Source organism: Clavibacter sp. VKM Ac-2872, assembly GCF_015351105.1.
In the GTDB taxonomy this organism is placed as follows: domain Bacteria; phylum Actinomycetota; class Actinomycetes; order Actinomycetales; family Microbacteriaceae; genus Clavibacter.
Genome location: NZ_JADKRR010000001.1, coordinates 1,818,651 through 1,874,268, shown reverse-complemented (window position 1 = coordinate 1,874,268; position 55,618 = coordinate 1,818,651). Strand labels below are relative to the sequence as shown.

The 55,618-nt window shown below is 73.1% G+C and carries 57 protein-coding genes and 1 tRNA gene (2 of these 58 only partly in view); 34 read left to right on the top strand and 24 right to left on the bottom strand.

Going from position 1 to position 55,618, the window contains the following annotated elements; genetic code table 11:
- The 5 genes from sufD to ITJ40_RS08835 all read left to right on the top strand — a co-directional run.
- Positions 1–596, top strand: partial view of a Fe-S cluster assembly protein SufD gene (sufD, locus tag ITJ40_RS08855; protein ID WP_194666672.1) — the 3' end only. Its footprint begins 616 nt before the window's first position; only the last 596 of its 1,212 coding nucleotides appear in the window; its start codon lies beyond the left edge, outside the window; its stop codon occupies positions 594–596.
- Positions 593–913 carry a non-heme iron oxygenase ferredoxin subunit gene (locus ITJ40_RS08850; protein ID WP_015490400.1) on the top strand — a complete coding sequence of 107 codons (321 nt, stop codon included), beginning with the start codon at positions 593–595 and terminating at the stop codon, positions 911–913. The genes sufD and ITJ40_RS08850 overlap by 4 nt, the downstream gene beginning before the upstream one ends.
- Before the next feature lie 13 nt (positions 914–926).
- A complete protein-coding gene (gene sufC, locus ITJ40_RS08845) occupies positions 927–1,697 on the top strand; it encodes a Fe-S cluster assembly ATPase SufC (RefSeq protein WP_116055542.1) in 771 nt (256 codons plus the stop codon).
- Positions 1,694–2,029 (top strand): metal-sulfur cluster assembly factor, encoded by a 336-nt coding sequence (locus tag ITJ40_RS08840; RefSeq protein ID WP_012299299.1) that lies wholly within the window; start codon positions 1,694–1,696, stop codon positions 2,027–2,029. Before sufC ends, ITJ40_RS08840 begins: the two co-directional genes overlap by 4 nt.
- Before the next feature lie 222 nt (positions 2,030–2,251).
- Positions 2,252–3,850, top strand: a complete 1,599-nt coding sequence (locus tag ITJ40_RS08835) for an ABC-F family ATP-binding cassette domain-containing protein (protein WP_194666671.1) — start codon at positions 2,252–2,254, stop codon at positions 3,848–3,850.
- A 6-nt stretch (positions 3,851–3,856) separates the two neighbouring features.
- Here the strand turns inward: ITJ40_RS08835 and ITJ40_RS08830 are convergent, their stop codons facing one another.
- The 3 genes from ITJ40_RS08830 to ITJ40_RS08820 are packed head-to-tail and all read right to left on the bottom strand — an operon-like array spanning position 3,857 to position 5,408.
- On the bottom strand, positions 3,857–4,702 hold the full coding sequence (locus ITJ40_RS08830; RefSeq protein WP_194666670.1) for an SURF1 family protein: 846 nt from the start codon (positions 4,700–4,702) through the stop codon (positions 3,857–3,859).
- Complete coding sequence (locus ITJ40_RS08825) at positions 4,699–4,956, bottom strand: hypothetical protein (protein ID WP_194666669.1); 258 nt, start codon at positions 4,954–4,956, stop codon at positions 4,699–4,701. The genes ITJ40_RS08830 and ITJ40_RS08825 overlap by 4 nt, the downstream gene beginning before the upstream one ends.
- Positions 4,953–5,408 (bottom strand): DUF3099 domain-containing protein, encoded by a 456-nt coding sequence (locus tag ITJ40_RS08820; RefSeq protein WP_194666668.1) that lies wholly within the window; start codon positions 5,406–5,408, stop codon positions 4,953–4,955. Before ITJ40_RS08820 ends, ITJ40_RS08825 begins: the two co-directional genes overlap by 4 nt.
- Before the next feature lie 120 nt (positions 5,409–5,528).
- Between ITJ40_RS08820 and fabG the strand changes: the two genes are divergently transcribed.
- A complete protein-coding gene (gene fabG, locus ITJ40_RS08815) occupies positions 5,529–6,239 on the top strand; it encodes a 3-oxoacyl-ACP reductase FabG (RefSeq protein WP_194666667.1) in 711 nt (236 codons plus the stop codon).
- Positions 6,240–6,262: 23 nt separating this feature from the next.
- Positions 6,263–7,219: an aminoglycoside phosphotransferase family protein gene (locus ITJ40_RS08810; RefSeq protein ID WP_194666666.1), complete on the top strand. Its 957-nt coding sequence runs from the start codon at positions 6,263–6,265 to the stop codon at positions 7,217–7,219.
- A gap of 26 nt (positions 7,220–7,245) precedes the next feature.
- Here the strand turns inward: ITJ40_RS08810 and serB are convergent, their stop codons facing one another.
- A complete protein-coding gene (gene serB / locus ITJ40_RS08805) occupies positions 7,246–7,944 on the bottom strand; it encodes a phosphoserine phosphatase SerB (RefSeq protein WP_194666665.1) in 699 nt (232 codons plus the stop codon).
- On the bottom strand, positions 7,941–9,182 hold the full coding sequence (locus ITJ40_RS08800) for a glucose-1-phosphate adenylyltransferase (RefSeq protein WP_194666664.1): 1,242 nt from the start codon (positions 9,180–9,182) through the stop codon (positions 7,941–7,943). Before ITJ40_RS08800 ends, serB begins: the two co-directional genes overlap by 4 nt.
- Before the next feature lie 46 nt (positions 9,183–9,228).
- Here ITJ40_RS08800 and glgA point away from each other — a divergent pair, with 46 nt between their 5' ends.
- From glgA to ITJ40_RS08785, 3 genes are all read left to right on the top strand, one after another.
- Positions 9,229–10,413: a glycogen synthase gene (gene glgA / locus ITJ40_RS08795; RefSeq protein ID WP_194666663.1), complete on the top strand. Its 1,185-nt coding sequence runs from the start codon at positions 9,229–9,231 to the stop codon at positions 10,411–10,413.
- A gap of 87 nt (positions 10,414–10,500) precedes the next feature.
- A complete protein-coding gene (locus tag ITJ40_RS08790; RefSeq protein ID WP_194666662.1) occupies positions 10,501–11,289 on the top strand; it encodes an ABC transporter ATP-binding protein in 789 nt (262 codons plus the stop codon).
- A gap of 134 nt (positions 11,290–11,423) precedes the next feature.
- Positions 11,424–11,681 carry a type B 50S ribosomal protein L31 gene (locus ITJ40_RS08785; RefSeq protein WP_194666661.1) on the top strand — a complete coding sequence of 86 codons (258 nt, stop codon included), beginning with the start codon at positions 11,424–11,426 and terminating at the stop codon, positions 11,679–11,681.
- 100 nt (positions 11,682–11,781) lie between these two features.
- Here ITJ40_RS08785 and ITJ40_RS08780 read toward each other — a convergent pair whose 3' ends face one another.
- Positions 11,782–12,483, bottom strand: a complete 702-nt coding sequence (locus ITJ40_RS08780) for a 3'-5' exonuclease (RefSeq protein ID WP_194666660.1) — start codon at positions 12,481–12,483, stop codon at positions 11,782–11,784.
- A 10-nt stretch (positions 12,484–12,493) separates the two neighbouring features.
- A complete protein-coding gene (treS, locus tag ITJ40_RS08775) occupies positions 12,494–14,227 on the bottom strand; it encodes a maltose alpha-D-glucosyltransferase (RefSeq protein ID WP_174239530.1) in 1,734 nt (577 codons plus the stop codon).
- 125 nt (positions 14,228–14,352) lie between these two features.
- Between treS and ITJ40_RS08770 the strand changes: the two genes are divergently transcribed.
- Together ITJ40_RS08770 and ITJ40_RS08765 are read left to right on the top strand one after the other, a co-directional pair.
- A complete protein-coding gene (locus ITJ40_RS08770) occupies positions 14,353–15,249 on the top strand; it encodes an alpha/beta fold hydrolase (protein ID WP_194666659.1) in 897 nt (298 codons plus the stop codon).
- Positions 15,246–16,340: a glycosyltransferase family 1 protein gene (locus tag ITJ40_RS08765; protein WP_194666658.1), complete on the top strand. Its 1,095-nt coding sequence runs from the start codon at positions 15,246–15,248 to the stop codon at positions 16,338–16,340. The genes ITJ40_RS08770 and ITJ40_RS08765 overlap by 4 nt, the downstream gene beginning before the upstream one ends.
- Before the next feature lie 39 nt (positions 16,341–16,379).
- Here ITJ40_RS08765 and ITJ40_RS08760 read toward each other — a convergent pair whose 3' ends face one another.
- A complete protein-coding gene (locus tag ITJ40_RS08760; protein WP_194666657.1) occupies positions 16,380–17,015 on the bottom strand; it encodes a histidine phosphatase family protein in 636 nt (211 codons plus the stop codon).
- Complete coding sequence (locus ITJ40_RS08755) at positions 17,012–17,866, bottom strand: Sir2 family NAD-dependent protein deacetylase (RefSeq protein ID WP_194666656.1); 855 nt, start codon at positions 17,864–17,866, stop codon at positions 17,012–17,014. Before ITJ40_RS08755 ends, ITJ40_RS08760 begins: the two co-directional genes overlap by 4 nt.
- Positions 17,867–18,021: 155 nt before the next feature.
- On the opposite strand from ITJ40_RS08755, the gene ITJ40_RS08750 reads away from it, so the two are divergent.
- The gene (locus tag ITJ40_RS08750; protein ID WP_194666655.1) at positions 18,022–18,831 is read left to right on the top strand and encodes an RNA methyltransferase; all 810 of its coding nucleotides are present in this window, start codon (positions 18,022–18,024) and stop codon (positions 18,829–18,831) included.
- Positions 18,828–20,042: a D-alanyl-D-alanine carboxypeptidase gene (locus ITJ40_RS08745; RefSeq protein ID WP_194666654.1), complete on the top strand. Its 1,215-nt coding sequence runs from the start codon at positions 18,828–18,830 to the stop codon at positions 20,040–20,042. Before ITJ40_RS08750 ends, ITJ40_RS08745 begins: the two co-directional genes overlap by 4 nt.
- Positions 20,043–20,054: 12 nt before the next feature.
- On the opposite strand, the gene ITJ40_RS08740 is transcribed toward ITJ40_RS08745, so the two are convergent.
- Entirely contained in the window at positions 20,055–20,846 is a 792-nt protein-coding gene (locus ITJ40_RS08740) for an SGNH/GDSL hydrolase family protein (protein ID WP_194666653.1), read from the bottom strand.
- 126 nt (positions 20,847–20,972) lie between these two features.
- Here ITJ40_RS08740 and ITJ40_RS08735 point away from each other — a divergent pair, with 126 nt between their 5' ends.
- The 4 genes from ITJ40_RS08735 to ITJ40_RS08720 all read left to right on the top strand — a co-directional run bounded on the left by ITJ40_RS08735 (position 20,973) and on the right by ITJ40_RS08720 (position 25,728).
- Positions 20,973–21,824: a VOC family protein gene (locus tag ITJ40_RS08735; protein WP_194666652.1), complete on the top strand. Its 852-nt coding sequence runs from the start codon at positions 20,973–20,975 to the stop codon at positions 21,822–21,824.
- Positions 21,825–21,883: 59 nt separating this feature from the next.
- Complete coding sequence (locus tag ITJ40_RS08730) at positions 21,884–23,065, top strand: acyl-CoA dehydrogenase family protein (RefSeq protein WP_194666651.1); 1,182 nt, start codon at positions 21,884–21,886, stop codon at positions 23,063–23,065.
- Positions 23,066–23,273: 208 nt separating this feature from the next.
- The gene (locus ITJ40_RS08725) at positions 23,274–25,073 is read left to right on the top strand and encodes a DEAD/DEAH box helicase (protein ID WP_194666650.1); all 1,800 of its coding nucleotides are present in this window, start codon (positions 23,274–23,276) and stop codon (positions 25,071–25,073) included.
- Positions 25,074–25,233: 160 nt separating this feature from the next.
- On the top strand, positions 25,234–25,728 hold the full coding sequence (locus ITJ40_RS08720) for a diadenosine tetraphosphate hydrolase (RefSeq protein WP_228511885.1): 495 nt from the start codon (positions 25,234–25,236) through the stop codon (positions 25,726–25,728).
- On the opposite strand, the gene ITJ40_RS08715 is transcribed toward ITJ40_RS08720, so the two are convergent.
- From ITJ40_RS08715 to ITJ40_RS08700, 4 genes are read right to left on the bottom strand one after another with little or no spacing between them, the layout of a single operon-like run.
- Positions 25,715–26,722: a glycine betaine ABC transporter substrate-binding protein gene (locus ITJ40_RS08715; RefSeq protein ID WP_194666648.1), complete on the bottom strand. Its 1,008-nt coding sequence runs from the start codon at positions 26,720–26,722 to the stop codon at positions 25,715–25,717. The genes ITJ40_RS08720 and ITJ40_RS08715 overlap by 14 nt on opposite strands.
- A 2-nt stretch (positions 26,723–26,724) precedes the next feature.
- Positions 26,725–27,492: an ABC transporter permease gene (locus ITJ40_RS08710; protein ID WP_194666647.1), complete on the bottom strand. Its 768-nt coding sequence runs from the start codon at positions 27,490–27,492 to the stop codon at positions 26,725–26,727.
- The gene (locus tag ITJ40_RS08705; RefSeq protein WP_194666646.1) at positions 27,489–28,781 is read right to left on the bottom strand and encodes an ABC transporter ATP-binding protein; all 1,293 of its coding nucleotides are present in this window, start codon (positions 28,779–28,781) and stop codon (positions 27,489–27,491) included. The genes ITJ40_RS08710 and ITJ40_RS08705 overlap by 4 nt, the downstream gene beginning before the upstream one ends.
- Positions 28,774–29,415 (bottom strand): ABC transporter permease, encoded by a 642-nt coding sequence (locus ITJ40_RS08700; RefSeq protein ID WP_194632899.1) that lies wholly within the window; start codon positions 29,413–29,415, stop codon positions 28,774–28,776. Before ITJ40_RS08700 ends, ITJ40_RS08705 begins: the two co-directional genes overlap by 8 nt.
- A gap of 250 nt (positions 29,416–29,665) precedes the next feature.
- On the opposite strand from ITJ40_RS08700, the gene ITJ40_RS08695 reads away from it, so the two are divergent.
- Positions 29,666–31,012, top strand: coding sequence for a J domain-containing protein (locus ITJ40_RS08695; RefSeq protein WP_194666645.1), 1,347 nt, complete (start codon positions 29,666–29,668; stop codon positions 31,010–31,012).
- A gap of 25 nt (positions 31,013–31,037) precedes the next feature.
- On the opposite strand, the gene ITJ40_RS08690 is transcribed toward ITJ40_RS08695, so the two are convergent.
- The 3 genes from ITJ40_RS08690 to ITJ40_RS08680 form a co-directional block, all read right to left on the bottom strand.
- A complete protein-coding gene (locus tag ITJ40_RS08690) occupies positions 31,038–32,003 on the bottom strand; it encodes an NAD(P)-dependent oxidoreductase (RefSeq protein WP_194666644.1) in 966 nt (321 codons plus the stop codon).
- A gap of 44 nt (positions 32,004–32,047) precedes the next feature.
- Positions 32,048–33,064, bottom strand: coding sequence for a magnesium and cobalt transport protein CorA (locus tag ITJ40_RS08685; protein ID WP_194666643.1), 1,017 nt, complete (start codon positions 33,062–33,064; stop codon positions 32,048–32,050).
- Positions 33,065–33,202: 138 nt separating this feature from the next.
- Positions 33,203–33,288: transfer RNA gene (locus tag ITJ40_RS08680), tRNA-Leu, on the bottom strand.
- Between the two features lie 114 nt (positions 33,289–33,402).
- Between ITJ40_RS08680 and ITJ40_RS08675 the strand changes: the two genes are divergently transcribed.
- From ITJ40_RS08675 to mshC, 3 genes are read left to right on the top strand one after another with little or no spacing between them, the layout of a single operon-like run.
- Positions 33,403–34,713: a M20/M25/M40 family metallo-hydrolase gene (locus ITJ40_RS08675; protein ID WP_194666642.1), complete on the top strand. Its 1,311-nt coding sequence runs from the start codon at positions 33,403–33,405 to the stop codon at positions 34,711–34,713.
- A 42-nt stretch (positions 34,714–34,755) separates the two neighbouring features.
- Positions 34,756–35,574: an undecaprenyl-diphosphate phosphatase gene (locus ITJ40_RS08670; RefSeq protein ID WP_194666641.1), complete on the top strand. Its 819-nt coding sequence runs from the start codon at positions 34,756–34,758 to the stop codon at positions 35,572–35,574.
- 4 nt (positions 35,575–35,578) lie between these two features.
- On the top strand, positions 35,579–36,862 hold the full coding sequence (gene mshC, locus ITJ40_RS08665; RefSeq protein ID WP_194666640.1) for a cysteine--1-D-myo-inosityl 2-amino-2-deoxy-alpha-D-glucopyranoside ligase: 1,284 nt from the start codon (positions 35,579–35,581) through the stop codon (positions 36,860–36,862).
- Between the two features lie 40 nt (positions 36,863–36,902).
- Here the strand turns inward: mshC and ITJ40_RS08660 are convergent, their stop codons facing one another.
- Positions 36,903–37,871: a PAC2 family protein gene (locus tag ITJ40_RS08660; protein WP_194666639.1), complete on the bottom strand. Its 969-nt coding sequence runs from the start codon at positions 37,869–37,871 to the stop codon at positions 36,903–36,905.
- A 92-nt stretch (positions 37,872–37,963) separates the two neighbouring features.
- On the opposite strand from ITJ40_RS08660, the gene ITJ40_RS08655 reads away from it, so the two are divergent.
- From ITJ40_RS08655 to lnt, 9 genes are all read left to right on the top strand, one after another.
- A complete protein-coding gene (locus ITJ40_RS08655; protein WP_194666638.1) occupies positions 37,964–38,659 on the top strand; it encodes an HAD family phosphatase in 696 nt (231 codons plus the stop codon).
- Positions 38,656–39,720: a tRNA (adenine-N1)-methyltransferase gene (locus tag ITJ40_RS08650; RefSeq protein ID WP_194666637.1), complete on the top strand. Its 1,065-nt coding sequence runs from the start codon at positions 38,656–38,658 to the stop codon at positions 39,718–39,720. Before ITJ40_RS08655 ends, ITJ40_RS08650 begins: the two co-directional genes overlap by 4 nt.
- 61 nt (positions 39,721–39,781) lie before the next feature.
- A complete protein-coding gene (locus ITJ40_RS08645; RefSeq protein WP_194666636.1) occupies positions 39,782–40,825 on the top strand; it encodes an FKBP-type peptidyl-prolyl cis-trans isomerase in 1,044 nt (347 codons plus the stop codon).
- Between the two features lie 48 nt (positions 40,826–40,873).
- Entirely contained in the window at positions 40,874–41,881 is a 1,008-nt protein-coding gene (locus ITJ40_RS08640) for a WYL domain-containing protein (RefSeq protein ID WP_194666635.1), read from the top strand.
- Positions 41,878–42,867, top strand: coding sequence for a YafY family protein (locus ITJ40_RS08635; protein WP_194666634.1), 990 nt, complete (start codon positions 41,878–41,880; stop codon positions 42,865–42,867). Before ITJ40_RS08640 ends, ITJ40_RS08635 begins: the two co-directional genes overlap by 4 nt.
- Positions 42,868–43,065: 198 nt before the next feature.
- Positions 43,066–43,422, top strand: coding sequence for a Sec-independent protein translocase subunit TatA (tatA, locus tag ITJ40_RS08630; RefSeq protein ID WP_194666633.1), 357 nt, complete (start codon positions 43,066–43,068; stop codon positions 43,420–43,422).
- Between the two features lie 54 nt (positions 43,423–43,476).
- Entirely contained in the window at positions 43,477–44,229 is a 753-nt protein-coding gene (gene tatC, locus ITJ40_RS08625) for a twin-arginine translocase subunit TatC (protein ID WP_194666985.1), read from the top strand.
- A gap of 95 nt (positions 44,230–44,324) precedes the next feature.
- The gene (locus ITJ40_RS08620; protein WP_194666632.1) at positions 44,325–46,796 is read left to right on the top strand and encodes a DEAD/DEAH box helicase; all 2,472 of its coding nucleotides are present in this window, start codon (positions 44,325–44,327) and stop codon (positions 46,794–46,796) included.
- Positions 46,793–48,391 (top strand): apolipoprotein N-acyltransferase, encoded by a 1,599-nt coding sequence (gene lnt, locus ITJ40_RS08615; RefSeq protein ID WP_370532019.1) that lies wholly within the window; start codon positions 46,793–46,795, stop codon positions 48,389–48,391. The genes ITJ40_RS08620 and lnt overlap by 4 nt, the downstream gene beginning before the upstream one ends.
- Before the next feature lie 87 nt (positions 48,392–48,478).
- Here lnt and ITJ40_RS08610 read toward each other — a convergent pair whose 3' ends face one another.
- From ITJ40_RS08610 to ITJ40_RS17435, 3 genes are read right to left on the bottom strand one after another with little or no spacing between them, the layout of a single operon-like run.
- Complete coding sequence (locus tag ITJ40_RS08610; RefSeq protein WP_012038371.1) at positions 48,479–48,844, bottom strand: RNA polymerase-binding protein RbpA; 366 nt, start codon at positions 48,842–48,844, stop codon at positions 48,479–48,481.
- Positions 48,845–48,904: 60 nt separating this feature from the next.
- The gene (locus tag ITJ40_RS08605) at positions 48,905–49,693 is read right to left on the bottom strand and encodes a glycerophosphodiester phosphodiesterase family protein (RefSeq protein WP_194666631.1); all 789 of its coding nucleotides are present in this window, start codon (positions 49,691–49,693) and stop codon (positions 48,905–48,907) included.
- Positions 49,690–50,007: a hypothetical protein gene (locus tag ITJ40_RS17435; RefSeq protein ID WP_194666630.1), complete on the bottom strand. Its 318-nt coding sequence runs from the start codon at positions 50,005–50,007 to the stop codon at positions 49,690–49,692. The genes ITJ40_RS08605 and ITJ40_RS17435 overlap by 4 nt, the downstream gene beginning before the upstream one ends.
- Before the next feature lie 174 nt (positions 50,008–50,181).
- Here ITJ40_RS17435 and ITJ40_RS08595 point away from each other — a divergent pair, with 174 nt between their 5' ends.
- The 3 genes from ITJ40_RS08595 to ITJ40_RS08585 are packed head-to-tail and all read left to right on the top strand — an operon-like array spanning position 50,182 to position 53,555.
- Positions 50,182–50,961 carry an SDR family oxidoreductase gene (locus tag ITJ40_RS08595; protein WP_194666629.1) on the top strand — a complete coding sequence of 260 codons (780 nt, stop codon included), beginning with the start codon at positions 50,182–50,184 and terminating at the stop codon, positions 50,959–50,961.
- Between the two features lie 39 nt (positions 50,962–51,000).
- On the top strand, positions 51,001–53,085 hold the full coding sequence (locus tag ITJ40_RS08590) for a S9 family peptidase (protein ID WP_194666628.1): 2,085 nt from the start codon (positions 51,001–51,003) through the stop codon (positions 53,083–53,085).
- Positions 53,082–53,555: an NUDIX hydrolase gene (locus ITJ40_RS08585; RefSeq protein ID WP_194666627.1), complete on the top strand. Its 474-nt coding sequence runs from the start codon at positions 53,082–53,084 to the stop codon at positions 53,553–53,555. The genes ITJ40_RS08590 and ITJ40_RS08585 overlap by 4 nt, the downstream gene beginning before the upstream one ends.
- A gap of 61 nt (positions 53,556–53,616) precedes the next feature.
- On the opposite strand, the gene ITJ40_RS08580 is transcribed toward ITJ40_RS08585, so the two are convergent.
- The 3 genes in view from ITJ40_RS08580 to ITJ40_RS08570 are tightly spaced (at most 35 nt apart) and all read right to left on the bottom strand, a layout consistent with a single transcriptional unit that may run on beyond the window.
- Positions 53,617–54,633: a LacI family DNA-binding transcriptional regulator gene (locus ITJ40_RS08580; RefSeq protein ID WP_194666626.1), complete on the bottom strand. Its 1,017-nt coding sequence runs from the start codon at positions 54,631–54,633 to the stop codon at positions 53,617–53,619.
- A 35-nt stretch (positions 54,634–54,668) separates the two neighbouring features.
- On the bottom strand, positions 54,669–55,598 hold the full coding sequence (locus ITJ40_RS08575; RefSeq protein ID WP_370532018.1) for a carbohydrate ABC transporter permease: 930 nt from the start codon (positions 55,596–55,598) through the stop codon (positions 54,669–54,671).
- Positions 55,595–55,618, bottom strand: the end of a protein-coding gene (locus ITJ40_RS08570; protein ID WP_194666625.1) for a carbohydrate ABC transporter permease. The gene runs 939 nt beyond the window's last position; 24 of the gene's 963 nt are visible here — the last part of the coding sequence; its start codon lies off the right edge, out of view — the gene reads right to left on this strand; it ends in the stop codon at positions 55,595–55,597. Before ITJ40_RS08570 ends, ITJ40_RS08575 begins: the two co-directional genes overlap by 4 nt.

The following is a 55,618-nucleotide window of genomic DNA, read 5'->3' as shown; positions in this document are numbered from 1 at the left end:
CCGTCGTCGGCCGCGACGCCAAGCTCAAGCACGTGGTGGTGACGCTCGGCGGATCCATCGTCCGGGTCAACCCCTCGGCGCACCTCTCGAACGAGGGCGCCGACGGCGAGCTGCTCGGCGTGTACTTCGCCGACGCGGGCCAGCACCTCGAGCAGCAGGTGTACGTCGACCACGACGCCCCGAACACCCGCAGCCGCGTGACCTACAAGGGCGCCCTGCAGGGGAAGGGCGCGCGCACCGTGTGGATCGGCGACGTGCTCATCCGCCGCTCGGCGCCGGGCACCGACAGCTACGAGCAGAACCGCAACCTCGTCCTCACGGACGGCACACGCGCCGACTCGGTCCCGAACCTCGAGATCGAGACCGGCGACATCGCCGGCGCCGGTCACGCGAGCGCCACGGGTCGCTTCGACGACGAGCAGCTGTTCTACCTGCAGGCCCGCGGGATCACGGAGGAGGAGGCGCGCCGCCTCGTCGTCCGCGGATTCCTCAGCGAGATCGTGCAGCAGATCGGCGTCCCCGACCTCGAGGAGCGGCTCCAAGCCGCCATCGAGGCCGAGCTCGCCGCCAGCCCGTCCGCGGGGGTCGCGCGATGACCGCCGTCCGCATCTGCGCCGTCGACGAGCTGGGCGAGAACGAGGCGCTCCGCATCGAGATCGAGGGCCTCGCCATCGCGCTCGTGAAGGACTCCTCGGGCACGGTGCACGCCATCGGCGACACCTGCACGCACGGCGACATCTCGCTGGCCGAGGGGTTCGTCGAGGGCGACACCCTGGAGTGCTGGGCCCACGGGTCCAAGTTCTCCCTCGAGACGGGCAAGCCGCGCACGCTGCCGGCCTACGAGCCCGTCCCCGTCTACCCCGTGACGATCGTGGACGGCGACATCCACATCGACACCACCCCGAAGAGCTAGAGGAACCGCACGCATGTCAACTCTCACCATCACCGACCTGCACGTCAGCGTCGACACCGAGCAGGGTCGCAAGCAGATCCTCAAGGGCGTCGACCTCACGATCAACGAGGGCGAGATCCACGCGATCATGGGGCCGAACGGCTCGGGGAAGTCCACCCTCGCGTACACGATCTCCGGTCACCCGAAGTACCACGTCGACTCCGGCTCGATCACGCTCGACGGCGTCGAGGTCCTCGACATGACGGTGGACGAGCGCGCCCGCGCGGGCCTGTTCCTCGCCATGCAGTACCCGGTCGAGATCCCGGGCGTCACCACGACCAACTTCCTCCGCACCGCCAAGACCGCGATCGACGGGGAGGCCCCGGCGATCCGCGGCTGGATCAAGGACGTCCGCAGCTCCATGGCGGCGCTCAAGATGGATCCCGCGTTCGCCGAGCGCAACGTCAACGAGGGCTTCTCCGGCGGCGAGAAGAAGCGCAACGAGGTCCTCCAGCTGGAGCTCCTGAAGCCGAAGTTCGCGGTCCTCGACGAGACCGACTCCGGCCTCGACGTGGACGCGCTCAAGATCGTCTCCGAGGGCGTCAACCGCGCGAAGGCGAACACCGGCCTCGGGCTCCTGCTCATCACGCACTACACGCGCATCCTCCGCTACATCCAGCCCGACTTCGTGCACGTGTTCGTCGCGGGCCGCGTGGCCGAGCAGGGCGGCCGCGAGCTGGCCGACCGCCTCGAGGAGGAGGGCTACGACCGCTTCCTGGCGCCCTCCACGACGGTGACGGCGTGAGCACGCAGAGCACGCTGACCCCGCAGAAGTTCGACGAGGTCGAGGAGGCGCTCAAGGACGTGATGGATCCCGAGCTCGGGATCAACGTGGTCGACCTCGGCCTCATCTACGACCTCGCGTGGGACGACGAGAACGACGCCCTCATCATCCACATGACGCTGACGTCCGCGGGCTGCCCGCTCACGGACGTGCTCGAGGAGCAGACGGCGGAGGCGCTCGACGGCGTCGTGGCCGCGTTCCGCATCAACTGGGTGTGGATGCCGCCGTGGGGTCCCGACCGGATCACGGACGACGGCCGCGACATGATGCGGGCCCTCGGCTTCTCCATGTGATCCTCGCTCCACCGCTCGTCGACGACGGCCCCACCCGCTCCCGGGTGGGGCCGTCGTCGCGTCGCCTGACGGCCCGGGGAGGCCCGCGTCGCCGTCGTCTCGTACACTGGACGGGTCGGGTCCGATGGACGCCCTCGACCGACCGGGCTCGACCCCCTCTGCTGCGGGTCGCCCCTCTCCCACGGACCGTGGGACATCCGCTCAACAGAAGGACCCCTCACCGTGCTCGCTGTACACGACCTGGAGCTGCGCGTCGGCGCCCGCGTCCTCATGGAGGACGTCTCGTTCCGGGTGAGCCCGGGGGACAAGATCGGCCTCGTCGGTCGCAACGGCGCCGGCAAGACCACGCTCACCAAGATCCTCGCGGGGGAGGGCCAGCCCACGGGCGGCCGCATCGACCGCTCCGGCGAGATCGGCTACCTCCCGCAGGATCCGCGTTCCGGCAACCCGGAGGACCTGGCCCGCACGCGCATCCTCGACGCCCGCGGCCTCGGCACCCTGTCGCTCGACATGCAGCGGGCGATGATCGACATGGCCTCCACCGACGACAAGGTCTCGGCGAAGGCGATGAAGGACTACGGCCGGCTCGAGGAGCGCTTCGTCGCGCTCGGCGGGTACGCGGCGGAGGCCGAGGCCGCGTCGATCGCCAGCAACCTGAGCCTCCCGGATCGCATCCTCGACCAGCCGCTCAGCACCCTCTCCGGCGGTCAGCGCCGCCGCATCGAGCTCGCGCGCATCCTGTTCTCCGGCGCCGACACGATGCTCCTCGACGAGCCCACCAACCACCTCGACGCCGACTCCGTCACGTGGCTCCGCGAGTTCCTCAAGGGCTACCAGGGTGGCCTGATCGTGATCAGCCACGATGTCGAGCTCGTCGGCGACACCGTCAACCGCGTCTTCTACCTCGACGCGAACCGCATGGTCATCGACATCTACAACATGGGCTGGAAGCACTACCAGCGCCAGCGCTCCGCCGACGAGGAGCGCCGCAAGAAGGAGCGCGCCAACGTCGAGAAGAAGGCGGGCGTCCTCCAACTGCAGGCCGCGAAGTTCGGCGCGAAGGCGTCCAAGGCCGCCGCCGCCCACCAGATGGTGCGACGCGCGGAGAAGATGCTCTCCGGCCTCGAGGAGGTGCGCGCCGTCGATCGCGTCGCCAAGCTGCGCTTCCCCGAGCCCGTGGCCTGCGGCCGCACGCCGCTCATGGCGAGCGACCTCAGCAAGAACTACGGCTCGCTCGAGATCTTCACGGCGGTCGACCTCGCGATCGACCGCGGCAGCAAGGTCGTGATCCTCGGCCTCAACGGCGCGGGCAAGACGACGCTGCTGCGGATCCTCGCGGGCGTCGACCAGCCCGATACCGGCCGGCTCGAGCCCGGCCACGGGCTGCGCGTCGGCTACTACGCGCAGGAGCACGAGACCATCGACGTGAAGCGCAGCGTGCTGGAGAACATGGTCTCCTCATCGCCCGACATCTCCGAGATGGAGGCGCGGCGCGTGCTCGGCTCGTTCCTGTTCACGGGCGACGACTCGGCGAAGCCCGCCGGCGTCCTGTCCGGCGGCGAGAAGACGCGCCTCGCGCTGGCGATGATCGTCGTGTCCGGCGCCAACGTGCTGCTGCTCGACGAGCCCACCAACAACCTCGACCCCGCGAGCCGCGAGGAGATCCTCGGCGCGCTCAACACGTACTCCGGCGCCGTGGTGCTCGTGAGCCACGACTCGGGAGCGGTCGAGGCGCTGAACCCGGAGCGCGTCCTCATCATGCCCGAGGGCACCGAGGACCACTGGAGCCCCGACTACATGGACCTCATCGAGCTGGCCTGATCGGGCTCAGCGCGCCTCGTCGAGGATCCGGTCCTCGACGTCCGCGTCCGACGGCTGCTTCCGCGCGCGCTTGGCCTGTCGGGCGCGCTCGCGGTCCTGCTCCTCGGGGTCGTCCTGGTTGATGATGCGGTACTCGTTGCGGATCGCCACTCCCAGCCCGACGAAGGCGATGATCGCGAACACCAGCCACTGGAACGCGTAGGAGAGATGCGGGCCCTCGTCCTCCTCGGGACGCGGCGTCGCGAACGGCGCGGGGTCCGAGGGGGCGGGGTCCTCGGAGATCAGCAGGCCGTAGGCGCCCGTGAACGTGGGGGACCCGACGCGCTCGGCGATGTCGGGAAGGTTGACGGTCGCGATCTGCCCCTCGGGCGCCGAGCGACCCGGCAGCTCCGGCTCTCCCGCCTTGAGCCGCGCCGTCACGGTGACCTCGCCGGCAGGCGGCGCCGGGACGGAGTCGGGGGAGTCCTGCGAGTTGCCGATGGGCACCCAGCCGCGGTCGACGACGAACACCCGCCCGTCGTCGAGGCGCAGGGGCGTGAGGACCTCGAAGCCCGGCTGCCCGTTGAACGGCCGGTTGCGCGCGAGCAGCTGCTGGTCCACCAGGTACGTGCCGGTCATCCGGACCGGGGTCCACTTCTGGGTGTCGACGTACGCCGAGGTGCCGGCGAGCACCTGGTCGACGGGCTGCGGGGCGCGGTCCCAGTTGACCTCGACCTTGGCGATCTCGGCGAGGGCCTCGTCGCGGCGCGCGAACTGCCAGTGGCTGAGCAGGACGCACGCGATGGCGAAGACCACGGCCACGAGCAGATAGCCCGCCCACCTGCGGTTGAGCACGAAGCGCCAGCGGTTCACGCGATCGCCCCCGCGACGGGCGCGTCGATCGCGGCGACACGCACGGGGAAGTCGCGCCCGGCGAGGAAGTCCCGCAGGAAGCCCACGTGCTCGTCGCACGCGGTCCAGGTCTTGACCCGGTCGGCCGTGTGGATGCGCGGGTTCCGCCACTCCACGCGCCAGGCGGCATCGAGGCGGCACGCGGCGCGCGAGCACTCGGCGACGTCGGAGGACGGCCCGTCGGATCCGAGCCCCCAGGAGGCGAGCCCGCTCACGCGTCGGCCGGCGCGTCGGGTGCGGTGGGTCCGCCCACGGTCGTCGGACGGACGTCGGAGGCGCGGGTCGGCTCGGGCGCCCGACCCGTCTCGTAGGTCGTGAAGGGCTCGGGCGTGGTGAACGGCTCCGACGCCCGGAACGGCTCCGACGGCACGTACGGCTCGGCCGGGGGCGGGAAGCCGGAGTGGCGCGCGGACACGACGACGACGCCGCCGGGACGCTCGACCGCTGTGCCCTGGTTGCCGCCGACGTTCGCGAGGATGACGGCGAAGTACGGGAGCACGATGGCGCCGATGGCGGCGACGGCCAGCCACCACCCCTGGAGGAAGAGGCAGGACAGGATGCAGACCATGCGGATGCTCATCGCGATGGTGTACTTCACCATGCGGGCATGGCGGTCCTCCTGGGGTGACCGGGGGAGGCTGGTGACCGACTGCTGCGGAGCTGGCATGCGTGGATGGCGTCCTTCGCAGGGAGCGACGCGCTCCCCATCGAGACCAGGGTACGCCCGGCCACCGATAGGCTCGTCCGCGTCCGCAAGCCCCCTCCAACCCGTAATGGAAGGTCCCCCATGAGCACCGCCCGCACCGTCGTCGTCACCGGAGGCAACAGGGGGATCGGCTACGCGATCGCCGAGGAGATGCTGCGCCGCGGCCACCGCGTCGCCGTCACCGCGCGCTCCGGCCAGGGGCCCGATGGCAGCCTCACGGTGCGGGCCGACGTGACCGACGCCGCGTCCGTCGACGCCGCGTTCACCGAGGTCGAGGCCGCGTACGGCCCCGTCGAGGTCGTGGTCGCCAATGCGGGCATCACGCGCGACACCCTCATGATGCGGATGAGCGACGACGACTTCACCGAGGTCGTCGACACGAACCTGGGCGGCGCGTTCCGCGTCGTCAAGCGCGCGTCCAAGGGCATGCTCAAGGCGCGCTTCGGCCGCATCGTCCTCATCTCCAGCGTCGTCGGGCTGTACGGCTCGGGTGGGCAGGTCAACTACGCGGCGTCCAAGAGCGGGCTCGTCGGCCTCGCCCGCTCCGTCACGCGCGAGCTCGGGGCCCGCGGCATCACCGCGAACGTCGTCGCGCCCGGCTTCATCGAGACCGACATGACTGCGGAGCTTCCCGAGGCGACCGCGGCCGAGTACAAGAAGTCCATCCCGGCCGGACGCTACGGCACCGCGGCCGAGGTCGCGGGCGTCGTGGCGTGGGTGTCCTCCGACGAGGCCGCGTACATCTCGGGCGCCGTGATCCCGGTCGACGGCGGCCTCGGCATGGGCCACTGACCCCGCCCGTCGGGGAGCGCGCCGTGTCCGACCTCCTGGCCGCCTGGGACCTCGGTCCGGTGGAGCTCACCGAGCTGGGGGCCACCCACAACCACGCCTACCGGGTCGACGTCCAGGGTGGGTGCCGGTACCTGCTGCGGCTGCACGTCGCGCGCCGGAAGCAGCGCGAGATCGACCTGGAGCTCGACTGGCTCGACCTGCTCGCGGGGCGCGGCGGGCCGTCCGTGCCCGAGCCGCAGCGGACCCGCACCGGATCCTGGACGACGACCGTCGAGGTCGCCGTCCCCGACGACGACGAGATCGGCCTCCGCCGCGCGGTGGTCGGCGCCTCGGGCGCGCGCGTCGAGCGGCGCCTCGCGAGCCTGCTCACGTGGCACGAGGGCGAGATGCTGAGCAGCCTCCCGGCCTCGTCGGACGCCGGGCCGTTCGCGGAGACGCTGGCGGCCCTGCACGCGGCCGGCGCGGATCCGGCGGCCGTCGCGCTCGCGGGCGAGCGACGCCGCTACGACGCCGACTACGCGACCGTGCGCCTGGAGCGGCTCGTCGAGGGCTACCCGGGGATCATGGCCGACGGCTCCACCGCGGAGGCGCTGGCCGGCGCGATCGCGGAGCTCCGATCGACGCTGGCGGAGGCCGGGCCGCCGATCATGGTGCACGGCGACTACCACCCGGGGAACCTGATCCAGGGCCCCGCCGGCGTCTCCGTCATCGACTTCGACCGGTGCGGGCTGGGTCCGGCCGGCCTCGACGTCGCCGCCGCGATCATGTACCTGGCGCCCCGCCAGCGCGCGCAGTTCCACCGGGCCTACACGGCGGCGGGCGGCAGCACGGGCGTCCCGGACGAGCGATTCGGCGCGTTCATCTTCCTGGCGTACCTCGACAACGTGACGCACCTGGCGAGCCTGCCGTCGGAGCGGGAGCGGATGCCCGCGAACATCGCCCAGCTCGCGGCGATCGCCCGGGCCGTCGTCACGGGCTGACCCGCACGCACGCCTGGGCGACCGGATCAGCGGGGGAGGCCGAGGAGCGCGAGCACCTGCGCGAGGTCGCGGCGGTCGACGCACACGTCGGCGCGTCGGCGGACCGCGGGCTTCGCGTCGAAGGCCACGGACAGCCCGGCCACGGCCATCATCTCGAGGTCGTTGGCGCCGTCGCCCACCGCCACGACGCGGGCGAGCGGGATCCCGAGCGCGGCGCTCCACTCCTCGACGGCCGCGCGCTTGGCGGCCGCGTCGACGACCGGGCCCGCGACGCGTCCCGTGAGCCGCCCGTCGGCCGTCTCCAGCCGGTTGGCGCGCCAGAGGTCGAGCCCGAGGCGCTCGGCCAGCGGATCCAGCAGCTCGTGGAAGCCCCCCGACACGACCGCGACGACGTGGCCGGCCTCGTGCAGCCCGGCGATCATGCGCTCGGCGCCGGGCGTGACGCGGATCCGCGACCCGACAGCGGCGTGGACCGTCGTCGGCAGCCCGGCCAGCGTGGCGACCCGCGAGCGCAGGCTCTCCGCGAAGTCGAGCTCGCCGCGCATCGCCCGGTCGGTGACGGCCGCGACCTCGTCGACCGCGCCCGCCTCGGCGGCGAGCAGCTCGATCGCCTCGTCCTCGATGAGGGTCGAGTCGACGTCGAGCACCACGAGCATGCGCGGGAGGACGCGGGGGACGGGCGCCGACGACGGGGCGGGCGGCGTCAGCGGATGGACGACGCTCACGGGGTGACGCGCACGCCCTTGCCCACGACGGTGATGCCGCCGTCGGTCACGGTGAAGCCGCGCGCCAGGTCGCGGTCGTGGTCGACGCCGACCGTGGCGCCCGGCTCGACCTCGACGTCCTTGTCGAGGATCGCGCGGGTGATGACCGCGCCCGCCCCGATGTGCACCTTGTCGAACACGATGCTGTCGACGATGCGCGCACCCGACTCCGCGATGACCCACGGGCCCAGCACGCTGCGCTCGACGTGGGCACCGCTGATCACGCCGCCGAGCGAGGTGATCGAGTCGATCATGGTGCCCGTGTTGCCCTGCGCGTCGCGGACGAACTTGGCCGGCGGGCTGTTGAGCTGCTGGCTGAAGATCGGCCAGTCCTTGTTGTAGAGGTTGAACACGGGCAGCGCCGAGATGAGGTCCTGGTGCGCGTCGAAGAACGACTCGATCGTGCCGACGTCGCGCCAGTAGTACCGGTCGCGGTCGTTGGCGCCGGGCACCTCGTTGCGGTTGAGGTCGTAGACGCCGGCGTTCCCCTGCTCGACGAACCACGGCACGATGTCGCCGCCCATGTCGTGCGCGGACTCCGCGTTCTCGCCGTCGCGGCGCACCGCGTCGATGAGCTGGTCGGTGTCGAAGACGTAGTTGCCCATCGACGCGAGCACCTCGCCGGGGGAGTCGTCGAGCCCCTGCGGGTCCTTCGGCTTCTCGAGGAAGGCGCGGATCTGGTACGGGTTCGCGGGGTCCACGTCGATGACGCCGAACTGGTCGGCGAGCTCGATGGGTTGGCGGATCGCGGCGACCGTGGCGCCGTGGCCCGACGCGATGTGCGCCTCGATCATCTGGCTGAAGTCCATGCGGTACACGTGGTCGGCGCCGACCACGACGACGATGTCGGGCTTCTCGTCGTTGATGAGGTTGAGGCTCTGCAGGATCGCGTCGGCCGACCCGCTGAACCACCGCTTTCCGAGGCGCTGCTGCGCGGGCACCGACGCGATGTAGGAGTTCAGCATCTGGTTGAGGCGCCAGGTCTGCGACACGTGGCGGTCGAGCGAGTGCGACTTGTACTGGGTCAGCACCACGATCTGCGTGAGCCCCGAGTTGATGAGGTTGGAGAGCGCGAAGTCGATCAGCCGGTACTGCCCGCCGAAGGGGACGGCGGGCTTCGCCCGGTCCGCGGTGAGGGGCATGAGGCGCTTGCCCTCGCCGCCGGCGAGCACGATTCCAAAGATCTTCTTCGATGCCATTGGTCCAGCGTAGATGCACGTCGGGGCATGTACTAGCGTTCGACCAATGCGAGCAGACGTGATCACCAAGGAGTATCCGCCCGAGGTATACGGGGGTGCCGGCGTGCACGTCACCGAGCTCGTGAAGGCCATGCGGCAGAGGACCGAGGTCGTCGTCCGGGCCTTCGGCGCGCCGCGCGACGAGCCCGGCGTCTTCTCCTACCCCGTCCCGGCGGAGCTGCGCGAGGCGAACGCGACCCTGCAGACGATGGCCGTCGACCTCGCGATCGCGAGCGACGTGGCGGGCGCCGACGTCGTCCACTCGCACACCTGGTACGCGAACCACGCGGGCCACGTGGCGTCGATGCTGCACGGGATCCCGCACGTGGTCACCGCGCACAGCCTCGAGCCGCTGCGCCCGTGGAAGGCCGAGCAGCTGGGCGGCGGCTACCGCGTCTCCAGCTGGATCGAGCGCACCGCGTACGAGGCGGCGGACGCCGTGATCGCCGTCAGCGACGGCATGAAGCGCGACATCCTCCGCTCGTACCCGGCGCTGGACGAGGCCCGGGTCCACACGGTCTACAACGGCATCGACCTCGAGGCGTGGTCGCCCGTGCACGACGACGAGCTCGTGCGCTCCCTCGGCATCGACCCGTCGCGGCCGTCGGTCGTCTTCGTCGGCCGGATCACTCGCCAGAAGGGCCTGCCCTACCTCCTCCGCGCCGCCGCGCTGCTGCCCGCCGACGTGCAGATGGTGCTGTGCGCGGGCGCGCCCGACACCCCGCAGATCATGGAGGAGGTGACGGCCCTCGTCCGCGGGCTGCAGGAGGAGCGCTCGGGCGTCGTGTGGATCGACCGCCTGCTGCCGCGCCGTGAGCTCTCCGCCGTCCTCACCGCCGGCACCGTCTTCGTCTGCCCTTCCGTCTACGAGCCGCTCGGCATCGTGAACCTCGAGGCCATGGCGTGCGGCGCGCCCGTCGTCGGCACGGCCACGGGCGGGATCCCCGAGGTCGTCGACGACGGCGTCACCGGCCGCCTCGTCCCCATCGACCAGGCCACGGACGGCACGGGCACGCCCACGGATCCCGCGCGCTTCGTCCGCGACCTCGCCGACGCCTTGACCGAGGTCGTCGCGGATCCCGACGCCGCGCGCCGCATGGGCGAGGCCGGCCGCGTGCGCGCCGAGCGCGAGTTCGGCTGGGACCGCATCGCCCGCCAGACCGAGGCGATCTACGCGTCGATCCTGCGCTGAGCGCACGGTGGCGCACCGCCGTCCGCGCCTCCCGGCTCGCACCGCGACCGGGAGGTGCGCGGGGTCCGGGCCGGTAGACTCCTCCGCATGAGCCACGTCCTCTCCCTGTCCGGAGTGTCCTTCGTCCGGAACGGGACGACCATCCTCGACCAGGTGGAGTGGACGGTGGACGGCGACGAGCGATGGGTCGTCCTCGGGCCGAACGGCGCGGGGAAGACGAGCCTCCTGCAGATCGCCTCCGCCATGGCGCACCCGTCCTCGGGCACGGCGACCGTCCTCGACCACGAGCTCGGCCGCGTCGACGTCTTCGAGCTCCGCTCGCGCATCGGCTTCGCGTCCACCGCGATGGCCAGGCGCATCCCCGCCGACGAGACCGTGCTGGACGTCGTGCTCACCGCCGCGTACTCGGTCACCGGCCGCTGGAACGAGGACTACGAGGACATCGACGTGCGCCGCGCCCAGCGCGTGCTCGCCGAGTGGCGCCTCGGCCACCTCGAGCAGCGGAGGTTCGGCACGCTGAGCGACGGCGAGCAGAAGCGCGTGCAGATCGCCCGCTCGATCATGACCGATCCCGAGCTGCTCCTCCTCGACGAGCCGGCCGCGAGCCTCGACCTCGGCGCGCGCGAGGAGCTGCTGCAGCTCCTCGGCGGCTACGCCTCGGCGCCCGAGGCACCCGGCATCGTCATGGTCACGCACCACGTCGAGGAGATCCCGCGCGGCTTCACGCACGGGCTGCTCCTGCGCGAGGGCGCCGTCGTCGCGGCCGGGCCGCTCGGCGACGTCATCACGGCCGACAACCTCGGACGCGCGTTCGGTCTCGAGCTCGAGGTCACGCATGACGACGGCCGCTTCACGGCCCGCGCCGTCCGCCGCTGATCCCGTCGCGCCTCTCGCCGGCGCGCCGACCCGTTCCCGGCACCCGTCTGGTAGGCTCGTCCACTGGTCCGGTGATCATCCCGGGCACCCACGCTTCCCGCGCACGATATCGAACCGACGAAGGACACTCCCCGATGAAGACCGACATCCACCCCCAGTACGCCCCCGTCGTCTTCCGCGACCTCGCCTCCGGTGCGACGTTCCTCACCCGCTCGACCGTCGGCAGCTCGAAGACCATCGAGTGGGAGGACGGCAAGACGTACCCCGTCATCGACGTCGAGATCTCGAGCGAGTCGCACCCGTTCTACACGGGCAAGCAGCGCATCATGGACTCCGCCGGTCGCGTCGAGAAGTTCAACTCGCGCTACGCGGGCTTCGGCACCAAGAAGTAGCAGCCTCCCGCTGCACCACGAAGGGCGCCCGGCCTCGGCCGGGCGCCCTTCGTCGTCCCCGGCGTCGCCCACCTCGCGCGGATGGGCGACGCGGACCGGCTCAGCTGTCGGCGTGGCGCTCGGGCCAGGCGCCCGAGGTGGTGAACGCGGGATCGCGCGTGCGCCGCATGTAGTCCTGGAAGCTCTCCGCCTGGACGCGCGACCAGTCGACCTGGCGGTCGTGCAGGTCGAGGACGGGGATGTCGAGCTGGTCGGCGTAGCGCCCGGCGATGGCCTGGGCCACGCGGCCGGCGGCGATGGCGTCCGCGCCGGCGTCGTGCGCGTCGTCGAGGCGCACGCCGTAGTGCTCGGCCGCGACGGACAGCGTGCGCTTGCCGCGCCGGTAGGTGTCCACCGCCTTGTCGATGACGAGCGGGTCGATGACGGGGCCGGTGTCGCGCAGGGGCTCGACCCCGTGCCGCACGGCCTCCCGGTTGAGGAGCGTGAGGTCGTAGGGCGCGTTGTAGACCACCAGCGCGAGGCCGCGGGCGAACACCTCGCGGATGGTGGTGACGATCTCGAGCACGACCGCGGCCGCGTCGCGGCCCTCGGCCTGCGCGCGCTCCGTCGTGACCCCGTGGATGGCCGCCGCGCCCGCGGGGATCTCCACGCCGGGATCCGCGAGCCAGTCGTGCCGCTCGACGACCTCGCCCTGCGCGTCGAGCACGACGATGCAGGCCGTGACGATGCGCGCGGTCTCGACGTCCACCCCCGTCGTCTCGAGGTCGAACGAGGCCAGTGTGTCGTGCCAGCGGGAGGTCATCCTGTAGATGCTACGGGCGACCGCCGATGGCGGGCGCACCCATGTGCAGCCAGTAGAAGCTCTGCGTCGCGAGCGTCAGCGTGAGGCGACCGTCGTCGCCGACGGTCGGGAAGACGCCGCCGCCGAAGAGGTCGTACAGCTGCGAGCCGGCGAAGTCGGACGCGTCGATGGTGACCGAGACGGGGTTGTGCGCGAACGAGAAGACGCACAGCACGTCCTCGGCTCGGTCGCCGAAGTGCGTGCCGCTGCCCTCGTAGGAGCGCACGAACGCGAGGACGCTCTCGTGGTCGGTCGGGAGCACGCGGATGGTGCCCTGTCCGAAGACCGGGTGGGCCTTCCGCACGTGGATGACGTTCCGCACCCAGTGCAGCAGCGAGCGCGACTGGGCGAGCTGCGACTCCACGTTGATCTGCGCGTAGTTGTAGACGAGGGATTGCACGACGGGGAGGTAGAGCTTGCCCGGGTCGGCGGTGGAGAAGCCGGCGTTGCGGTCGGGGGTCCACTGCATGGGCGTGCGGGACGCGTCGCGGTCCGGCAGCCAGATGTTGTCGCCCATGCCGATCTCGTCGCCGTAGTAGAGGAACGGGCTTCCGGGGAGGGAGAACAGGAGCGCGTGCACGAGCTCGAGCTCGGCGCGCGAGTTGTCGAGGAGCGGCGCGAGGCGGCGGCGGATGCCGATGTTGACGCGCATGCGCGGGTCGTAGGCGTACCAGCCGTACATGGCCTGCCGGTACTCCTCGCTCACCATCTCGAGCGTGAGCTCGTCGTGGTTGCGGAGGAAGACGCCCCACGCGGCCGCCTCGGGGATCTCGAACGTCTCGCTCATGATCCGCTTCAGCTCGTCCGCGGTCTGCGAGCGGAGGGAGTAGAAGATGCGCGGCATGATCGGGAAGTCGAACGCCATGTGGCACTCGGGCTCCTCCTCGGTGCCGAGGAACGCGGAGACCTCGCGGGGCCACTGGTTCGCCTCGGCGATGAGGATCCGGCCCGGGTACTCCTCGTCGACCATGGCGCGCAGGCGCTTGAGGAACTCGTGCGTCGCGGGCTCGCCCTCGCCGTTGCCCTCCTCCGTCTCGTAGAGGTACGGGATCGCGTCGAGGCGCAGGCCGTCGACGCCCATGTCGAGCCAGTGGCGGATGACGCCGTAGATGGCCTCGTGCACCTTCGGGTTGTCGAAGTTCAGGTCGGGCTGGTGCGAGAAGAAGCGGTGGAAGAAGAACTGGCGGCGCACCGGGTCGAAGGTCCAGTTGGACTCCTCGGTGTCGACGAAGATGACGCGGATGTCCTCGTACTTCTCGTCGGTGTCGCTCCAGACGTAGAAGTCGCCGTACGGGCCGTCGGGGTCCGATCGGGACTGCTGGAACCACTCGTGCTGGTCGGAGGTGTGGTTCATCACGAGGTCGATGACGATCCGCATGTTGCGCTCGTGCGACTTGGTGACGAGCTCCTTGAAGTCGTCGAGCGTGCCGAACTCGGGGAGGACGGACATGTAGTCGCTGATGTCGTAGCCGCCGTCCCGGAGGGGCGACTGGAAGAAGGGCGGGATCCACAGGCCGTCGATGCCGAGCCACTGCAGGTAGTCGAGCTTGGAGATGAGGCCCTGGATGTCGCCGGTGCCGTCGCCGTTGGAGTCGACGAACGAGCGGATCATCACCTCGTAGAAGACCGAGCGCTTGTACCACTGCTTGTCGAGGGTGAGGCCGGGCAGGGTGATGGGGGCGGTGAAGCTCACGGTTCTCCTCATGGGCGCGACGGGGGCATCGACTCGGGGCGGGAAGGCTCGTCGCAACTCTAGGCGCGGAAGGCCGGGCGGACGGAGCCCGGCGCGCCCGGGGGCCGGGGCGGCGCCCGCTCGTAGACTCGTCCTCGATGACCGTCCCCTCGCCCTACGCCGCCCAGCTCGACCGCATCCCCGTGGTCCGCCGCACCGTCGACCTCCTCGGGAGCCGCACCGCCTGGTGGGAGTACGGGCCCGCCGACGCCCCGCAGACGCTCGTCGTCGTGCACGGGTTCCGCGGGGACCACCACGGGCTGGAGCCGGTCGTCGCGCAGCTGCCGGGCGTGCGGATCCTCTCGCCCGACCTGCCGGGGTTCGGCGACTCGACGCCGCTCGTCGACGCGCGGCACGACATCCCCGGCTACTCCGCGTGGCTGCGGGCCTTCGTCGACGCGACCGGCACGCGCGACGCCACCGTGCTCGGCCACTCGTTCGGGTCGATCGTCGTCTCGGCCGCGCTCGCTGGCGGCCTCCCGAGCCCCCGCGCGATCCTCGTCAACCCGATCGCCGCTCCGGCGCTCGAGGGACCGCGGGGGATCCTCACCCGGCTCGCCGTGCTGTACTACCGCGCCGCCGCCGTGCTGCCCGAGCGCGCGGGCTTCGGCCTGCTGCGCAACCGCGTCATCGTCCGCGTGATGAGCGAGGCCATGGCGAAGACGCGCGACCGCTCGCTCCGCCGGTGGATCAACGACCAGCACGACCGCTTCTTCAGCGCGTTCAGCGACCGCCGCGTCGTGCTCGAGGCGTTCCGCGCGTCGGTGTCGTCGGACGCGAGCACGTACGCGCCCCGCGTCGCCGTCCCCGTGCTGCTGGTGGCCGCCGAGCGCGACGACATCACGCCCGTCGCCGCGCAGCACCGGCTGCAGCGCCTCTTCGCCGACGCCCGGCTCGAGGTGATCCCGCGGGTCGGGCACCTCATCCACTACGAGACGCCCCGGGAGGCGGCCGGCTCCATCCGCGCGTTCCTGGACGAGGGGAGCGCGTCATGAGGCTCGTGTTCGACTGCAGGTACACGCGCATCGGCCGGCACGACGGGATCAGCCGCTACGGCGCCGAGCTCGTCGCGCGGCTGGGCGCGCGCTTCGACGTGACCATGCTCATCAGCGACCACCGCCAGCTCGCGCTCCTGCCCGACCTGCCGTGGCAGCTCGTCAGCTCGCCGACCGGGCCGCGCGAGCCGTGGGTCGCCCGTCGTGTGTCGCGCATGCGGCCCGACGTCGTCTACAGCCCCATGCAGACGATGGGATCCCGCGGCCGCACGTACCCGCTCGTGCTCACGCTGCACGACCTCATCTACTACCGGCACCGGCGTCCGCCGCGCGACCTGCCCGCGCCCGTGCGCGCGCTCTGGCGGGCCTTCCACCTCGCGTGGTGGCCGCAGCGGCTGCTGCTCGACCGGGCCGACGCGATCGTGACGGTCAGCGAGACGACACGCGGCCTCATCCGCGCGCACCGGCTGACCACGCGGCCCGTGGTCGTCGTGCCGAACGCCGCCGAGCTCGCGCCCGCGCCCGACGGCCGCCCGGACGGGCCGCGCGACGCACCCGTCGAGCGCACGCTCGTCTACATGGGCTCGTACATGCCCTACAAGAACGTCGAGACGCTCGTGCGCGCGGCCGACGACCTGCCCGACCACGAGCTGCACCTCATGAGCCGCGTCGGCCAGGCGGAGCGCGAGCGGCTGGAGGCGATCGCGGACGGGGCGCGGCTCGTCTTCCGCGATGGCGCGAGCGACGCCGAGTACGCGTCCGCGCTCCGCGGCGCGACCGCGCTCCTCACGGCGTCCCGGGACGAGGGGTTCGGGATCCCCGTGATCGAGGCCATGAGCGTCGGCCTGCCCGTGGTGGTCAGCGACATCCCGATCTTCCGCGAGATCGGCGGCGACGCGGCCGTGTACGTGGACCCGGACGACGCCGAGGGGTTCGCCGCGGCCGTGCGCGCGCTGGAGGACCCGGACGAATGGCGGCGACGGTCGGCGGCGTGCATCGCCCGCGCCGCCGAGTACGACTGGGACAGGTCGGCGGAAGCGCTCGGCGACCTCCTCGAGCAGGTCGCCCGGACGGGGCGTCGCGGCGCCTGAGCCGCGCGCCGGCGCGGGCCGCGGGGGAGCGGCGTCGGGTCAGGCCCGGCGCGCCGGGTCGAGGTCCACGACGCCGGCGAGGTCCGCGATGCCGCCGAAGCGCAGCAGCGACAGCTCGCCGTCGACCACGCCGAACGTGTGCGCCGAGCCGTTCTCGATCATGGGCCCCTGGCGGCCGACGAGCGACGCGTCGAGGCTGCGGGCGAGCGCCGCGATGACGCCGCCGTGCGACACCGCGATGATCGACCCGCCCGGGTGCCGTTCCGCGAGGCGCAGCAGCGCGGCTCCCGCGCGCTCGGTGACGGACTCCACGGTCTCGCGACCGGGCACGTCGCCGTCCGGGAAGCGCGCCTCGATCTCGGTGTGCGTGAGCCCCTCCGCGAGCCCGTAGCGGCGCTCCGCCAGCGCGGGCTCCGGCAGCGGGCCCGTCGTCGGCGCGCCGCCGAGCGCGAGGTGCTCCGCGATGATCGACGCCGTCTCGAAGGCGCGGCTCAGCGGGCTCGCGTGCACCGCGTCCCAGCGCGCGCCGCCGGCGACGGCCTCGGCGAGCAGCGCGCCCGCGGTGGCGGCCTGCGCGCGGCCGGTGTCGTCGAGGGGGATGTCGCTGGATCCCTGCACGCGCCGCTCCACGTTCCACGCGGTGCGGCCGTGGCGGACGAGGACGATCCGCGTCACGACGCGAGCTCCGTCGCGATGGCGCGGAGGATCTCGCTCGTGCCGCCCTCGAGGCGCACGGTCGCCCGGGTGTCGCCCTTGGTGGTGCCGCGGTTGAGGATCACGATCGGCATGCGGCCCCTCCGGGCGATCTCGAGCAGGCGGATGCCGGAGTTGACCGCGAGGGACGACCCGGCGATGAGCAGGACGTCCGCCTCGGACACGATGGCGCTCGCGTCGCGGAAGCGCTCCGTGGGCACGAGCTCGCCGAAGAACACCACGTCGGGCTTGAGCATGCCGCCGCACACGCTGCAGACGGGGATCCGGAAGCGGTCCACGTCGTGCACCTGCGCGTCGCCGTCCGGGTTCAGCTCGACCGCGTCGGGCTGGTCGAGCCAGGGGTTCTCGGCGCTGATGCGGTCGGCGATCGCCGAGCGCGCGTAGGCCTGGCCGCAGTCGAGGCAGAGGACGCGGTCGAGCGAGCCGTGCAGGTCCACGACGCGGCGGGATCCCGCGCGCTCGTGCAGGCCGTCGACGTTCTGCGTGACCAGGCCGCCGACGACGCCGGCGGACTCGAGGTCGGCGAGCGCCCGGTGGCCGTCGTTGGGCCGCGCGGAGCTGAAGGCCTTCCAGCCGAGGTGCCCGCCCGCCCAGTAGCGGCGGCGGAAGTCGTCGCCCTCGCTGCGGAACTGCTGGAAGGTCATGGGGTCGCGCTTCGGGGCGCCCTCGCCGCGGTAGTCGGGGATGCCCGAGTCGGTGCTGAGGCCGGCGCCCGTGAGGACGGCGGTGCGGCGGCCGCGCATCAGCTCGACCGCCTCGGCGATCGTGGACCCCGCGGGGGGTCGGGGATCGTCACGGAGAGCGGTGCTCATGGGGCCTCCCGGTGCCGAGCTGGCGCCCCGCCGTGTCGGCGGGCGGCGACGGGGCAGGGCATCATTGTCCTGTCGAGTCTAGACAGCGCATCCCCGCGACGGCTCCGCGCGAAGTGGCTCCGCAACCCTCCCGGCGGACCGAGAGAGGATCCGGCGTGCACATCCACCGCATCGAGGACCTCTCCTCGCCGGGCCTCGAGGACTACTCGCGTCTCACCGACGTGGCCCTCCGTCGCGTGAGCGAGCCCGCGGGCGGCCTCTACATCGCCGAGTCCACCAAGGTCATGGGCCGCGCGTTCGCCGCGGGGCACGTGCCGCGCTCGGTCCTCGTGCAGGAGCAGTGGCTCGACGACGTCGCGCCGCTCCTCGGTGGCTTCCCCGACGTGCCGGTCTTCGTGGGTGCCGCTCCCGTGCTCGAGCGGCTCACCGGCTACAACCTGCACCGCGGGGCGCTCGCCGCGATGCACCGTCCGCCGCTGCCCGCGGTCGCGGACGTGCTGCGCGACGCGCGCCGGGTCGTCGTGCTGGAGGACATCGTCGACCACACGAACGTCGGGGCGATCTTCCGCGCCGTCGCGGGCATCGGCGCCGACGCCGTGCTCATCACCCCGCGCTGCGCCGACCCGCTCTACCGCCGGAGCGTGCGCGTGAGCATGGGCACCGTGCTCCAGGTGCCGTGGACCCGGCTGCCCGAGTGGCCGGAGGCCGCGCCGCTCCTGCACGAGGCCGGCTTCCACCTCGCCGCGCTCGCGCTGGAGGACGACGCGGTGACGCTCGACGCCTTCGCGGCGGACGCGCCGGAGCGGATCGCGCTCGTGCTCGGCACCGAGGGCGACGGCCTCAGCCGGCACGCGCTCCGGCACGCGGACTCGACGGTCGTGATCCCCATGCTGCACGGCGTCGACTCGCTGAACGTGGCCGCGGCGAGCGCCGTGGCCCTCTACGCGCTGCGGGTCCCCGCGTGAGCCGCACGCGCCGCCTCACGCTGGGCGGCCTCGCCGCGGCGCTCCTCGTCTCGGCAGGTGTGTACGTCCCCGTCACCCTCACGGCGGATCCGCCTGCCGCGGTCGCGCAGGTCGACGCGCCGTCGCCCGTCGTCAACGTCCCGACGCCCGAGACGTGGCCGACCGCGGGCGTCTCCGCGGTCGGCGCCGTCGGGTTCGACGGCGTGCTCGCGACGGACGACCAGGATCCGACGCCCCGGCCGATGGCCAGCATCACCAAGACCGTGACGGCCCTCGTCGTGCTGAGGGCCAAGCCGCTCGCGCCGGGGGAGGACGGACCGCAGGTCACCTTCACGGCCGAGGACGAGGCGCTGCGCGGCGAGATCCTCAAGCAGGACGGCATCGTCGAGCCCGCCGTCCCGGGCACGAGCCTCTCGCAGCGCGACCTGCTCGAGGGCGCGCTGCTCGCCAGCGCCAACAACTACGCGGCCGCGCTCGGGGTCTGGGCGTACGGCTCGAACGACGCCTTCGTCGCGGCCGCGAACGCGTGGCTCGCCGAGCAGGGGCTCACGGGCACGCACGTCGCCGATGCGATGGGGCTCTCGCCCGCGACCGTGAGCACGACGGCCGACCTCGTCCGCATCGGCGAGATGGTGCTCGCGGACCCCGTGCTGTCGGGCATCGTCGACCAGCGGAGCGCCGACGTGGCGGGCGTGGGCACGGTGGAGAACCGCAACCAGCTGGCCGGCATCCCCGGGTTCCGGGGCATCAAGACGGGCACGCTGGAGCAGGCGGGCAAGTGCCTGCTCTGGGCGGTGGACACGAAGGTGGGCGACCGGGACGTGACGCTCGTCGGCGTGACGCTCGGCGCGACGGACCACGCGGAGCTGGCCAGGCAGGTGACCGCGCTCCTGCCGACGGTGTCGGCGAACCTGCACGTGGTGCAGGTGGCCACGGCGGGGGAGCCCTTCGCCGACTACACGACCGCGTGGGGCGCGACGGCGCAGGCCGTCGCCACCGCGGACGAGTCGCTCCTGGTATGGGGCGACACGCCCGTCTCCACGACCGTCGAGGCGTCCGGATCCGGGGAGGCCGCCGCCGGCACCGAGGTCGGCGCGGCCACGGTCACGGCCGGGCAGGAGACGGTGCGGGTGCCGCTGGCGCTCGACCGCGCGATCCCGGGGCCCGACGGATGGTGGCGCCTCGGCAACCCGGGGGAGCTGCTCGGCTGAGACGCCGGATGGTCAGCCGCCGGCGTCGACGCGCGTCCACGGCGACGCGTCCGGCCGCTTGGCCGTGCGCCCGTCGCCCGAGGACTGGTGCCGGAGGCGCCGCAGCACCCACGGCACGAAGTACGAGCGCGCCCAGTCGATGTCGCCGGCGCGCGCCTGGCGCCAGGTGCGCGTCGGCAGCGGCTCCGGCTTCAAGGGCTCGAGGTCGTTCTCGACGGCGAGCGCCTGCAGCACCATGCGCGCGACGGTGTGGTGCCCGAGCGGCGCGAGGTGCAGCCGGTCGACGTCCCACATGCGCGGATCCTGGATCTCGGTGAGCGACCACTGGTCGGCCACGATGCAGTCGTGCCGGGCGGCGACCGCCCGGATGTCCTCGTTGTAGATCGCGACCTTGCCGCGGAGGCGCCCGAAGACGGGGGAGAACTTCACGTCGGTGCCCGTGAAGAGCACCACGGTCGCGCCCTCGGAGGCGAGCCGGGCGACCATCCGGTCGAGGCGCTCCGCGAGGCGGTCGGGGTCGGCGCCGGGCCGGAGGATGTCGTTGCCGCCCGCGGAGAGCGAGACGAGGTCCGGGTGCAGCGCGAGCGCGGGCTCGACCTGCTCGTCGGCGATCTGCCCGAGCAGGCGCCCGCGGATGGCGAGGTTCGCGTAGGAGAAGCCCTCGACCTGGTCGGCCAGCACCTCGGCGACCCGGTCGGCCCAGCCCCGGTGCCCGCCCGGGCTGCCCGGCTCGGGGTCGCCGATGCCCTCCGTGAAGGAGTCGCCGAGGGCGACGTAGCGGCGCCAGGGGTGGGGCTCGGTCATGCGCTTCCTTCCGGGTGGGACGCTCCCATCATAGGAACGCCCGCGCGCGGGCCCAGGGAATGCCGGCGTGATGGTATTGGTTGAGCATTCAAGCAACTGGATGCACCACCCGAGGAACGAGGACCCATGCCCGACCTGCTCTCCGCCGACACGACCATGGGGCCCGTGACCCTGCTCGTCGGCGACCTCGACCGCATGACCGCCTACTACCGCGACGCGGTCGGCCTCGAGCAGCTCGACGAGGGCGTCCAGTCCACGACGCTCGGTCGCGCGGGCGTGCCCGCCGTGGTGCTCGAGCCCGCGAGCGGCCTCGACCTCCCGAGCCCCGGGAACGCCGGCCTCTTCCACACGGCCGTGCTCTTCGACGAGCCGGCCGCGCTCGCCCGCTCCGTCGCCTCGCTCGCCCAGCGCGCGCCCGGCACCTTCACCGGCAGCGCGGATCACCTCGTGAGCCGCGCCTTCTACTTCACCGACCCCGAGGGCAACGGCGTCGAGCTCTACACCGACCGGCCCCGCGACGAGTGGACCTGGCAGGACGGGCGGATCGTCATGGACTCGCTCCGCCTCGACCCGAACGCGTTCCTCCGCGACGAGCTCGCGCCCGTCTCCGACGCCGCGTCCGACGCGGCCGGCATCGGGCACGTGCACCTGCAGGTGGGCGACACCGAGCAGGCGTCCGCCTTCTACGTCGACACGCTGGGCTTCGAGCTCGTCGCCGGCTGGCACGGATCCGCGATCTTCGTCTCCGCGGGCGGGTACCACCACCACATGGCCATGAACACCTGGAACAGCCGCGGCGCCGGACGGCGGCCCGCGACGCTCGGGCTGGGCGCGGTGCGCATCGAGGTGCCCACGCGCGACGAGGTCGTGGCGGTGGACGCGCGCCTCCGCGCCGCGGGCGTCGCCACGCGCGACGACGGCCGGGAGCTCGCCTTCGAGGACCCCTGGGGCAACGCGCTGGTGCTGTCCGCCACCTGAGCACGCGGCATCCGGCATCCGGCATCCGGCGCGACGGCTGCGCGGGGGAGACTGGGCCCATGACGCCCGCCTCCCCGGCCGACCCGCTCGCGCACCTCGACGACGCGCTGCTCGACCGGATCCGCTCGCGCGCGGCCGGGTACGACGCCCGCAACGCGTTCTTCGCCGAGGACCTCGTCGAGTTGCGCGCCGCCGGCCATCTGCGCCTGCTCGTGCCGCGTGACCTCGGCGGATCCGGCGCCTCGCTCGCCGACGCCGTACGCGCGCAGCACCTCCTCGCGCAGGCGGCGCCCGCCACGGCGCTGGGGGTCGGCATGCACCTCGTCTGGACGGCCGTGGCCCGGATCCTCGCGGACCGCGGCGACGACTCGCTCCGCGGCGTCCTCGAGGACGCGGGCCGCGACGAGCTGCTGGCCTTCGCGATCAGCGAGCCCGGCAACGACCAGGCCCTCGCCGACGCGCTCACGCGGGCCGAACCGGACGCGGACGGCGGGTACCGGTTCACGGGCACCAAGTCGACGTCGAGCATGGCGCCCGCGTGGACCCGGCTCGGCCTCTTCGGCCGGGACGACGCGGATCCCGATCGGCCGCTCCTCGTGCACGCGTTCGTGCCGCGGGACGCGCCCGGCCTCGAGATCGTGCCCGACTGGGACACGCTCGGCATGCGCGCGACGCAGAGCCACACGGTGATCCTCCGGGACGTGCGCGCGGAGCCCGCCGACGTCGTCCGCCGGCGGGAGCACGGCCGCCGCGACGACCCGTTCGCGCTCGCCGTGCTGCAGGCGTTCGAGCTGCTCATCGCCGCCGTGTACGCCGGGATCGGGCAGCGCGCGCTCGACCTCGCCGTGGAGTCGGCGCTCCGCCGCACCTCGCGCGCGGCCGGCGGCGCCGCGCTCGCGGCCGACCCCGGGATCCGGCACCTCGTCGCGGAGGCCGCGCTCGCGCAGGACGCGCTCCTCCCGCAGCTCACGGCGCTCGCGGACGACGTCGACCGCGGCGTCGACCACGGCGACCGCTGGGCGTCGCTCCTCGTCGGCGCCAAGGTGCGGGCGACCCGGACGGCGGCCGAGGTCGTGCGGCGGGCCGTCGAGGTCGCGGGCGGCGGATCCCTCCGCACGGGCGACGAGCTCGGCCGCCTGTACCGCGACGTGCTGGCCGGCGGCTTCCACCCGTCGAGCGACCGGCAGGCCGCGGAGACGATCGCGACCACGCTGCTCGGACCGGTTCCGCGCCCGTCCTGAGCCCCTGCCGGACGGCCGGTGGGCGCCGATCGGACCCGCGTCGCGGCGACGCGCCCGGCCCGTCGCCGAGGCCCGGATCCGCCCGCGCCCCGCGCCGCCGACCCGAGGCCGCGGACGGCGCGGATCGGCCCGCCGCGCACCGCCCCGGCGGTCCCGCGATCGACGGGAGCGTCCCCGGGTGCGGGTATCGTGAGGTCGAGTGAGCACCATGCCGACCCCTCCACCGCACGTCGGATCCGCCGCGGCCGAGCACCTCTCGCCGGCCTTCCCGGAGCGCGCCGCCTGGGGCACCGTCAGCAAGCTGCGAGCCTGGCAGGAGGAGGCCCTCACCGCGTACTTCGAGAAGGAGCCGCGGGACTTCCTCGCCAACGCGACGCCGGGCGCCGGCAAGACCACGTTCGCGCTCCGGCTGGCCTCCGAGCTGCTGCACCGGAAGACCATCGACAAGGTCACGGTCGTCGCGCCCACCGAGCACCTCAAGAAGCAGTGGGCCGACGCGGCCGCGCGCGCGGGCGTCCGCCTCGACCCCATGTACACCAACGCGTCCGGCGCGCTCGGCCGGCACTACCACGGGGCCGCCGTGACCTACGCGCAGGTCGCCGCGAACCCCTACCTGCACAAGACCATGACCGAGTCGAGCCGCACCCTCGTGATCCTCGACGAGGTCCACCACGGCGGCGACGCGCTCAGCTGGGGCGACGCGATCCGCGAGGCCTTCGAGCGCGCCACCCGCCGCCTCTCGCTCACGGGCACCCCGTTCCGCTCCGATACCTCGCCCATCCCGTTCGTGAGCTACCTCCGCGACCACCGCGGCGTCCGCCTCTCGCAGACCGACTACGACTACGGGTACGGGCGCGCGCTCGCCGACGGCGTCGTGCGGCCCGTCATCTTCCTCGCCTACGCCGGCAGCATGCGCTGGCGCAACAAGATGGGCGACGAGATGGAGGCCCAGCTCGCCGAGGGCAACACGAAGGACATCACCTCGCAGGCGTGGCGCACGGCGCTCGCACCCGACGGCGAGTGGATCCCGCAGGTGCTCGCCGCGGCCGACCGGCGCCTCAGCGAGGTGCGGCAGTCCATCCCCGACGCCGGCGGGCTCGTCATCGCGACCGACCACACGACCGCGCGCGCATACGCCGCGATCCTGCAGCGGATCAGCGGACAGCCCGTCACCCTGGTGCTCTCCGACGACGTCGAGGCGAGCGCCAACATCGACCGCTTCTCCGCCGGGACGATGCGGTGGATGGTCGCGGTGCGCATGGTGTCCGAGGGCGTCGACGTCCCGCGGCTCGCGGTCGGCGTGTACGCCACGAGCGCGTCGACGCCGCTGTTCTTCGCGCAGGCCATCGGCCGCTTCGTGCGGGCCAGGCGCCGCGGCGAGACGGCGTCGATCTTCCTGCCGAGTGTCCCGAACCTCCTCGTGCTCGCCAACGAGCTCGAGCGCCAGCGCGACCACGCCCTCGACCGCGACTCCTCGAAGGAGGGCGACCTCTACAACCCCGAGGACGCCATGATGGGCGAGGCGAACCGCAGCGAGAAGGGGTCCGACTCCCTGCTCAGCGAGTTCTCGTTCGAGGCGATGGGCTCCGAGGCCACCTTCGACAAGGTGCTCTTCGACGGCGCCGAGTTCGGGCAGATGGCCGACGTCGGCAGCCTCGAGGAGGAGGAGTTCATCGGGCTCCCGGGGATCCTCGAGCCCGAGCAGGTGCGCGAGCTCCTCGCCCAGCGGCAGCACCGGCAGTCGAAGCACGCGAGCGAGCGGGAGCGGAAGCAGGCCGAGAGCGGCGCACCCAAGGACCCCGACGACATCCCGCTGTACCGCACGCTCAAGGAGCAGCGGCAGCTCCTCAACAGCCTCGTCGGCATGCGCGCCAAGCTCCACGGCGAGCCGCACGGGCTCGTCCACGCGGAGCTCCGGCGCGTGTGCGGCGGTCCCGCGGTCGGCCAGTGCAGCGTCACGCAGCTGCAGCAGCGCATCGACCAGCTCCGCAGGTGGATGCGCAGCTAGCGCGCCCGGGTGGAGCGGGGCAGCTCCGCAGGTGGATGCGCAGCCAGGGCGCCCGGGTGGAGCGGGGCAGCTCCGCAGGTGGATGCGCAGCCAGGGCGCCCGGGTGGAGCGGGGCAGCTCCGCAGGTGGATGCGCAGCCAGCGCGGCTACCGTGTCGCGCGTGGACTGGCGCGAGGACAGGATCGGATCAGCCAGGAGGGGCGAGAACCCCACCGTCCTCGCCGAGCTGGGGGCCGGGTACGCCGTCATCGGCGACGTGCAGTTCCTCCCCGGCTACTGCGTGCTGCTGGGCACGGACCCGGCGGCGACGTCGCTCGCGGAGATGCCGCGGATCGAGCGCGTGCGATTCCTCGCGGACGCCGACCTCCTCGCCACCGCCGTCGAGCGCGCCTGCCGTGACCTCGTGCCGGGCTTCCGCCGCGTGAACCTCGAGGTGCTGGGCAACGCCGACGCGTTCGTCCACGCCCACGTCTGGCCCCGCTACGCCTGGGAGCCGCCGGAGCTCGTCGCGCGTCCGGTGTGGCTGCACGCGCCCGAGCGGTGGCGGGACCCCGCCACCGCGCTCGGGCACGCGCATGACGAGCTGCGCGCGCGGATCCGGAGCGAGCTCCTGCACCTCGCCCGGCACGAGGCGGTCGAGGTCAGGGCGCGGTGACGAACCCGTGGTCGACCATGAACTCGTAGGCGACGTCCGCGGGCTCCTCGCCCTGGTCGTCGACGCGGAGGTTCATCTCGCGCAGGGCGTCGTCGGTGATGACGGGGGAGATCCGGTCGAAGACGTCCTGGAGCCCCGGGTACTCCGCCAGCGTCGCCGAGTCGAGCACGGGCGCGACGTTGTAGGCCGGGAAGAAGCCGAGGTCGTCCTGGAGGATCGTGAGGCCGAGCTTGTCGATGCGTCCGTCGGTCGTGAACACCTCGCCGAACTCGCACGAGCCGCGATCCGTGGCCGTGTAGACCGCGCCCGTGTCGAAGATCGACACGTTGCCCTCGGGCACGCCGTCGGCGGATCCGCGCGGGATCCCGTACGTCTCCAGCAGCGGCGACAGCCCGTCGGAGCGGGAGTTGAACTCCGCCTCCACGCAGAAGGTGCGCTGGTCCACCGGCAGGTCCTTGATCTGCGAGAGCTTCGTGATGCCGAGCTTGTCGGCCTCCTCGCTGCGGATCGCGAGCGCGTACGTGTTGTTGAGCGGCGCGGGGGTCAGCCAGGTGAGCCCGTTGGCCGCGTCGGCGTCGCGCACGGCCTCGTACTGGGCGCGCTGGTCGGGGATGCCCTTCGCCTCGCCCAGGTAGCTGAGCCACGCGGTGCCGGTGTACTCCCACGTCATGTCGGCGCCGTGGCTCGTCATGAGCTCGCGCGCCGGCACGCTGCCGGGCACGTTCGTCTGGTCGGTCACGTCGAACCCGGCGGCCTTCGCCGCGATCACGGCGATCTTGCCGAGGATCAGCTGCTCGGTGAAGTTCTTGGACGTGATGGTGAGGTGCGCGCCGGCCGGCAGGTCGAGGGGCTGGATGGAGCCGGGGGCGACGTCGGGGACGTAGGCCGTCGCGGGCTGCAGGCCGCAGCCGGTGAGCGTCGCGAGGGCCGCCGCCACGAGGGCGGGGACGCCGAGCGATCGGCGCAGGCGGGCGGAGCGGGGGAGTGTCGGCACGATCAGAGTCCCTTCGGGCGGGCGACGTGCTCGACGACGCGGCCGAGCCAGTCGATGGCGAGCGCGAGGAGCGCGATGAGCAGCGCCCCCGAGACCAGCACGGGGTAGACGTAGAGGCTCACGCCCGTGGTGATGAGGATCCCGAGCCCGCCGCCGTTGACGAACGCCGCGAGCGACGCGGTGCCGACGAGGAGCACGAGGGCGGTGCGGATCCCGGCGAGCATGACGGGGACGGCGAGCGGCAGCTCGATGCGGAACAGCACGGACGCGCGGCTCATGCCCATGCCGCGGCCGGCCTCGACGAGCCGCTCGTCGACGCCGCGGATGCCGAGCATGGTGTTCCGCAGCACCGGGAGCGCGGCGTAGAGCACGAGCGCGACGAGGCTGGCGAAGAAGCCGCTGCCCGTGAACACGATGCTCAGCAGCACGATGAGGCCGATGGCGGGGGCCGCCTGCCCGAAGTTCGCCACGGCGAGGACGGGCGCGGAGTACCGGCGGAGGCGGCCGCGCGTCAGCAGGACGCCGAGCGGGATGAAGATGACGAGCACGATCGCCGCGGCCGAGAAGGTGAGCACGAGGTGCTCGAGCGTCGACTTCCCCAGCGCGGAGGGCGCGAGGGTCGTGCGCTCCACGGCGGTGAGCGGCGCGACGCCCAACCAGACCAGGTACGCCGCGAGGACCGCAGCGATGGCGACGGGCTGCGCGATGAGGCCACGCCAGCCCTGGGCGCCGCCGACGGCCTCGGTGCGCGCCTCGGTCACGGCGCTCATCCGTCCTGCCCGTCCTGCGCCGCGGAGGAGGCGGGGGCGTCCGCCGCGGCCTGCTCGGCCCGCGCGGCGTCGGCGCCCACGGTGCCGATCGTGCCGGTGTTCGTGCCGACGGGCGCGCCCGCGAGGTCGCCGGCGGCCTGCGCGCGGACGCTCGTGATGGCGTCCATGACCGTCTCGACGTCGATCACGCCGAGGAACGCGCCCGCGCGTCCCGTGACGAGCGCGGCGCCCGCGCTCGAGACGAGCATGGTGTCGAGCGCGTCGTTGAGGGTCGCGCGGTTGCCGATCACCGGCAGCCGCGGCTCGGGGACGGAGCCGACGACCTCGAGCCGGCCGAGCTGGCGGCGCGACGGCCACTGGATCGGGCGGTTGCGGGCATCGACGATGACGGCGTGCTGGTGGCCGACCTCGTCCATGCGGGCGAGCACGTCGCGCGCGGCGTCGCCGGGGCGGGCGACGACGGCGTCCGCGAGCGGCACCTCGTCCACGCGGCGGAGCGTGAGCTGCTTGAGGCCGGCACCCGATCCGATGAACTCCTCGACGAACGCGTCGGCGGGCTCCGCGAGGATCCGCTCGGGGGTGTCGTACTGCACGATGCGGGCGCCCTCGGCGAAGACGACGATCCAGTCGCCGAGCTTCACGGCCTCGTCGAAGTCGTGCGTGACGATGACGATGGTCTTCTGCAGCTCGGCCTGGATGCGGATGAGCTCGTCCTGCAGGCGCTGCCGGGTGATCGGGTCCACCGCGCCGAACGGCTCGTCCATGAGGAGCACGGGCGGGTCGGCGGCGAGCGCGCGGGCGACGCCGACACGCTGCTGCTGGCCGCCCGAGAGCTCCTTCGGGTAGCGGTCGCGGTACTGCTCGGGGTCGAGCGAGACGAGCTCGAGCAGCTCGTCCACGCGGGCGCGGATGCGGGCGGCGTCCCAGCCGAGCATCTTGGGCACCACGGCGATGTTCGCGGCCACGGTCATGTGCGGGAAGAGCCCGCCGGCCTGGATCACGTAGCCGATGCGGCGCCGGAGCTCGTCGCCGTCGATGCCGGTCACGTCCTCGTCGCCGAGGACGACACGGCCCTCGGTGGGCTCGATGAGCCGGTTGATCATCTTCAGCGTCGTCGTCTTGCCGCAGCCGGACGGGCCGACCAGCATGACGATCTTGCCGGCGGGGATCTCCAGCGTGATGCCGTCGACGGCGGGCTTCGCCTGTCCCGGGTACCGCTTGGTGACGCCGTCGAGCAGGATCGATCGTCCGCTGATCTCGGGGGCGGTGGGGGTGCTGGTCTCAGACACGGATGCCTCTCGGAGTGGTGAGCCGGCCGATGCCGACGAGGACGAGGTCGAGCAGGAGGGCGAGCAGGACGACGCCGATGACGCCGGTGAGGACGGACTCGGTCGAGTTCGCGCCGCCGAGGCGGGAGAGCCCGGAGAAGATGAAGCCGCCGAGCCCCGGGCCGAGCACGTACGCGGCCACGGCGGCGATGCCCATGACCATCTGCGCGGACACGCGGATCCCGCCGAGGATGACGGGCCACGCGAGCGGCAGCTCGACCCGCAGCAGCGTGCGGACGCGGCCCATGCCGATGCCGCGCGCCGACTCCACGATCGCGGGGTCGATGCCCGTGAGCCCGACCACCGCGTTCCGCAGGATGGGCAGCACGGCGAAGAACGTGACGACCGCGACGGCGGGCGCGACGCCGAAGCCGAGCGGGGCGATGAGCAGCCCGACGAGCGCGAAGGCGGGGAGCGTGAGGCCGATCGCGGAGACGCTGTTGGCCAGCGAGCTGAGCGGACGGCTGCGGTACACCAGCGCCGCGAGCCCCACGGCGATCACCGTCGCGAGCACGAGGCACTGCACCACGAGGCTGAGGTGCTGCCACGCGGAGAACGCGATCTGGTCGGCGCGGTCGCGCAGGAAGTCCCACATGTCGGTCTCCTCATGATGTGTCGGTCACCGGGAGGGGCATCGGCGGTGGCTCACCCTACGCATGCCGCCCCGGAGCGCGAAGTTCGCCAGCGGCGGCCCTCCGGTGGTATCACGCGCGCCGCGCGGGCGAGCGCGCGCGCTGTGATGCGGTACCGGTCGACGCGGATGCGCGCTCGGGCGTCGTCCAGGCGGGCTCGCCTACGCTCGACATCCTGGGAGCCGCCCGACCGGTTCCCGCGAGGAGCCACCGATGCCCGTCCCGTCGCGCGACGCCCACGCCGACGCGTACGCCGTGCTCGGCGTCGAGCCGTCCGCGTCGCAGGACGAGATCCGCCGCGCCTACCGTCGGCGCGTGCGCGACGCCCACCCCGACATGGGCGGCAGCGCCGACGCGTTCCAGGCCGTCCGCGACGCGTTCGAGGCCGTGGGGGACCCGGAGAGCCGCGCCCGCTACGAGCGCACGCTCCGCGACGCGCCGGCGCCCGAGGACCCCGTGGGCCGCGCCCACCCGGCGTCCCCCGGCTCCACCGCCGCGGGCGAGGCGTGGGATCCGGCGTCCCGGCGCGGTCGTCCCGGCGCCCCACGCGCACGGAGTGCCGCGCGCACCCGCAGCTTCGGGCACCCGGGCGGCTTCGCCCGGCTCCGCTACCTGTCCCTCGTGCGCGAGTGGCTGGCGGATCCCGCCGAGCCGTCGGTGCCCGCGGCCCCGGAGCCGCCGCGCGGCGGGACCGCCCTGTCCGACCGGCCGGAGCCCTACGTCCGGCGTGCGCGGGCCATCGCCCCGCCCGTGCTCGGCGTCCTGCTCGCCCTCGTCCTCCTCGTCGCGGGCGTCGGCGTCGTGCCGGCGGTCGTCGGCCTCGTCGTGGGCGCGGCCGCCGGCCTCGCCGGCGCGGGTCCGATCGGACGCGCCTGGCACCGCGCGGAGGAGCCCCGGCGTCGGGCGGCCGTGCGGCTGCAGGAGGACGCCATCGCGCACGAGCGCGCCCTCCGCGCCTATCCGGATCTCATGGCCGCGTACAGCGCCCGGCTCGCCCGGCTCGAGGGGCTGCGCCGGCGCTTCGAGGCCGACGCCTACGCGCCCGACCTCGTCGCCGAGGTCCCCGCGGCGGCGTCCGAGGCGCTCCGGGCGGCGGTCGCGCAGGAGGAGACGGCGCGCGAGCTGATGGAGCTCGGTCCGTCGTACGCGTTCTGGAACGGCGTCGCCGTGCCGCGCTCGGGCGACGCCATCGACCACCTCGTGCTGGGCCCGCAGGGCCTCGTCGCCGTCGAGTCCGTGCCAGCGGGAGCCGTCGCCGCGACGGATCCGTCCGCGCGCGCCGCCGCCCTCCGCGGCCTCGACTCCCGCGCCCGCGCGCTCGCCCGGGAGATGGAGGTGCCCGTGGTCGGCCTGGTGCTCTCGCTGCCGTCCGGGGTCCTCGGCGCGGCGCCCGTCGTCCTGCACGCGGCCGACGACCCGCACGCCCTCCCGGCCTACGCGGTCGCCCGCACGCTCCTCGCCGACCACGTCGCCGCGGGCCTGCCGGGCCTGCACGCGATGGACGCGGAGCGCCTGCTCGCGGTCCGCACCCGCCTGGTCCTCGACGCGCGCTTCGTCTGAGAGGGCGGCCGAGGACGCGCCTCGGTCAGCGGGGGAGCGGCACGTCCAGCTCGCCCGCGCGCACCATCCACTCGACGGCCTCGCGGGCCGCCTCCTCGCTCGTGAACCGCGGTGCGTAGCCGAGGACGTCCCGGGCCTTGTCGATGCTCGCGACGTGGCTGCGGCTGAGGTGCTGCCAGCTGGCGTCGGCGTGATCCGGTTCGGTGCGGGCACGGAACCCGTCCCAGTCGAGGTGCTCCAGCTCGGGCTCGCGGCCGAACCAGGAGGCCGCCGCCCGGGCGAACCCGCGCACCGAGAGCGCGCGCTCGGACACGGCGTGGAAGCTCTCGCCGACGCTGGTCTCGCGGTTGGCGATCGCCAGCTGCACGACCTGCGCGACGTCGTCGGCGTGCACGTGGTGCATCGTCTCGCTGCCCGATCCCGGGACGGCGAGCGCGCCGCCGGTGGCGAGCGCGGTCCACACGGCGGGGTCGAGGTTGCCGACGGGGGTGATCACGGGCCAGCCGCCCCCGCTGATGTGGCCCGGGTGCACCACCGTGCACGGCACGCCCCCCGACCGCGACTCCGCGATGAGGTAGCGCTCGATCTCCGCCTTCCGCACGCCGTACTCGCCGAAGGGCTCCTTCGGGTCGTCCTCGCGCAGCGGCAGGGAGGCGCTGAGGCCGTGGGTCCAGATGCTGCCGATGTGGACGAGGTGCCGCACGCGGCCGCGCAGGCCCTCCACGAGGTGCCGCGCCGAGTCGGGGGTGAAGCAGACCAGGTCGACGACGACCTCGGGCGACAGGGCGGCGATCCGCTCCGCGAACGTGCCCGCCGCGTCCTCGGCGTCGCGATCGACGCGCACGCGCTCGACGCGATCCCACAGGGGCGACTCGCGGTACGGCTCGCGCGTCCCGCGGCTCACCGCGACGACATCGTGCCCGGATTCCACGAGTCGGGGGACGAGGAAGGTCCCGATGTGGCCGGTGGCTCCGATGACGACGACGCGCATCCCGTCACCCTATCCCCGCGCCGGACGGCCGACCCGCCCGGCGATCAGATCCAGCCGCGCTTCCGGAACGCCGCGTAGAGGACGACGCCCATGAGGACCATGAGTCCGAGCGCGAGCGGGTAGCCGTATGTCCACTTCAGCTCCGGCATGTTCACGAAGTTCATGCCGTAGATCGTCCCGACGAGGGTGGGCGCGAAGAGGATCGCCGCCCAGGAGGAGATGCGCTTGACCTGGTCGTTCTGGGCGAGGCTCGTCTCGGTGAGCTTCTTCATCTCGTCGTTCTGCCTCTGGCCGACGAGCGTCGTGTGCACCGTGAGCGCGTTCTGCAGCAGGGTCCGGAAGGCGTCGGCACGCTCGGCGACCCGGATGACGTGGTCGTGCACGTCGCGGAAGCCGCGGCGGAGCTCGAGGTCCACCTCGTGCTCCTCGGCGCGCTGGCGGAGGTCGTCGAGGATGGAGCCGAGCGGCGCCGTCGCCCGCTGGAACGCGGTGACCTCGCGCATCAGCGCGTAGATGCGGCGGGAGACGTCGGGGTCGGCGCCGAAGATCTGGTCCTCGATCTCGTCGACGTCGTCCTCGAGGCCCGTCGCGACGGGCCCGTACTCGTCGACGACCTGGTCGAGGATCGCGTACAGCACGGCGCGCGGGCCGAGGGCGAGGAGCTCGCGGTCCTCCTCGAGGCGGTCGCGGACCGCGGAGAGGTCCGGGGACTCCGCATGCCGGATGGTGACCACGAAGTCGGGCCCGACGAACACGTGCAGCTCCCCGAACTCCACGCGCTCGTCGTCGTCGAGGTAGCGCGCCGGGCGCAGCACCACGAACCAGGTGTCGCCGTAGCGCTCCATCTTCGAGCGCTGGTGGCCGCCGAGGGCGTCCTCGACGGCGAGCGGGTGCAGGCCGAACTCGTCGGCGACGCGGTGCAGCTCCTCCGGGTCCGGCCGGTAGAGGCCGATCCACGCGACGCCCTGTCGCGCGCGCATGACCTCGAACGTCTCGTCGAGGCTCTCGGGATCCGCGGTGCGGACCCCCTGGACGTACACGGCGCTGTCGACGACGGTCATCGGATCTCGCTCTCGGGTCGGGAGACCCGCGCGCGGGCCGAGTGCGACTGTAGCCGGGCCCGCCGCGAGAAGAGGGGAGCGGGGCCGGAACGAGGAAGAGCCGGCCGGATCCTCGCGGATCCGACCGGCTCTCGTGTGTGTCCGAAGGGGGACTTGAACCCCCACGCCCTAATACGGGCACTAGCACCTCAAGCTAGCGCGTCTACCAATTCCGCCATCCGGACAGGATGTGCGGCCCGCCGTCTCCGGCTGCCGAGAGACGACATTAGCACGGCCCGGGAGGCTCCCCGACCACCCGGCGGCAGGACGCCCGCGTCCGGCCTCGATAGCGTGGACCCATGACCGACACGCTCCCCGAGGACCTCGACGCCACCGCCCGGATCGCCCGCGACCTCATCCGGTTCGACACGACCAACCACGGCGAGGGCCGCTCGGAGGGGGAGACGGAGGCCGCCCAGTACGTCGAGCAGCAGCTGAAGGACCTGGGTCTCACGCCCGAGCTCATCGACGCGGCGCCCGGTCGCACGAGCGTCCTCGCGCGCATCCCGGGACGCAACAGGGACAAGCCGGCGCTCGTCGTCCACGGGCACCTCGACGTCGTGCCCGCCGACCCCGCGAACTGGTCCGTCGACCCGTTCGGCGGCGTCATCAAGGACGGCATGCTCTGGGGCCGAGGCGCCGTCGACATGAAGAACATGGACGCGATGATGATCACCGCGCTGCAGGAGATCATCACGTCGGGCCGCGCCCCCGAGCGCGACCTGATCATGGGCTTCTTCTCCGACGAGGAGGCGGGCGGCGTGCTCGGCTCCGCCTACGTCGTCGAGAACCGGCCCGAGTGGTTCGCGGGCGCGACCGAGGCCATCAGCGAGGTGGGCGGCTACTCCATCGACCTCGCCGGGAAGCGCGCCTACCTGCTGCAGACCGGCGAGAAGGCCCTCGTCTGGATCCGCCTCGTCGCCACGGGCACCGCGGGCCACGGCTCGCAGGTCAACCGCGACAACGCCGTCACGCGGCTCGCGGGCGCGGTCGCGCGGATCGGCATGGAGGAGTGGCCCGTCCACCTCACCGACACGACGCGCCAACTGCTCGACGAGATCGCCCGCATCGTCGGGGCGGACCCGACGCAGGTCACGCCCGACGACCTCGCGATCGCCACGGGCACGGCCTCGAAGTTCATCGCGGCGACGCTGCGCACCACGACGAACCCGACGCTCCTGCACGCCGGCTACAAGCACAACGTGATCCCGGACACCGCCGAGGCGCTCATCGACATCCGCGTCCTGCCGGGCGAGGAGGACGAGGTGCTCGACCGGGTCCGCGAGCTCGCCGGCGAGGGCGTCGAGGTGCGCATCGTGCACCAGGACGTCGGCCTCGAGAACCCCTTCCAGGGACCGCTCGTGGACGCCATGGTCGCCACCCTCGGGGCGCACGACCCCGAGGCCGAGGTCCTGCCCTACATGCTCTCCGGCGGCACCGACAACAAGGCGCTCAGCCTGCTCGGGATCACCGGATACGGGTTCGCGCCGCTCAAGCTGCCGGCGTCCATGGACTTCCCGTCGATGTTCCACGGCGTCGACGAGCGGGTCCCGCTCGACGCACTAGTCTTCGGGAGGCAGGTCCTCCGCGACCTCCTCCTGAACTACTAGATCCGAGCCCCAGGTGGGCCACCCGACACGTGGAGCGCACGCTTGAGCTATCTCGAGGCGATCATCCTGGGCCTCGTCCAGGGTCTGACCGAATTCCTGCCCATCTCCTCGAGCGCGCACCTCCGCATCGCGGGGCTCTTCATGGGCGGCGACCCGGGCGCCACGTTCACCGCCATCACGCAGCTCGGCACCGAGCTCGCCGTCGTGGTCTTCTTCCGTCGGAAGATCGGCCGCGTGCTCTCGGCGTGGTTCCGCTCGCTCCGCGGCGGCATGCCGAAGGGCGACCCGGACGTGCGCATGGGCTGGCTCGTCATCATCGGCACCATCCCCATCGGCATCGCGGGGTACCTGTTCCAGGACACGATCCGCTCCACGTTCCGCTCGCTCTGGATCGTCGCCATCGTGCTCATCGTCTTCGGCATCCTGCTCGGCCTCGCCGACCGCTACAGCCGCAGCGACCGCGTCGAGAAGGACATGACGTACGGGCACGGCGTCGTCATCGGCATCGCGCAGGCCCTCGCCCTCGTCCCCGGCGTCTCCCGCTCGGGCGCCACCACCACCGCGGCCCGCGCGTTCGGCTACGCCCGTCCGGTGGCCGCGGAGTACTCGTTCCTCCTCGCCGTCCCCGCGGTGTTCGGCAGCGGCCTCTACGAGCTCGTGAAGAGCTTCGACGAGACCGGCCAGGCCGGCGCCGGGCAGACCGCGGTGGCGACCCTCATCGCGTTCATCGTGGGCCTCGCGGTCATCGCGGGCCTGATGCGCTACATCTCCACCCGCACGTTCATGCCCTTCGTGGTCTACCGCGTCGCCCTCGGCGTCGTGCTCCTGGTGCTCCTCGGCACCGGCGCCATCGCGGCCTGATCCCGTGCGCGCCTGGTCACGTCCCGTCGTCCCCGCCGTCGCGGGGGAGCCGCCCGTCCCCACCCTGTTCGACACGAGCGCCGGATCCGTCCGCCCCGCCGAGTGCACGGGCGACGGCCGTGTGGGCCTCTACGTCTGCGGCATCACGCCGTACGACGCGACCCACATCGGCCACGCATCCACCTACCTCGCGTTCGACACGCTGCAGCGCGTCTGGCTCGACCGCGGCTACGACGTCGCGTACGTGCAGAACGTCACCGACGTCGACGACCCGCTGCTCGAGCGCGCGACGGCGACGGGCGTCGACTGGCGGGACCTCGCCGCCTCGCAGGTGGAGCTGTTCCGCACCGACATGGAGGCGCTGCGGATCCTGCCGCCCGACTCCTACGTCGGCGTCACGGAGGTCGTCGACGAGGTCGCGGCCGCGGTCGCCGAGCTCGTCCGGCGCGGCACCGCCTACCCGGTCGCCACGCCCGACGCCGCCGAGCCGGGCGCCACGGACCTCTACTTCGACGTGACCCGCGCCACCGAGGACGGCCCATGGGCCCTCGGCGACGAGAGCGGCTACGACCGCGCCACCATGGCCGCCCTCTCCGCCGAGCGCGGCGGCGACCCCGAGCGGACGGGCAAGCGCGATCCGCTGGATCCGCTCCTGTGGCGCGCCGAGCGCGCGGGCGAGCCGGCATGGGACAGCGTGGTCGGTCGCGGCCGGCCCGGCTGGCACATCGAGTGCGCCGTCATCGCGCTGCGGAAGCTCGACCGGCCGGTCACCGTGCAGGGCGGCGGCTCCGACCTGATCTTCCCGCACCACGAGATGTCGGCGGGACACGCCTCGGCGCTCACCGGCGAGGACTTCGCGTGCGTCTACGCGCACAGCGGCATGGTCGCGTACCAGGGCGAGAAGATGAGCAAGTCGCTCGGCAACCTCGTGCTCGTGTCGCGCCTGCGTGCGGCGGGCGTGGATCCCCGCGCCATCCGGCTCGCGCTCCTCGCGCAGCACTACCGCGCCGACTGGGAGTGGACGGACGCGCTCCTCGCGGAGTCCGTGACGCGTCTCGCCGCGTGGGACGCGTGGGCCGCAGAGGCGGCCTCGGGCGGCGGCGCCGGCACCGAGGGACCGGGCGAGCTCGTGCAGCTGGTGCGCGAGCGGCTCGCCGACGACCTCGACACGCCCGGTGCGATCCTCCTGCTCGACCTCCGCGTCGCGACCGGCGTCCCCGCGACGCCCGTCGAGGTGGCCGCGGTCGACGCGCTGCTCGGCGTGTCGCTCGGGGGCCCGGCGGCCTGACCGCGCTCACCGGCCCTCCGGCGCCGGTCGGCCATCGGGGCTACTGGTCCTTGGGGTCCTTCGGGTCCTTCGGGTCCTTCGGCCGCCACGGCTCCTCGGGCCGGTCGTCGCCGCGCCCGCGCGGCCCGTCTCCGCGGCGGAGGTACTTCTCGAACTCCTGCGCGATGGCCTCGCCGCTCGCCTCGGGGGAGTCGACCGTGTCGCGCGCCTGCTCGAGCTGCTGGATGTAGGACGCCATGTCCTCGTCCTCGCCCGCGAGCTGGTCGATGCCCGTCTCCCACGTGGCCGCCTCCTCGATGAGCTCGCCGCGCGGGATCACCACGTCGACCATCTCCTCCAGCTTGTCGATGAGCGCGAGGGTGGCCTTGGGCGACGGCGCGCTGTGCACGTAGTGCGGCACGGAAGCCCAGAGCGACACCGTGGGCATGCCCATCTCCTCGGCGCGCTGGGCGATGATGCTGAGGATCCCGACGGGGCCCTCGTACGTGCTCCGCTCGATGCCGAGCTCGGTGCGCACGGCGGCGTTCTCGCTCGTGGAGTAGACGGAGATGGGGCGCGTGTGCGGCACGTCGGCGAGCAGCGCGCCGAGCAGCACGACGCCCTCGACGCCGGCGGCGCGCGCCGCGTCGAGCACCTCGGCGGTGAACGCCGTCCAGTGCCTGGACGGCTCGACGCCGAGCAGGAGGTGGATGCTGCCGCCGTTGTCGCCGCTCACGCCGAGCTGCGCGTCGGCGGCCAGGTCCTGGGCGGGTGGGCGCGGGTCCTTCGGGCCGTAGAGCGTGGCGCCGGGCCACTCGAGCTCGCGGGTGCCGTCCTCCGCGAAGCCGATGGTGGGCCGGTTGAACTGGAAGTCGAAGTAGTCCTCCGGATCCACCGACGACACGGCCTCGAGGTCGAGGAGGTCCTTCAGCGCCCGGACCGCTCCGCTGGCGGCCTCGCCCGCGTCGTTCCACCCCTCGAAGGCGACGACCAGCAGCCGTCCGCTCACGAACCTCTCGGCATCCGCCACGTGACTCCCGTTCCGTCTCGCCCTGTGGCCGCCCGGCCGGCGGTCATCGTACGATCCTAGGACGCACCGCCCCGCCGGTAGACTCGCTCCCCGTGATCAGCAACAGACCCGCGGCCGTCCTCTGGGACATGGACGGCACCATCGTGGACACGGAGCCCTACTGGATGGTGGCGGAGGAGGCGCTGGTCGGCTCCTTCGGCGGCACGTGGACGCACGAGGACGGGCTCCGGCTCGTCGGCAACGGGCTCGACGACTCGGCGCGCATCCTCCAGGAGGCGGGAGTGGACCTGCCCGCCGCGGAGATCATCGACCGGCTGAGCGACCGCGTGATGGAGCAGATCCTCGTGGAGGTGCCGTGGCGCCCGGGTGCCCGGGAGCTCCTCCGGGGGATCCGCGAGGCCGGCGTCCCCACCGCGCTCGTCACCATGAGCATCGGCCGGATGGCCCGCCAGGTCGCCGAGGCCGTGCCGTTCGACGCGTTCGACCACGTCGTCGCCGGCGACGACGTCGCCCGCAGCAAGCCGCACCCCGAGGCGTACCTCGCGGCCGCCGACCTGCTGGGCGTCGACATCCGCGACTGCGTGGCCATCGAGGACTCCGTGCCCGGCGTCGCCTCCGCCGTGGCATCCGGCGCCACCGTCGTCGCAGTGCCGCACCACGTGCCGCTGCCCGCCCACGACGCCTACGTGCTCTGGGACACCCTCGCCGGCCGCACGCTCGCCGACCTCGAGGCCGCGCACGCCGACCGCCGAGCCGCGGCCGCGATCCGCGACGAGGTGCGCGCATGACCGTCGACACCGCAGCCGCGCGCTTCAGCGGCCCGTTCCGCGCGGGCGACCGCGTGCAGCTCACCGGCCCCAAGGGCCGCCTCAACACGATCCTGCTCGAGCCGGGCAAGGTGTTCCACACCCACCGCGGCATGATCGACCATGACGACCTCATCGGCCTCCCCGACGGCAGCGTCGTGACGAACAGCGCGGGCATCGAGTGCCTCGCGCTCCGGCCGCTCCTCTCGGACGTCGTCATGTCGATGCCGCGCGGCGCCGCGATCATCTACCCGAAGGACGCCGCGCAGATCCTCGGCCTGGCCGATGTCTTCCCCGGCGCCACCGTCGTGGAGGCGGGCGTCGGATCCGGGGCCCTCTCGATGTGGCTGCTGCGGGCGCTCGGGCCGACCGGCACGCTGCTCTCCTTCGAGCGCCGCGAGGAGTTCGCGGACGTCGCGCGCGGCAACGTCTCGAGCTACTTCGGCCACAGCCCGGAGAACTGGTCCATCACCCTGGGCGACCTGGCGGAGGCGCTGCCGACCGTCACCGAGCCGCATTCCGTCGACCGCGTGGTGCTCGACATGCTCGCGCCCTGGGAGTGCGTCGACGCCGTCGCGGGGGCGCTCACGCCCGGCGGCGTCCTGCTCTGCTACGTCGCCACGGTCACGCAGCTCTCGCGCGTCGCCGAGGCGCTCCGCGACTCCGGGCTCTTCACGAACCCCGACGCGAGCGAGACCATGATCCGCGGCTGGCACGTCGAGGGCCTCGCGGTGCGTCCCGAGCACCGCATGATCGGGCACACCGGGTTCCTCATCACGGCCCGCCGCCTGGCGCCGGGATCCGTCCTGCCGCAGCTCAAGCGCCGCGCGTCCAAGTCCGACTTCAGCGACGAGGACATGGAGGCCTGGACCCCCGGTTCGCTCGGGGAGCGCCGGGTGAGCGACAAGGTCCTGCGCAAGCGCGTCCGCATCGCGGAGCACGGCGCCCAGCTCGCGGGCGCCCGGGACCAGGCGGCGGCGTCCGACGCGGTCGTCCCCGACGACGCGGCCGATGCGCCGGAGCCCGGCGACCCCACCGCCTAGGATGACAGGGCCGATCACGCGGGTGCGTGCCGGCCGCCCCCACCATCGAAAGAGGAGTCACGTGCGCCGTTCCGCCGCGCTCACCGTCTGCGCAGGACTCGTCCTGACGCTCGCCGCCTGCAGCCCCTCCGGCTCCGGATCCGGTGCGGCGGCGGGCTGCACGCCCCTCGCCCAGGCCGGCTCGTCGTCGAGCACGGTCACCGCCACGGGCGACGTCGGCAGCGCGCCCGCGTCGGTCTCGTTCCCCACGCCGCTCAAGCCCTCGGGCGTCGAGGTCTCCACCCTCGTGGAGGGCGACGGGGCGCCCGTGCAGCCGCACCAGGGCATCACGGCCGCGGCATCGATCGTCGACGGCAAGACCGGGAAGGACCTCGCGGCCTACGCGCGCATCGCGCCCAACGCGCGCACCTCCGGCTCGCCGCTGTTCACCCCGGCCTCGCTGCACGAGTCGCTGCCGTACCTCGAGGACGCGATGACGTGCATGCCCGTCGGCTCGCGTCTCGCGGTCACCGTGCCCGTGTCCACGGTGTTCCCCGGCCAGGACCTGTCGGCGCAGGGCCTCGACGCCACCGACGGCCTGGTCCTCATCGTCGACATCACGTCCTCCTTCCCGGAGAGGGCGACCGGCGAGCCGCAGCCCGCCCAGGCCGGCTTCCCGTCCGTCGTCACGACGGACGACGGCATCCCGGGCATCACCATCCCGCCGAGCACGCCGCCCACCGAGTACCGCGACGCGCTGCTCCGCGCAGGAGACGGGGCCGAGGTCGGCGACGGCGACACGGTCACGCTCCAGTACACCGGCGTCGTGTGGGGGACGAGCACGTCGGCCGAGAAGCAGGCCGTGTTCGGATCCAGCTGGACCGGCGGCGGCCCCCTGCAGGTCCCCGCCACCGCCACGACGACCGGACCCTCCACGGGTGCGGCCACCGCGCTGGTCGTGACGCCCGGTCTCGCGAAGGCCCTCGTCGGCAAGCACGTCGGCGACCAGGTCATCGCGGTCGTCCCTCCGGGCGACGGCTTCGGCGACCAGGGCTCGGCCAAGGTGCCCGCGGGATCCACCCTCGTCTACGTGGTGGATATCCTCGGGACGAGCACCACCAAGTAACGACGCATCGCCACCGGCCGGGGGCTGCACCGACGTGAGGACCACCGCGTGCCCGAGACATCCCGCCGATCGACCGTGCCCGTCGAGGAGCGCCTGTTCAGCCTCGTGCTGGCCCTGCTCGCCACCGAGCAGGGACTGACCAAGAACGAGGTCCTCTCGAGCGTCCAGGGGTATCGGCAGCGCTACCGCGCCGGCGGCGACAACGCCAACCTCGAGCGCCAGTTCGAGCGCGACAAGGACGACATCCGCGACCTCGGCGTCCCGCTGGAGACGGTGGAGGCGCCGGGCCAGGAGGGCAACAACCAGCTCCTGCGCTATCGGATCCCGCGCGGTGCCTACGAGCTGCCGGCCGACCTGTCGTTCACGCCGGAGGAGACCACGCTCCTCAACCTCGCGGCCATGGTGTGGCGCGAGGGATCCCTCTCGGGGGAGTCGCGGCGCGCGCTCATCAAGCTGCGCTCGCTCGGCGTGGAGTCCGACGACCCGGTCATCGGATACGCCCCCCGGCTGCGGACGCGCGAGGCGGCGTTCGCGCCGTTGAGCGTCGCGCTGGAGCGGCACGTCCTCGTCTCCTTCGGCTACCTCAAGCCGGGGGAGCGGACCGCCCGGATCCGCACGGTCGCGCCCCTCGCGCTCGTGCAGCACCAGGGCCGCTGGCACCTGCACGGCATCGACCAGGACGCCGACGGCCCGCGCACGTTCCTGCTCTCCCGCATCGTCGACCGCGTGCGCGTGACGAGCCGCGCCTTCGTGCCCGTGGGGGAGGACCACGCCGAGCGTGCCCTCGCCGACCTCGATCGCGTGTGGGCGAACGGCGTGGGGGAGGTCGTGGTGGCTCCCGGATCCGACGCGGAGATCCGCCTCCGTCGCCGCCGCGGGACGGAGGACCTCGGCGACGGGCGCCTCCGCGTGCACTACTCCGACACGAACCTCTTCGCCGACGAGGTCGCGGGCTTCGGCCCGGAGGCCCGGGTGATCGCGCCACCTCGGCTGCGGGACGCCGTGCGCGCCCGCCTCGCGGAGACCGTCGCCGTACACCGGGAGGACGCATCATGACCGACCGCGCCGCGCCGCTCCAGGCGCAGGACAAGCTGGCGTTCCTGCTGGCGCTCGTGCCGTACCTCACCGACCATGGACGCGTCAGCGTCAGCCAGGCGGCCGCGCACTTCCGGGTGCCGCCCGAGCAGATCCGCCAGGCCGTGCGCCTCATCGCCGTGTCGGGCGTCCCCGGATCCACCGCCTCGTACCAGCACGGCGACCTGTTCGACATCGCGTGGGACGACTTCGAGGACAACGACCAGATCGTCATCACCCACATGGTGGCCATCGACGACTCCCCGCGCTTCTCCGCCCGGGAGGCGGCGGCGCTGATCGCCGGGCTCCAGTACGTCTCCTCCCAGGCGGACGCGAGCGATCTCGACCTCGTCGGCCAGCTCATGGCGAAGCTGGCGCGCGGTTCCTCGGCGAGCCCCAGCCAGGTCGCCGTCGCGGCTGGGGCGGGCGACGGCACCCGCGACGACCTGCGTCGCGCCATCGCGGACGAGCGGCGCGTCGAGTTCGACTACCGCAGCCCCCGAGGCGGCACGGAACGCCGCGTCGTGGATCCGCTCCGCCTGGAGTCGATGGACGAGGACTGGTACCTGCGCGGCTGGGACCTGGCCCGCGGGGCCGTCCGCACGTTCCGCCTCGACCGCCTCGACGAGCTCGTCGTCACCGACCTCCCGCCGGAGCACCGGCCGCAGGACGTGGTGCTCGGCGACACCCTCTTCGAGCCGAGCCCCGACGACCTGCGCGTGACCCTCGAGGTCCAGGAGTCGGCGCTGCCGCTCCTGGGGGACTTCGTCGGGGACGAGCGGCCGGAGCCCCTCGCGGGACGGCCGGGCCGCGTCGCGGTCACCGTCCGCGTCGCCCACTACCAGGGGCTCGTGCGCCTGGTGGCGGGCATGGCGGGCGTCGTGGTCGTCACATCGCCACCTGAGGCGCGGGCCGCCGTGACCGAGTGGGCCGAGCGCGCCGAGGCCGCCTACGACGACGCCGACTGAGCCGCGGCACCGAGCGGCGCTCGACCGGGCTCCGAAGACCCGGCATCGGGACGACGCCCCGCGGACCAGTGGTCCGCCCAGCGGAACTCCGGGTGAACCGCAATGCCGCGCAGGGTGTCCTGGCGGGTCCCGACGGTAGACTCGTCTCGGATCCCGACAACGACTGTCCGGCCCCCGACCTGAAGGAACGTGAACCACATGCTCGGAAACCTGACCGGATGGCACCTCGTCATCATCCTCGTCGTCATCGTGCTGCTCTTCGGTTCCACGAAGCTGCCCGCCCTCGCCAAGAGCGTCGGCCAGTCCATGCGCATCTTCAAGGGCGAGGTGAAGACCATGAAGGAGGAGAGCGGCACGGATCGCCGCGACGACCTCCGCGACGAGGACCGGCGCCGCGACGACGACCGCTACCGAGCGGACGACCGCGACCGTCCCCGCGACGCCGCCCCGCGCGACTACGTGCGCCCCGGCGAGTCCCGCGTCGACGAGCCTCGCTACGACGCCCCGCGCTACGACTCCCCGCGCGACGGCGGGGACTCCCGCCCCCGCGCCTGATCCGTGAGCACCACCGAGCGTCCCCGCCAGAAGAAGCGCGACGCGGAGGGACGCATGTCCCTCGTCCAGCACCTGCTGGAGCTCAAGAAGCGGCTGTTCATCGCGGGCGTGGCCATCATCCTCGCGATGGTCGTGGGCTGGATCCTCTCCTCGTTCGTCCTGGAGGCGCTCCGCCAGCCGATCGAGACCATCAACGCGGAGCAGGGGCGCAACGCCAGCCTCAACTTCCCCACCATCACCTCCGCCTTCGACCTGCGCCTGCAGATCGCGCTCTATGTGGGCCTCATCATCTCGAGCCCCGTATGGCTGTACCAGGTGTTCGCGTTCCTGGTCCCCGGCCTCACGAAGACCGAGCGCCGCTACACGTTCGGCTTCTTCTTCTCCGCCGTGCCGCTGTTCCTCGCGGGCTGCGCTGCCGGGTGGTTCGTGCTGCCGCACATCGTCGCGCTGCTCACGCAGTTCGCGGGCGCCGGCGACTCGTCCTTCATCACGGCCCGCGAGTACTTCGACTTCGTGCTCAAGCTCGTCTTCGCGGTGGGCATCGCGTTCGTGCTGCCGGTGTTCCTCGTGCTGTTCAACTTCATGGGGATCCTGAGCGGCGCGACGATCATCAAGTCGTGGCGCATCGCCATCCTGCTCATCATCCTGTTCTGCGCCATCGCCACGCCGGCCGCCGACGTCATGTCGATGTTCCTGCTGGCCGTGCCGATGACGGTGCTGTACCTGGTGGCCGCGGGCATCTCGCTGCTCAACGACCGGCGGCGCGCGCGCAAGGCCGCGGCGATGACGGACGACCTGCTGTCCTGACCCGAGCCGACCACGACGCCCGTCCCGCGAGGGGCGGGCGTCGTCGCGTCCGCGCCCGGCCGGCGCCCGGATCCGGAGCCTAGGATGGCGGCATCGTGACAGACCAGCTCTCGCCCGCGGAACGCTACGCGGCCTCCCGCAGCCGCCGCAGCCTGCCGCTCCTCGAGTCCTTCGCGAGCGGACTGCGCTTCGATCTCGACCCCTTCCAGCGCGCCGCCGCCGAGTCGCTCGAGAACGGGCGCAGCGTGCTCGTGGCGGCGCCGACGGGCGCCGGGAAGACGATCGTGGCGGAGTTCGCGGTGTACCTCGCGATGCAGCGGCCGAGCGCCAAGATCTTCTACACGGCCCCGATGAAGGCGCTCAGCAACCAGAAGTACGCGGAGCTCGTGGCCGAGTACGGCCCCGACGAGGTGGGCCTCCTCACGGGCGACACCAACGTCAACAGCCGCGCGCGCATCGTCGTCATGACGACCGAGGTGCTGCGCAACATGCTCTACGCCGACTCCGACCTGCTCCGCGACCTCGCCTTCGTGATCATGGACGAGGTGCACTACCTGGCCGACCGCTTCCGCGGCGCCGTGTGGGAGGAGGTCATCATCCACCTCCCGCAGACCGTGCGGATGATCTCGCTGAGCGCCACCGTGTCCAACGCCGAGGAGTTCGGCGACTGGTTGCAGGCCGTGCGCGGCGAGACGGACGTGATCGTCTCGGAGGAGCGGCCCGTGCCCCTCGAGCAGCATGTGATCGTGCGGCACCGCATGGTCGACCTCTTCGACTCGTCGGGCCTCGCCGCGACGCACCGCGTCAACCCCGAGCTGGTGCGCATGACGCATGGCGGCGGACGCGAGGCCGTGCGCGTGCGCGGCGGCCAGGGGCACGCGCGAGGCCGCACCGGCGCGGGCGGCGGATCCGGCAGGCGTGCACCCGGTCCGTGGGACCGCGGCCGCATGGACCGGCCCGAGGTGGTCGCCCTCCTCGAGGAGCGGAACCTGCTCCCGGCCATCTTCTTCATCTTCAGCCGCGCGGGCTGCGACGCCGCCGTGAAGCAGGTGCTGCGAGCGGGCGTCCGGCTCACGCACGCGCACGAGCGCGACGAGATCCGCGCCGTCGTGGAGGAGCGCTGCCGCACCCTGCGCGACGAGGACCTCGCCGTCCTCGGCTACTGGGAGTGGCTCGAGGGCCTCGAGCGGGGCGTCGCCGCCCACCACGCCGGCATGCTCCCCGCCTTCAAGGAGGTCGTCGAGGAGCTGTTCCAGCGCAAGCTCGTGAAGGCCGTCTTCGCCACGGAGACGCTCGCGCTCGGGATCAACATGCCCGCCCGCACGGTCGTGCTGGAGCAGCTGGAGAAGTTCAACGGCGAGGCGCGCGTGCCGCTCACGCCGGGGGAGTACACGCAGCTGACCGGTCGCGCGGGCCGGCGCGGCATCGACGTCGAGGGCCACGCGGTCATCCAGTGGAAGGACGGGCTGGATCCGCAGGCCGTCGCCTCGCTCGCGTCCCGTCGCACCTACCCCCTCAACTCGAGCTTCCGGCCCACCTACAACATGGCCGTGAACCTCATCGACCAGTTCGGCCGGGAGCGCACGCGCGAGGTGCTCGAGTCGTCGTTCGCCCAGTTCCAGGCCGACCGCGCGGTCGTCGACCTCGCGCGCAAGGTCCGGACGCAGGAGGAGTCGCTGGCCGGCTACGAGAAGGCCATGGTCTGCCACCTCGGCGACTTCCGCGAGTACTCCGGCCTCCGTCGCGAGCTCAGCGACCTGGAGCGCGCCACCGCGGCCCGCGCCGACATGCAGCAGCCGGGCCAGCACGGCGAGCGGGACAAGCGGCAGCGCCAGCTGACCGACCTCCGCCGTCGGATGAAGGCGCACCCCTGCCACGCCTGCAAGGACCGCGAGTCGCACGCACGCTGGGCGGAGCGCTGGTGGCGCCTCAAGCGGCAGACGGATGCGCTCGGCCAGCAGATCCGCACCCGCACCAACGCGGTGGCCAAGGTCTTCGACCGCGTCACCGAGCTGCTGCTGTCGCTCGGCTACCTCAAGCGCGCCACGGACGGCCAGGTCGCGCCGACGCCCAACGGACGGATGCTCAAGCGCATCTACGGCGACCGCGACCTCCTCATCGCGGAGTGCCTGCGCACGCAGGTGTGGGTGGACCTCGATCCCGCCGCCCTCGCCGCCATGGCCGCCTCGCTGGTCTACCAGCCGCGCCGGGACGAGGGCGACCGCAACGACCGCAACCTCCCGCGCGGCGCATTCCGCGCGGCGCTCGAGCGCACGGAGGAGATCTGGTCACGTCTCGACGACGTGGAGCGCGAGCGCCGCCTGCCGACGACGGATCCGCTCTCGACCGGCCTCTGCGCGCCGATGCACCGCTGGGCGCGCGGCGGCAGCCTCGACGCCGTGCTCGACGAGGCCGACCTCGCGGCCGGCGACTTCGTGCGCTGGACGAAGCAGACGATCGACCTGCTCGACCAGCTCTCGATCGTGGCCGACGGCCCCGTGTCCCGGAACGCCCGCACGGCGCTCGACAGCATCCGGCGCGGCATCGTCGCGTACTCGTCGGTGTGACCGCGCTCGACCGGGCTCCCCGGCGGGAGCGGCGCGTCCCCGCGCCCCTGATCGCGCTCGCGGACGCGGAGCCGATCCGTCCGCCGCTGCCGCTGTGGGGCGCGCTCCTGGCGGCCGCCGCGTCCGGGCCCGTCCTGGACGCCGCGTTCCCCGACCGCGGGCTGTGGCCGCTCGTCTTCCCGGGGATCGCGCTCGTGCTGCTCGCGCTGCGGGGCCGGCGGGCGGGGCCGGCGTTCCTCATCGGTCTCGTGGCCGGGCTGGCGTTCTACCTCACCCACATCGAGTGGGCGTCGCTGTACCTGGGGCCCGTGCCGTGGATCGCGCTGTCGGCCCTGGAATCGCTGTTCGTCGCCGTCGGGGCGGTCGCCATCGCGACGGCGACCCGCTGGATCCCGCGCGCGTTCCCCACGGTCGCCGGGCGCGTGATCCTCCTGCCGGTGGCGGTCGCGGGGCTCTGGACCGCGCGCGAGGCGATCTCCGCGGTCTGGCCCTACGGCGGATTCGCATGGGGTCGGGTGTCGCTGTCCCAGTCGGAGAGCCCGTTCGCGCACCTCGTGACCTGGCTCGGCGTCTCCGGCCTGTCGTTCCTGCTCGTCCTGCTCGTGGCCCTGCTCCTGGAGCTCGCGGCGGAGGAGCGCGTGCGGCGAGGGTCCCGCGCGCTCGTCGCGGGGATCGCCGTCGCCCTCGTGCTCGTCGTGCCCGCGTTCCCCGTGACGACGACGGGGAGCACGCGCGTCGCCGCCGTGCAGGGGAACGCGAAGGCCGGGTACTTCGACGGCGCGCGCTACGGCGACATCCTCCGCGCGCACCTCGCCGCGACCGCGGAGATCCCCGCGGACGCCGGCGTCGACATGGTGGTCTGGCCCGAGAACGCGGCCGACGCGGATCCGCTGCGCGACCCGGGCTCCGCCGCGGCGCTCGACCGCGTGGTCGCGCGGCTCGGCGCCCCGCTCGTCGTGGGCACCGTCACCGAGCGCGACGGCCGCTACTACAACGAGTCGCTCGTGTGGACGGGGGGAGGGGCGACCGACCACTACGACAAGAAGCACCCCGTCCCGTTCGGCGAGTACGTGCCCGACCGCGCGTTCTGGGAGCCGTTCGCCCCCGACCTCATCGGCCTCATCCAGCGCGAGTACACGCCGGGCACCACGGACCAGGTGATGGACGTCGCCGGGGTGACGGCCGGGATCGCCATCTGCTTCGACATCGTCGACGACCAGCTGACGACCGACATGGTCCACGAGGGCGCCGGCCTCATCCTCGCCCAGTCCAACAACGCCGACTTCGGTCGCACGGACGAGAGCGTGCAGCAGCTGGCGATCGCCCGGATGCGCGCGCTCGAGACCGGCCGCAGCGTCGTCAACATCTCGACCGTCGGGACCAGCGCGATCGTCGGACCCGACGGCCGCGACCTCGACCGGCTGCCGTGGTTCACCGCCGGGTCGATGGTGGTCGACGTGCCGACCGCCGACGTCGTCACCCCGGCGATCCTCGTCGGGCGCGACATCGAGTGGCTCGTGTCCGGGCTCGGCCTCGGAGCACTGGCGGTGGCGGGCATCGCGCTCGGGCGCCGCGGCCGCCGCGCCGCCCGCTGACCGGCCACCACCCGCACGCAGAGGAGCACCCCCCGGCGCTGCCGAGGGGTGCTCCTGGTCGTGCGGTTCGCGAGCGGAGGGGTCGGGTCAGGCGCCGATGCGGTGCTGACCGCGCCGCGCGCGGAGGGTGGCGAGGCGCTCCTCGAGGAGCTCCTCCAGCTCGGCGCGCGTCCGGCGCTCGAGCAGCATGTCCCAGTGGCTCCGGGGGACCTTCGCCTCGACCTCGTCGTGGGCGACGGGCGCGCCCTCGGCGTCGAGGAGGCGTCCCTCGAGGCCGCTCTTCGGCGACTCCCACACCTCGGGGACCTCGGCGTCGGCCGAGAACACGACCTCGAACGTGGTGCCGTCGGTGGTGCGGTACGTCTTCCTCTGCCGGGGGGAGAAGCTGACGCCCTCCTCGCTCTGCAGGCTCGTGGACCCGAGCCGCATCCCGCGCAAGCTGCGATCTGCCATGGTGGTCTCCTCTCGCGATGCACTCCCCGTTGTAAACCGTGCGGCTGTGAGGATCCTTTCTCAGGACTCCCGGTTCCCAGGCGAATCCCAGTCCCTGCCGCCGATGGCGGCGAGCGCGAGATCGGGCCGGTCAGTCACGACGCCGTGGATCCCCGCCCTGACCAGGCGGATCATCTCGTCGGGGTCGTCCACCGTCCAGACGTGGACCTCGCGGACGGCGCGGGCGAGCCGCGCGACCATCGCGGGGGAGACGGTGCGGATCCCGAGCACCCGACAGGGCATCTGGACGGCGTCGACGCCGTGGAGGGCCACGCGGACCACCGGTGCGAGCGCGAGCCGCGCGCCGAGGACCGCGAGGACGAGGCGACCCGCGTCCGCGGACGTGGCCGCGCCGGGGAGGAGGGCCAGCGCGCGCCGCCGCCGGGAGCCCGAGAACGACGTGACGAGCACGCGCTCGACGGCGTGGGCGTCGCGGATCGCCCGGGCGGCGGCCGCCGGGGCGTCCCGACCCTTGACGTCGACGTTCAGCCGCGCGTCGGGCAGGGCCGCGAGCAGCTCCCCGAGGGTGGCGACGCGCGCGCCGGATCCGAGGTCGATCGCGCGCAGCTCCGCGAGCGTGACGTCCCGGACACGTGCTCGGCGGCCCGTCAGGCGCCGGAGGTCGGCGTCGTGCCAGAGGACGCACACGCCGTCCGCCGTGACGCGCACGTCGGTCTCGAGGTGGGTGACGCCGAGCTCCCACGCCGCGCGGAAGGCGTCGAGCGTGTTCTCCACGGCGCCCGATCCGGTCCATCCGCGGTGGGCGAGCACGCGGGGCACGTCGCCGGAGAACCACGCGCGGGGTCTCACGCGGGTCGGTCGTCGTCGGCGGGCACGGCCGACGGGTCGCCCGCTCCGGGGTCGTCGCCCGCTCGGGGCCCCTCGACCGGGAGAGCGCGGAGCAGGGCCGGGCGTGCCAGCCGCAGCAGGGCGACCGCCACCACGACGGCCACGAGCGCCTGCAGCCACCAGGGAGCGCCGACGAGGCCGGACAGCAGGGCCACCAGCGCCGCGACGCCGCCGCAGAGCCCCATCAGGTCCATCCGCCGCATCTCCACGACGACCGCCGTGACGATGAGCGCGAGCCAGACGATCCACGCGTGGTCGTCGAGGAGGGCCGTCACCGCTGCTCCCTCGCTCCGTGGACCGGATGCCCCGAACCTAGCCCACCGCCCGGACGGCGGGCGATAGGCTCTCCTGGTCGTCCGCGTGTGTCCCACCCGCGCGGCCCGTCCCGCCCGTCCCTCGCCGGACGACCCGTCGCGCGCATCGGCGCGCACCCCTGGAGGAGTACCGCTGTGAGCACCGTCGACGAGATCCGCCCCTTCGCCCCCGACGAGCTCCGCGGCCGCCGCGCGCTCGTCACCGGCTCCTCCCGCGGCATCGGCGCCGACACGGTCGCGTACCTCGCCGAGGCGGGCGCCGACGTCGTCGTCAACTACCGCAACAAGGCCGCGCGGGCGGAGAAGCTCGTCGCGAAGCTGGTCGAGGGCGGCACGAAGGCCATCGCGGTCGGGGCGGACCTCACGGATCCCGAGTCCGTCGACCGCCTCATGGAGACCGTCCGCGCCGAGCTCGGCGGACTCGACGTGCTCGTCCTGAACGCGTCCGGCGGCATGGAGAGCGGCATGGCCGAGGACTACGCCATGACCCTCAACCGCGACGCGCAGCTGAACGTCCTGCGCAGCGCTCTGCCGCTGCTGTCCGAGGGCGGCCGGGTCGTCTTCGTCACCAGCCACCAGGCCCACTTCATCCGCACCACCGAGACGATGCCCGAGTACGAGGCCGTCGCGCGCAGCAAGCGCGCGGGGGAGGACGCCCTGCGTGAGCTCATCCCGGAGCTCGACGAGCGGGGCATCGGATTCGTCATCGTCTCCGGCGACATGATCGAGGGGACCATCACCGCGACGCTCCTCAGCCGCATGAACCCCGAGGCCATCCAGGAGCGCAAGGAGGCGTCCGGCGGCCTCTACAACGTCTCGCAGTTCGCGGCCGAGGTCGCGCGTGCGGTCGTCGAACCGATCCCCGCCGACCACCTCCGCCTCGTCGGCGACACGAGCAGCTTCCGCCCCGAGTGACCCGTGGCCGGGGGATGCCCCGGGGCTAGGCTCGATCCGATGAAGACCACGGATCTCGACCTCCTCACCTCCGTCTCCCGCCCCGCCGTCTCGCCCGACGGCCGCGTCGCCGTCGTCTCGGTGACGCGCCCGCGGGTGCACGCCGACGCGTACACGGGGCAGCTGTGGGAGGTGACGACGGACGGATCCGCGCCCCCGCGCCGCATCACCCGCGGATTCCGCGACACCTCGCCGCGCCTCTCGCCGGACGGCGGCGTCATCGCGTTCCTCCGCGCCGAGCCGAAGGGGCCGCCGCAGCTGCACGTCGTCCGGGCCACGGGCGGCGAGCCGGTCGCCCTCACGGACGAGCTCCTCGAGGTCGGCGCGTTCGACTGGTCGCCCGACGGCTCGCGCATCGTCTACGCCTCCCGCGTGGCCGCGCCCGGTCGGTACGGGAGCGTCGAGGGCGTGTCGCCCGCGGCCGAGCCCGCCCGCCGGATCACCACCACCAAGTACCTCGCCAACGGGCTGGGCTGGTCGACGGACCGGCACACGCAGCTCTCCCTCGTCGACCTGCCGGCGCTGGACGCGGAGCCGTTCGTGGCCGCCGTCCCGTCCGGCTACCCCGATGCCGCGGACCCCGCGGTGCGCGGGGACGGGTCCGACGCGAAGCCGTCTGCAGCCGAGCGGGCGGGCGTCGGTCCGGTCGTCCGCCTCACCGACGAGCCCGTCGACCACGACGCGCCGCGCTTCTCCGCCGACGGCTCCGAGGTGCTGTTCGTCGCCTCCCGCCACGAGGGCCGGGACGGCGACCTGCTGGCCGGCGCCTATGCCGTCCCCGTCCCTCCTCGCGGTGCCGCGCCGAGCGGCGTGCCGGAGGTGCGCACCCTGGTCTCGCACGAGGCCGGGCTCGGCGTCGCCGAGGTCGCCTCCGTCGCTGGCGGTCGGATCTACCTGCTCGCGCAGGACCTGGGGGAGTCGGGCGTCGACTTCGTCGCGCGGAACACCGCGCTCTACGTGCTCGACGAGGGGGACACCGCGCCGCGCATCCTCACCGATGCCGAGACCGTCGACCTCGGCGGCGGCATCACGGTCGAGGACCGCGACGCCGTCCTCGTCCTCAACGGATCGCGTGGCACCGTGCAGCTGCTGCGCGTCTCCGCGGACGGCGCCACCGAGGCGCTCGTCGACGACCAGGTGGAGATCACCGGCGTCGGCATCGGGGGAGGGGCCGTCGTGGTCGCCCTCACCGATCCGCGCACGCACGGCGACCTCGCGCTCGTGCGCACCGACCGCGCGCCCGAGGCGGGATCCGCGCTCGTCCGGCTCACCGACTTCTCCGCGCCGCTGCGCGAGACGGGGATCCGCCCGCTGCACGAGCTCGTGGTCGAGGGGCGTGACGGCTACCCGGTGCACGGCTGGGTCGTCCTGCCGGAGGGGCAGGGGCCGCACCCGGTCCTCCTCGTGATCCACGGTGGTCCCTACGCCGCCTACGGGGTGCACCTCTTCGACGAGGCGCAGGTCTACGCCGACGCCGGCTACGCGGTACTGCTCTGCAACCCGCGGGGCGCCGCCGGCTACGGCCAGGCGCACGGCCGGGTCATCAAGGAGCGCATGGGCACGGTCGACATGCACGACGTGCTCGACTTCCTGGACGGCGCGATCGCGGTGCACGAGTCCATCGACGGGTCCCGCGCCGGCATCATGGGCGGCTCCTACGGCGGCTACCTCACGGCGTGGACGATCGCGCACGATCACCGCTTCCAGGGCGCCATCGTCGAGCGCGGCTTCCTCGACCCGGAGCTGTTCACCGGCACGAGCGACATCGGGACGTTCTTCGGCGAGGAGTACACGGGCCACGAGGAGGAGACGCGCCGCAGGCAGAGCCCGCAGGCGTTCGCGCACCAGGTGCGCACGCCGACGCTCGTCGTCCACTCCGAGGACGACCTGCGCTGCCCGCTGTCGCAGGCCGAGCGGTACCACCTGGCGCTCGTGCGCGCGGGCGTCGAGACCGAGATGCTCGTCTTCCCGGGCGAGGACCACGAGCTGAGCCGTTCGGGCCGGCCGCGGCACCGCGTGCAGCGGTTCGAGGCGATCCTCGAGTGGTGGGACCGGCACCTCCCGGTCGCCGGCGACGCTCGATGACCGCCGACGACGTCGTGCGGCACGTCCGCGACACCGCGCGGATCCTGCTGGTCGACGAGCGCGACCGGCTTCTGCTGTTCCTCACGAACTACTCGGCGGACGTGGACCTGCCGCCGCGCTGGCTGACGCCGGGCGGCGGGATCGACCCGGGCGAGACGCCCGCCGAGGCCGCGCGCCGCGAGCTGTTCGAGGAGACGGGTCTCCGCGTCGGGTCCGTCGGCGAGCCCGTCTGGGAGCACGACTACGCGCGCCGCCGCATCGACGGCGCGCTCGACGTCGGTCACTCGACCTTCTACCTGGTGCGCGTCGACGCGTTCGCGCCCGTGTCGGACAACTGGATGCCCGACGAGTTCGACGACATCCACGCGCACCGCTGGTTCGCGCTCGACGAGCTCGCGGCGACGGCGGATCCCGTCGAGCCGGCGGAGCTCGTCGAGGTCGCGCGCGAGGTGCTGTCGACCCGGTCGTGACGCGGCACGGAGCGCGGTCCGTTCCCGCCACGGCGGTGCCTGTCCCGCTCGACGTCGAGCGCTAGCGACGCCGCGGGGCCGGCCCCGTGCTCTCGCGCACGACGACGACGGCCTCGTCCGTGGTGAGCGGCTCGGTCGGCTCTCCCGCCATCAGGGACTCCAGCTGCCCGAAGGCGCGGGTGCCGAGGGCGGCGAAGTCCTGGCGGGCGGTCGTGAGGGCGGGCGAGAAGAGCGGGGCGATGGGGTGGTCGTCGAATCCCGCGACGCTGACGTCCGCGGGGACGGCGCGGCCCTCGTCGGCGAGGCCGCGGATGACGCCCATGGCGATCTCGTCGTTGCCGCACAGGACGGCCGTCACGTCCTCGTGGGCGAGCCGGCGACCGATCGCGCGGCCGGACGCCGGCTCCCACGTGGCGTCGTGGATCGTCGGCTCCTCGATGCCGCTCTCCGCGAGGGTGCGCCGCCACCCGGTCGTGCGGCCGTCCTCCTTGCCGGACGGGGGCACGCGGACGTAGTGGACGGTGCGGTGCCCGAGCTCGAGCAGGTGGCGGGTGAGCGCCGCGGAGCCCGCGGCCTCGTCGATGACGGCCTGCGGGACGGCCGCGGCGATCTCGCCGGAGATGGCGACGATGGGCAATGACGACGGGACGGCGGCGAGGGCGGCGACGCCCTGGGGGTCGAACTTCAGGACGACGACGCCGGCGACCGCCTGCTGGAGCGCGAAGTCGACCGCCGTGCCGACCTCCTCCGGGTCCACCGAGTCGATGACCGTGATGCTCACCAGGTACCCGGATGCGCGGGCGCTCACCTCGATCCCGCGGAGGGTCTCGGCGTAGCCGTAGCGCGACGTGCCGCCGGACAGCACGGCGATGACCCGGGACCGCCCGTTGGCCAGGGCGCGGGCTGCCGGGTTCGGGCGGTAGCCGAGCTCCTGGATCGCCTTCCGCACCCGCTCCGTCTTCTCGGCGCTCACGCGCGCGGCACCGGTGATCACCCGGGACACGGTGGGCGCGGAGACGCCGGCCACGCGGGCGACGTCGTCGAGGTTGGCGGGTCGGCCGGCGGGGACGGTGGGCATGATCCCCTCACCATATGGCGGGACGACCGCGGCGGTCACTTGACGGCGCCACTGGTGATGCCCGAGATGATCTTGCGCTGCATGACCATGAAGGTGACGAGCAGCGGCAGGCTCATCACGATGACGTAGGCGAAGATCAGGTGCCAGTTCTGCAGGTAGAGCCCGCTCGAGGCGACCTGGAAGAGGTTGAGCGGCAGGGTGTCGAGGCGCCCGCCGACCACGAACAGCGCGTAGAAGACGTCGTTCCAGACGTACAGGCAGATGAGGATCGTCGCGGTGGCGAGGGTCGGACCGAGCAGCGGCAGGACGATGCGGACGAACACGCGCACGGGTCCGGCGCCGTCGACGCGGGCCGCCTCCTCCAGCTCGACCGGGATCGTGCGGACGAATCCGGTGACGAAGAAGACGACGGTCGAGAGGTACATGCCCATGTACACGCCGATCATGCCCTCGGGCGTGCCGGCGAGCCCGATCTGGCGCAGCAGCAGCACGATCGTGACGACGGCCGGCGGGAGCACGATGCCGCTGATGGCCAGGGCGTAGACCACCGCCATCACGCGGCTCGAGCGGCGGGCGAGGACCCACGAGGCCATGGATCCGATGAGCAGCACCCCGAGCACCGAGGGCACCATCACGAGCAGGCTGCCGAGGAAGGCCGGGAGCATGCGGCCGTCGGTGAAGACGGTCGCGACGTTCTCGAGCAGCTGCCATCGGGAAGGCGGTGCGAGGTCCGGTCGCAGCGCCTCGGCCTGGTCCTTGCCGGCGGTGACGACGACCATCCAGAACGGGATGCCCAGCAGGATGACGACGAGGGCGATCGCCGCGAGGGGCTGCAGGAGGCGACGTCGAGGCCGCCGGGCGACCCGCCGTCGCGGAGCGTCCGCGCCCGGACGACCGGCTGCCGAGGACGCCCGCGGCTCGGCCGGGGCTCCGTGGATCGGGGAGGTGGCGGTGGGGACGCTCACGAGAGCACGTCCTCTCTCTT

Bases quoted from the DNA above. Each gene is read 5' to 3' on its own strand.
- ITJ40_RS08850 (WP_015490400.1), top strand. From the start codon at position 593: ATGACCGCCGTCCGCATCTGCGCCGTCGACGAGCTGGGCGAGAACGAG.
- sufC (WP_116055542.1), top strand. From the start codon at position 927: ATGTCAACTCTCACCATCACCGACCTGCACGTCAGCGTCGACACCGAG.
- ITJ40_RS08820 (WP_194666668.1), bottom strand. From the start codon at position 5,408: ATGCCAGCTCCGCAGCAGTCGGTCACCAGCCTCCCCCGGTCACCCCAG.
- fabG (WP_194666667.1), top strand. From the start codon at position 5,529: ATGAGCACCGCCCGCACCGTCGTCGTCACCGGAGGCAACAGGGGGATC.
- ITJ40_RS08800 (WP_194666664.1), bottom strand. From the start codon at position 9,182: ATGGCATCGAAGAAGATCTTTGGAATCGTGCTCGCCGGCGGCGAGGGC.
- glgA (WP_194666663.1), top strand. From the start codon at position 9,229: ATGCGAGCAGACGTGATCACCAAGGAGTATCCGCCCGAGGTATACGGG.
- ITJ40_RS08790 (WP_194666662.1), top strand. From the start codon at position 10,501: ATGAGCCACGTCCTCTCCCTGTCCGGAGTGTCCTTCGTCCGGAACGGG.
- ITJ40_RS08785 (WP_194666661.1), top strand. From the start codon at position 11,424: ATGAAGACCGACATCCACCCCCAGTACGCCCCCGTCGTCTTCCGCGAC.
- ITJ40_RS08780 (WP_194666660.1), bottom strand. From the start codon at position 12,483: ATGACCTCCCGCTGGCACGACACACTGGCCTCGTTCGACCTCGAGACG.
- treS (WP_174239530.1), bottom strand. From the start codon at position 14,227: ATGAGGAGAACCGTGAGCTTCACCGCCCCCATCACCCTGCCCGGCCTC.
- ITJ40_RS08770 (WP_194666659.1), top strand. From the start codon at position 14,353: ATGACCGTCCCCTCGCCCTACGCCGCCCAGCTCGACCGCATCCCCGTG.
- ITJ40_RS08765 (WP_194666658.1), top strand. From the start codon at position 15,246: ATGAGGCTCGTGTTCGACTGCAGGTACACGCGCATCGGCCGGCACGAC.
- ITJ40_RS08755 (WP_194666656.1), bottom strand. From the start codon at position 17,866: ATGAGCACCGCTCTCCGTGACGATCCCCGACCCCCCGCGGGGTCCACG.
- ITJ40_RS08740 (WP_194666653.1), bottom strand. From the start codon at position 20,846: ATGACCGAGCCCCACCCCTGGCGCCGCTACGTCGCCCTCGGCGACTCC.
- ITJ40_RS08735 (WP_194666652.1), top strand. From the start codon at position 20,973: ATGCCCGACCTGCTCTCCGCCGACACGACCATGGGGCCCGTGACCCTG.
- ITJ40_RS08730 (WP_194666651.1), top strand. From the start codon at position 21,884: ATGACGCCCGCCTCCCCGGCCGACCCGCTCGCGCACCTCGACGACGCG.
- ITJ40_RS08725 (WP_194666650.1), top strand. From the start codon at position 23,274: ATGCCGACCCCTCCACCGCACGTCGGATCCGCCGCGGCCGAGCACCTC.
- ITJ40_RS08710 (WP_194666647.1), bottom strand. From the start codon at position 27,492: ATGAGCGCCGTGACCGAGGCGCGCACCGAGGCCGTCGGCGGCGCCCAG.
- ITJ40_RS08700 (WP_194632899.1), bottom strand. From the start codon at position 29,415: ATGTGGGACTTCCTGCGCGACCGCGCCGACCAGATCGCGTTCTCCGCG.
- ITJ40_RS08695 (WP_194666645.1), top strand. From the start codon at position 29,666: ATGCCCGTCCCGTCGCGCGACGCCCACGCCGACGCGTACGCCGTGCTC.
- ITJ40_RS08690 (WP_194666644.1), bottom strand. From the start codon at position 32,003: ATGCGCGTCGTCGTCATCGGAGCCACCGGCCACATCGGGACCTTCCTC.
- ITJ40_RS08685 (WP_194666643.1), bottom strand. From the start codon at position 33,064: ATGACCGTCGTCGACAGCGCCGTGTACGTCCAGGGGGTCCGCACCGCG.
- ITJ40_RS08675 (WP_194666642.1), top strand. From the start codon at position 33,403: ATGACCGACACGCTCCCCGAGGACCTCGACGCCACCGCCCGGATCGCC.
- ITJ40_RS08650 (WP_194666637.1), top strand. From the start codon at position 38,656: ATGACCGTCGACACCGCAGCCGCGCGCTTCAGCGGCCCGTTCCGCGCG.
- ITJ40_RS08635 (WP_194666634.1), top strand. From the start codon at position 41,878: ATGACCGACCGCGCCGCGCCGCTCCAGGCGCAGGACAAGCTGGCGTTC.
- tatA (WP_194666633.1), top strand. From the start codon at position 43,066: ATGCTCGGAAACCTGACCGGATGGCACCTCGTCATCATCCTCGTCGTC.
- tatC (WP_194666985.1), top strand. From the start codon at position 43,477: ATGTCCCTCGTCCAGCACCTGCTGGAGCTCAAGAAGCGGCTGTTCATC.
- ITJ40_RS08610 (WP_012038371.1), bottom strand. From the start codon at position 48,844: ATGGCAGATCGCAGCTTGCGCGGGATGCGGCTCGGGTCCACGAGCCTG.
- ITJ40_RS08590 (WP_194666628.1), top strand. From the start codon at position 51,001: ATGAAGACCACGGATCTCGACCTCCTCACCTCCGTCTCCCGCCCCGCC.
- ITJ40_RS08585 (WP_194666627.1), top strand. From the start codon at position 53,082: ATGACCGCCGACGACGTCGTGCGGCACGTCCGCGACACCGCGCGGATC.
- ITJ40_RS08580 (WP_194666626.1), bottom strand. From the start codon at position 54,633: ATGCCCACCGTCCCCGCCGGCCGACCCGCCAACCTCGACGACGTCGCC.